General features: G+C 70.6%; 53 protein-coding genes and 2 tRNA genes (2 of these 55 cut by a window edge). 19 read left to right on the plus strand and 36 right to left on the minus strand.

The features are described 5' to 3' along the window. From rnhB to AC3ANN_RS09510, 4 genes are all read right to left on the minus strand, one after another. Positions 1 to 76: the 5' end (the start) of a ribonuclease HII gene (gene rnhB / locus AC3ANN_RS09495; protein WP_488340724.1), read on the minus strand. It extends 584 nt beyond the left edge of the window; the window shows 76 of its 660 coding nt (coding positions 1-76); it begins with the start codon at positions 74 to 76; its stop codon lies off the left edge, out of view. Next, complete coding sequence (lepB, locus tag AC3ANN_RS09500) at positions 73 to 855, minus strand: signal peptidase I (protein WP_488340725.1); 783 nt, start codon at positions 853 to 855, stop codon at positions 73 to 75. Before lepB ends, rnhB begins: the two co-directional genes overlap by 4 nt. A gap of 132 nt (positions 856 to 987) precedes the next feature. Beyond that, the gene (gene rplS, locus AC3ANN_RS09505; RefSeq protein WP_488340726.1) at positions 988 to 1,335 is read right to left on the minus strand and encodes a 50S ribosomal protein L19; all 348 of its coding nucleotides are present in this window, start codon (positions 1,333 to 1,335) and stop codon (positions 988 to 990) included. Between the two features lie 165 nt (positions 1,336 to 1,500). Continuing rightward, the gene (locus AC3ANN_RS09510; RefSeq protein ID WP_488340727.1) at positions 1,501 to 1,998 is read right to left on the minus strand and encodes an MFS transporter permease; all 498 of its coding nucleotides are present in this window, start codon (positions 1,996 to 1,998) and stop codon (positions 1,501 to 1,503) included. A 118-nt stretch (positions 1,999 to 2,116) separates the two neighbouring features. Between AC3ANN_RS09510 and map the strand changes: the two genes are divergently transcribed. Beyond that, positions 2,117 to 2,899: a type I methionyl aminopeptidase gene (map, locus tag AC3ANN_RS09515; protein WP_488340728.1), complete on the plus strand. Its 783-nt coding sequence runs from the start codon at positions 2,117 to 2,119 to the stop codon at positions 2,897 to 2,899. Positions 2,900 to 2,918: 19 nt separating this feature from the next. Here map and glgX read toward each other — a convergent pair whose 3' ends face one another. Continuing rightward, positions 2,919 to 5,117, minus strand: a complete 2,199-nt coding sequence (gene glgX, locus AC3ANN_RS09520) for a glycogen debranching protein GlgX (protein ID WP_488340729.1) — start codon at positions 5,115 to 5,117, stop codon at positions 2,919 to 2,921. A gap of 289 nt (positions 5,118 to 5,406) precedes the next feature. Here glgX and nirB point away from each other — a divergent pair, with 289 nt between their 5' ends. The 4 genes from nirB to AC3ANN_RS09540 are packed head-to-tail and all read left to right on the plus strand — an operon-like array spanning position 5,407 to position 10,305. Continuing rightward, positions 5,407 to 7,986 carry a nitrite reductase large subunit NirB gene (nirB, locus tag AC3ANN_RS09525; RefSeq protein WP_488340730.1) on the plus strand — a complete coding sequence of 860 codons (2,580 nt, stop codon included), beginning with the start codon at positions 5,407 to 5,409 and terminating at the stop codon, positions 7,984 to 7,986. Next, a complete protein-coding gene (gene nirD / locus AC3ANN_RS09530) occupies positions 7,983 to 8,366 on the plus strand; it encodes a nitrite reductase small subunit NirD (RefSeq protein WP_488340731.1) in 384 nt (127 codons plus the stop codon). Before nirB ends, nirD begins: the two co-directional genes overlap by 4 nt. Then, entirely contained in the window at positions 8,363 to 9,133 is a 771-nt protein-coding gene (cobA, locus tag AC3ANN_RS09535; RefSeq protein WP_488340732.1) for a uroporphyrinogen-III C-methyltransferase, read from the plus strand. Before nirD ends, cobA begins: the two co-directional genes overlap by 4 nt. After that, positions 9,130 to 10,305 carry a uroporphyrinogen-III synthase gene (locus AC3ANN_RS09540; protein ID WP_488340733.1) on the plus strand — a complete coding sequence of 392 codons (1,176 nt, stop codon included), beginning with the start codon at positions 9,130 to 9,132 and terminating at the stop codon, positions 10,303 to 10,305. Before cobA ends, AC3ANN_RS09540 begins: the two co-directional genes overlap by 4 nt. A gap of 18 nt (positions 10,306 to 10,323) precedes the next feature. Here AC3ANN_RS09540 and trmD read toward each other — a convergent pair whose 3' ends face one another. Next, complete coding sequence (gene trmD, locus AC3ANN_RS09545; RefSeq protein ID WP_488340734.1) at positions 10,324 to 11,013, minus strand: tRNA (guanosine(37)-N1)-methyltransferase TrmD; 690 nt, start codon at positions 11,011 to 11,013, stop codon at positions 10,324 to 10,326. A 180-nt stretch (positions 11,014 to 11,193) separates the two neighbouring features. Here trmD and AC3ANN_RS09550 point away from each other — a divergent pair, with 180 nt between their 5' ends. Continuing rightward, a complete protein-coding gene (locus AC3ANN_RS09550; RefSeq protein ID WP_488340735.1) occupies positions 11,194 to 12,621 on the plus strand; it encodes an MFS transporter in 1,428 nt (475 codons plus the stop codon). A gap of 186 nt (positions 12,622 to 12,807) precedes the next feature. Here the strand turns inward: AC3ANN_RS09550 and AC3ANN_RS09555 are convergent, their stop codons facing one another. From AC3ANN_RS09555 to rpsP, 4 genes are all read right to left on the minus strand, one after another. Continuing rightward, positions 12,808 to 16,893, minus strand: a complete 4,086-nt coding sequence (locus tag AC3ANN_RS09555; protein WP_488340736.1) for a bifunctional nitrate reductase/sulfite reductase flavoprotein subunit alpha — start codon at positions 16,891 to 16,893, stop codon at positions 12,808 to 12,810. Between the two features lie 104 nt (positions 16,894 to 16,997). Continuing rightward, complete coding sequence (gene rimM, locus AC3ANN_RS09560) at positions 16,998 to 17,666, minus strand: ribosome maturation factor RimM (protein WP_488340810.1); 669 nt, start codon at positions 17,664 to 17,666, stop codon at positions 16,998 to 17,000. Between the two features lies 1 nt (position 17,667). Beyond that, complete coding sequence (locus AC3ANN_RS09565; protein WP_127819708.1) at positions 17,668 to 17,898, minus strand: RNA-binding protein; 231 nt, start codon at positions 17,896 to 17,898, stop codon at positions 17,668 to 17,670. A 4-nt stretch (positions 17,899 to 17,902) separates the two neighbouring features. Continuing rightward, complete coding sequence (gene rpsP, locus AC3ANN_RS09570; RefSeq protein WP_488340737.1) at positions 17,903 to 18,331, minus strand: 30S ribosomal protein S16; 429 nt, start codon at positions 18,329 to 18,331, stop codon at positions 17,903 to 17,905. A gap of 192 nt (positions 18,332 to 18,523) precedes the next feature. Between rpsP and AC3ANN_RS09575 the strand changes: the two genes are divergently transcribed. Then, on the plus strand, positions 18,524 to 19,687 hold the full coding sequence (locus AC3ANN_RS09575; protein WP_488340738.1) for a glutamate--cysteine ligase: 1,164 nt from the start codon (positions 18,524 to 18,526) through the stop codon (positions 19,685 to 19,687). 84 nt (positions 19,688 to 19,771) lie between these two features. On the opposite strand, the gene AC3ANN_RS09580 is transcribed toward AC3ANN_RS09575, so the two are convergent. The 3 genes from AC3ANN_RS09580 to AC3ANN_RS09590 form a co-directional block, all read right to left on the minus strand. Next, positions 19,772 to 20,617 (minus strand): endonuclease domain-containing protein, encoded by an 846-nt coding sequence (locus AC3ANN_RS09580; protein ID WP_488340739.1) that lies wholly within the window; start codon positions 20,615 to 20,617, stop codon positions 19,772 to 19,774. Between the two features lie 240 nt (positions 20,618 to 20,857). Further along, entirely contained in the window at positions 20,858 to 22,423 is a 1,566-nt protein-coding gene (ffh, locus tag AC3ANN_RS09585) for a signal recognition particle protein (protein ID WP_488340740.1), read from the minus strand. A 74-nt stretch (positions 22,424 to 22,497) separates the two neighbouring features. Continuing rightward, complete coding sequence (locus tag AC3ANN_RS09590; RefSeq protein WP_488340741.1) at positions 22,498 to 23,481, minus strand: TetR family transcriptional regulator; 984 nt, start codon at positions 23,479 to 23,481, stop codon at positions 22,498 to 22,500. A 106-nt stretch (positions 23,482 to 23,587) separates the two neighbouring features. On the opposite strand from AC3ANN_RS09590, the gene lipB reads away from it, so the two are divergent. Further along, positions 23,588 to 24,226, plus strand: coding sequence for a lipoyl(octanoyl) transferase LipB (gene lipB / locus AC3ANN_RS09595; RefSeq protein ID WP_488340742.1), 639 nt, complete (start codon positions 23,588 to 23,590; stop codon positions 24,224 to 24,226). Continuing rightward, positions 24,223 to 25,251, plus strand: a complete 1,029-nt coding sequence (gene lipA, locus AC3ANN_RS09600) for a lipoyl synthase (protein ID WP_488340743.1) — start codon at positions 24,223 to 24,225, stop codon at positions 25,249 to 25,251. Before lipB ends, lipA begins: the two co-directional genes overlap by 4 nt. A gap of 21 nt (positions 25,252 to 25,272) precedes the next feature. Here the strand turns inward: lipA and AC3ANN_RS09605 are convergent, their stop codons facing one another. From AC3ANN_RS09605 to smc, 3 genes are all read right to left on the minus strand, one after another. After that, positions 25,273 to 25,773: a DUF2004 domain-containing protein gene (locus AC3ANN_RS09605; RefSeq protein ID WP_488340744.1), complete on the minus strand. Its 501-nt coding sequence runs from the start codon at positions 25,771 to 25,773 to the stop codon at positions 25,273 to 25,275. A 129-nt stretch (positions 25,774 to 25,902) separates the two neighbouring features. Then, positions 25,903 to 26,775, minus strand: a complete 873-nt coding sequence (gene ftsY, locus AC3ANN_RS09610) for a signal recognition particle-docking protein FtsY (protein WP_488340745.1) — start codon at positions 26,773 to 26,775, stop codon at positions 25,903 to 25,905. 21 nt (positions 26,776 to 26,796) lie between these two features. Then, on the minus strand, positions 26,797 to 30,345 hold the full coding sequence (smc, locus tag AC3ANN_RS09615; RefSeq protein ID WP_488340746.1) for a chromosome segregation protein SMC: 3,549 nt from the start codon (positions 30,343 to 30,345) through the stop codon (positions 26,797 to 26,799). A 518-nt stretch (positions 30,346 to 30,863) separates the two neighbouring features. Between smc and AC3ANN_RS09620 the strand changes: the two genes are divergently transcribed. The 3 genes from AC3ANN_RS09620 to AC3ANN_RS09630 all read left to right on the plus strand — a co-directional run bounded on the left by AC3ANN_RS09620 (position 30,864) and on the right by AC3ANN_RS09630 (position 33,401). Next, positions 30,864 to 31,142: a hypothetical protein gene (locus tag AC3ANN_RS09620; RefSeq protein WP_488340747.1), complete on the plus strand. Its 279-nt coding sequence runs from the start codon at positions 30,864 to 30,866 to the stop codon at positions 31,140 to 31,142. Between the two features lie 83 nt (positions 31,143 to 31,225). Continuing rightward, positions 31,226 to 32,308 (plus strand): GNAT family N-acetyltransferase, encoded by a 1,083-nt coding sequence (locus AC3ANN_RS09625; RefSeq protein ID WP_488340748.1) that lies wholly within the window; start codon positions 31,226 to 31,228, stop codon positions 32,306 to 32,308. Beyond that, a complete protein-coding gene (locus AC3ANN_RS09630; RefSeq protein WP_488340749.1) occupies positions 32,301 to 33,401 on the plus strand; it encodes a GNAT family N-acetyltransferase in 1,101 nt (366 codons plus the stop codon). The genes AC3ANN_RS09625 and AC3ANN_RS09630 overlap by 8 nt, the downstream gene beginning before the upstream one ends. Positions 33,402 to 33,420: 19 nt before the next feature. On the opposite strand, the gene mutM is transcribed toward AC3ANN_RS09630, so the two are convergent. From mutM to AC3ANN_RS09660, 6 genes are all read right to left on the minus strand, one after another. Beyond that, positions 33,421 to 34,329, minus strand: a complete 909-nt coding sequence (gene mutM, locus AC3ANN_RS09635) for a bifunctional DNA-formamidopyrimidine glycosylase/DNA-(apurinic or apyrimidinic site) lyase (RefSeq protein WP_488340750.1) — start codon at positions 34,327 to 34,329, stop codon at positions 33,421 to 33,423. Next, positions 34,322 to 35,023 (minus strand): ribonuclease III, encoded by a 702-nt coding sequence (gene rnc, locus AC3ANN_RS09640; RefSeq protein WP_488340751.1) that lies wholly within the window; start codon positions 35,021 to 35,023, stop codon positions 34,322 to 34,324. Before rnc ends, mutM begins: the two co-directional genes overlap by 8 nt. 16 nt (positions 35,024 to 35,039) lie before the next feature. Then, entirely contained in the window at positions 35,040 to 35,249 is a 210-nt protein-coding gene (rpmF, locus tag AC3ANN_RS09645) for a 50S ribosomal protein L32 (RefSeq protein ID WP_127818873.1), read from the minus strand. A gap of 32 nt (positions 35,250 to 35,281) precedes the next feature. Further along, on the minus strand, positions 35,282 to 35,764 hold the full coding sequence (locus AC3ANN_RS09650; RefSeq protein WP_488340752.1) for a YceD family protein: 483 nt from the start codon (positions 35,762 to 35,764) through the stop codon (positions 35,282 to 35,284). 129 nt (positions 35,765 to 35,893) lie between these two features. After that, on the minus strand, positions 35,894 to 36,391 hold the full coding sequence (coaD, locus tag AC3ANN_RS09655; protein WP_488340753.1) for a pantetheine-phosphate adenylyltransferase: 498 nt from the start codon (positions 36,389 to 36,391) through the stop codon (positions 35,894 to 35,896). Positions 36,392 to 36,433: 42 nt separating this feature from the next. Next, on the minus strand, positions 36,434 to 38,596 hold the full coding sequence (locus AC3ANN_RS09660) for an ATP-dependent DNA helicase RecG (protein ID WP_488340754.1): 2,163 nt from the start codon (positions 38,594 to 38,596) through the stop codon (positions 36,434 to 36,436). A gap of 44 nt (positions 38,597 to 38,640) precedes the next feature. Between AC3ANN_RS09660 and rsmD the strand changes: the two genes are divergently transcribed. Next, a complete protein-coding gene (rsmD, locus tag AC3ANN_RS09665; RefSeq protein WP_488340755.1) occupies positions 38,641 to 39,216 on the plus strand; it encodes a 16S rRNA (guanine(966)-N(2))-methyltransferase RsmD in 576 nt (191 codons plus the stop codon). A 1-nt stretch (position 39,217) separates the two neighbouring features. Here rsmD and thiL read toward each other — a convergent pair whose 3' ends face one another. Next, a complete protein-coding gene (thiL, locus tag AC3ANN_RS09670; RefSeq protein ID WP_488340756.1) occupies positions 39,218 to 40,213 on the minus strand; it encodes a thiamine-phosphate kinase in 996 nt (331 codons plus the stop codon). Positions 40,214 to 40,267: 54 nt separating this feature from the next. Here thiL and AC3ANN_RS09675 point away from each other — a divergent pair, with 54 nt between their 5' ends. Beyond that, positions 40,268 to 40,753, plus strand: coding sequence for a DUF3515 family protein (locus AC3ANN_RS09675; protein ID WP_488340757.1), 486 nt, complete (start codon positions 40,268 to 40,270; stop codon positions 40,751 to 40,753). 19 nt (positions 40,754 to 40,772) lie between these two features. On the opposite strand, the gene AC3ANN_RS09680 is transcribed toward AC3ANN_RS09675, so the two are convergent. From AC3ANN_RS09680 to AC3ANN_RS09710, 7 genes are all read right to left on the minus strand, one after another. Continuing rightward, entirely contained in the window at positions 40,773 to 41,867 is a 1,095-nt protein-coding gene (locus tag AC3ANN_RS09680; RefSeq protein WP_488340758.1) for a D-alanine--D-alanine ligase family protein, read from the minus strand. Beyond that, a complete protein-coding gene (locus AC3ANN_RS09685) occupies positions 41,767 to 42,903 on the minus strand; it encodes an NAD(P)H-dependent glycerol-3-phosphate dehydrogenase (protein ID WP_488340759.1) in 1,137 nt (378 codons plus the stop codon). The genes AC3ANN_RS09680 and AC3ANN_RS09685 overlap by 101 nt, the downstream gene beginning before the upstream one ends. Continuing rightward, complete coding sequence (locus tag AC3ANN_RS09690; protein ID WP_488340811.1) at positions 42,893 to 43,642, minus strand: lysophospholipid acyltransferase family protein; 750 nt, start codon at positions 43,640 to 43,642, stop codon at positions 42,893 to 42,895. Before AC3ANN_RS09690 ends, AC3ANN_RS09685 begins: the two co-directional genes overlap by 11 nt. 22 nt (positions 43,643 to 43,664) lie before the next feature. Next, positions 43,665 to 45,047: a UDP-N-acetylglucosamine 1-carboxyvinyltransferase gene (murA, locus tag AC3ANN_RS09695; RefSeq protein WP_488340760.1), complete on the minus strand. Its 1,383-nt coding sequence runs from the start codon at positions 45,045 to 45,047 to the stop codon at positions 43,665 to 43,667. Positions 45,048 to 45,119: 72 nt separating this feature from the next. Next, positions 45,120 to 45,716 carry a 3-isopropylmalate dehydratase small subunit gene (leuD, locus tag AC3ANN_RS09700; RefSeq protein WP_488340761.1) on the minus strand — a complete coding sequence of 199 codons (597 nt, stop codon included), beginning with the start codon at positions 45,714 to 45,716 and terminating at the stop codon, positions 45,120 to 45,122. Position 45,717: 1 nt separating this feature from the next. Next, entirely contained in the window at positions 45,718 to 47,184 is a 1,467-nt protein-coding gene (leuC, locus tag AC3ANN_RS09705) for a 3-isopropylmalate dehydratase large subunit (protein ID WP_488340762.1), read from the minus strand. Between the two features lie 243 nt (positions 47,185 to 47,427). Further along, a complete protein-coding gene (locus AC3ANN_RS09710; protein ID WP_488340763.1) occupies positions 47,428 to 48,459 on the minus strand; it encodes a TerC family protein in 1,032 nt (343 codons plus the stop codon). A gap of 259 nt (positions 48,460 to 48,718) precedes the next feature. On the opposite strand from AC3ANN_RS09710, the gene AC3ANN_RS09715 reads away from it, so the two are divergent. Genes AC3ANN_RS09715 through AC3ANN_RS09730 form a run of 4 tightly spaced genes read left to right on the plus strand, consistent with a single transcriptional unit; the run spans position 48,719 to position 51,282 of the window. Next, a complete protein-coding gene (locus tag AC3ANN_RS09715) occupies positions 48,719 to 49,288 on the plus strand; it encodes an RNA polymerase sigma factor (RefSeq protein WP_488340764.1) in 570 nt (189 codons plus the stop codon). After that, on the plus strand, positions 49,285 to 50,526 hold the full coding sequence (locus AC3ANN_RS09720) for a DUF4349 domain-containing protein (protein WP_488340765.1): 1,242 nt from the start codon (positions 49,285 to 49,287) through the stop codon (positions 50,524 to 50,526). Before AC3ANN_RS09715 ends, AC3ANN_RS09720 begins: the two co-directional genes overlap by 4 nt. Before the next feature lie 34 nt (positions 50,527 to 50,560). Further along, on the plus strand, positions 50,561 to 50,923 hold the full coding sequence (locus AC3ANN_RS09725; RefSeq protein WP_488340766.1) for a YidH family protein: 363 nt from the start codon (positions 50,561 to 50,563) through the stop codon (positions 50,921 to 50,923). Continuing rightward, a complete protein-coding gene (locus AC3ANN_RS09730) occupies positions 50,920 to 51,282 on the plus strand; it encodes a DUF202 domain-containing protein (RefSeq protein ID WP_488340767.1) in 363 nt (120 codons plus the stop codon). Before AC3ANN_RS09725 ends, AC3ANN_RS09730 begins: the two co-directional genes overlap by 4 nt. Before the next feature lie 49 nt (positions 51,283 to 51,331). On the opposite strand, the gene AC3ANN_RS09735 is transcribed toward AC3ANN_RS09730, so the two are convergent. Both AC3ANN_RS09735 and AC3ANN_RS09740 read right to left on the minus strand, forming a co-directional pair. Further along, a tRNA-Glu gene (locus AC3ANN_RS09735) sits at positions 51,332 to 51,404 on the minus strand. A 41-nt stretch (positions 51,405 to 51,445) separates the two neighbouring features. After that, positions 51,446 to 51,521, minus strand: a tRNA-Glu gene (locus AC3ANN_RS09740). Between the two features lie 106 nt (positions 51,522 to 51,627). On the opposite strand from AC3ANN_RS09740, the gene AC3ANN_RS09745 reads away from it, so the two are divergent. Next, positions 51,628 to 52,266, plus strand: a complete 639-nt coding sequence (locus AC3ANN_RS09745; RefSeq protein WP_488340768.1) for an MBL fold metallo-hydrolase — start codon at positions 51,628 to 51,630, stop codon at positions 52,264 to 52,266. Positions 52,267 to 52,335: 69 nt separating this feature from the next. Here AC3ANN_RS09745 and AC3ANN_RS09750 read toward each other — a convergent pair whose 3' ends face one another. The 4 genes in view from AC3ANN_RS09750 to AC3ANN_RS09765 are tightly spaced (at most 46 nt apart) and all read right to left on the minus strand, a layout consistent with a single transcriptional unit that may run on beyond the window. After that, a complete protein-coding gene (locus AC3ANN_RS09750; protein ID WP_488340769.1) occupies positions 52,336 to 52,605 on the minus strand; it encodes an HPr family phosphocarrier protein in 270 nt (89 codons plus the stop codon). 46 nt (positions 52,606 to 52,651) lie between these two features. Further along, a complete protein-coding gene (locus tag AC3ANN_RS09755) occupies positions 52,652 to 54,748 on the minus strand; it encodes a PTS fructose transporter subunit IIABC (protein ID WP_488340770.1) in 2,097 nt (698 codons plus the stop codon). Positions 54,749 to 54,780: 32 nt separating this feature from the next. Then, positions 54,781 to 55,722, minus strand: a complete 942-nt coding sequence (locus AC3ANN_RS09760; protein WP_488340771.1) for a 1-phosphofructokinase family hexose kinase — start codon at positions 55,720 to 55,722, stop codon at positions 54,781 to 54,783. Beyond that, positions 55,719 to 55,781: the final stretch of a DeoR/GlpR family DNA-binding transcription regulator gene (locus tag AC3ANN_RS09765; protein ID WP_488340772.1), read on the minus strand. The gene runs 717 nt beyond the window's last position; the window shows 63 of its 780 coding nt (coding positions 718-780); the start codon falls outside the window, past its right edge; the stop codon is at positions 55,719 to 55,721. Before AC3ANN_RS09765 ends, AC3ANN_RS09760 begins: the two co-directional genes overlap by 4 nt.

The following is a 55,781-nucleotide window of genomic DNA, read 5'->3' on the forward strand; positions in this document are numbered from 1 at the left end:
CGTCGAACGCGATGACGAGCGCGTGCTCACGCAGGAGTCGTCGCTCGAGCGTGAGCTTCGGCTCCGCGACGGTCACGGCGACGCGTCCTGCGGTTCGGGGACGGGGACGCTCCCGAAGACGTCGTGATGGAAGTCGAGCATGCCGAAGCGATCGAGCGGCCATGTCACGAGGAATGCGCGCCCCACGACGTTGTCGATGGGGACGAACCCCTTGCCCGGCTGGTCGGTGTTGTACCGCGAGTCCTTCGAGCGGTACCGGTTGTCGCCGAGCACCCACAGGCTGCCGTCGGGCACCACGACGTCGAAGGGATCACCGGATGCCGCGGCATCCGCGGATGGGACCTCGATGTATTCGCTCTCGTCGACGGGCACGCCGTTGACCGTGATCTGGCCGACCGCGTTGCAGCACACCACATTGTCGCCGGGCAGCCCGATGATGCGCTTGACGAGGTGGTCGTCGCTGTCGGGTGCGGCCAGGCCCACGAGCGAAAGCACCCATTCGCCTGCTTCCACGATCGGCGGACGCGCCGGCTCGGTGCTCGGCGGCAGCCATCCGCCCGGGTCCTGGAAGACGACGATGTCGCCACGCTCATAGCCGCCGAAACGGGGCGTGATCTCGTCCACGAGGATGCGGTCGTTGATGAGGAGGGTGTCCTCCATCGACCCCGAGGGGATGTAGAACGAGCGCACCAGGAACGTCTTGACGAGAAACGACACGACGACCGCGATGAGGATGATGACGACGACGTCGCGCAGGAACACGACCCACCCGCGCTTGCGAGGCTGGATGGTGGCCTCGTCCCCCGACCGGGGAGCGGGCGCCGACTCGGCGGGGGCCGACTTCTCGGTCGTCATGCGGATCCTTCACAGGCGGGCCGGCGGTCGGCGAGCCTGTCTTCAAGGGTCGCACATTCCGGACGGCCGCGAGAACGCCGAAGCCCCGGACCGTGGGGTCCGGGGCTTCGGGAAGAAGTGCTTCGCGAACGCTCAGCTGTCGCGCTTCTCCTTGATCTTGGCCTTCTTGCCGCGGAGGTTGCGCAGGTAGTAGAGCTTCGCGCGACGCACGTCACCGCGCGTGACGACCTCGATGTGGTCGATCACCGGGGAGTGCACCGGGAAGGTGCGCTCGACGCCCACCTGGAAGCTGATCTTGCGGACCGTGAAAGTCTCGCGCACACCGTCGCCCGAGCGGCCGAGGACGACGCCCTGGAAGACCTGGACACGGGAGCGGTTGCCCTCGGTGATGTTGACGTGCACCTTGACGGTGTCACCGGGGCCGAAGGCGGGGATGTCGGAGCGGAGCGAAGCCGCATCGACGGCGTCGAGGATCTGCATGATCGTCTCTCTCTGCGGCCGCCACAGGTCGACCGCGGGAATGGATGTTCAGGGATTCGTGCCGAAGGCCTCCGGCGTGACGCCGTACAGCTGGTTCCCCTGAGGCAGAACCGGTCAGGGCACAAACGCCCATTCTGCCATGGATGGCGCACCCCGCCAAAACGGTCAGCTCGCGGGCGGCTGCTGCCTCTCGGTGATGATGAAGACGTCCTGCTCGTTCGCGGCTCGGTCCTTCGCCGCCGGCGGCGGGATGTACGCGGCGCCGTCGCTGGAGTGCAGGAGGACGCGCGATGGCCGCGCCTCGCTCCACAGCTGCCACAGCTCGAGCCAGAAGAGGCCGACTCCCGCGAGGATGGCGAGCACCATGACGGGGGCCCACCAGGCCTCGGCGAAGAAGCCGAGAGAGATCACGAGCAGGTGCCACACCGTGAAGCCGAGCACGTCCCACCACGAGACCGCGCGGTGCGCCCGAACGGTGCCGCGCGCGCGGACCAGCAGGGTCAGCAGCAGCTGCCACAGGAACACGCCCGGGATGGCGAGGAACAGCACCCACAGGAACGCCCAGCCGCCGGCGTTGAAGACCGCCCAGCCGATGAGGAGCCACAGCGGCAGGACGAAGGCTGCCGGGATGAGCCAGCCGAAGAACGCACGACGCAGCCACATGCCTCGATGCTACGCCGTGACGGCCCCGCGCGGATGGGTTCTGCGTGCGGCGCGGGGCATCCTCACAGCCGCGCGCGGAATGGTCCGACAGAATGGACCGGGACGAGAGGACCTTTCGATGATCGAGTTGCGCACGCCTGCTGAGATCGAGGCGATGAAGCCCGCCGGGCGATTCGTCGCCGAGACCCTTGCCACGCTGCGCGCCGAGACGAAGGTCGGCACCAACCTGCTCGCGATCGATCGGCGAGCGCATGACCTCATCCGCCGGGCAGGCGCCGAGTCCTGCTACATCGACTATCACCCGTCGTTCGGCGCGCGCCCGTTCGGCAAGGTCCTGTGCACGTCGGTCAACGATGCCGTGCTCCACGGTCTGCCGTTCGACTACACCCTGCGCGACGGCGACCTGGTGTCGCTCGACTTCGCGGCCTCGATCGACGGCTGGGTCGCCGACTCCGCGGTGTCCTTCGTCGTGGGCACGGCCCGCGACGAGGACCTGGCCCTGATCGAGACGACCGAGCGCGCGCTCGCCGCCGCGATCGCGACGGCGACGGTCGGCAATCGCATCGGCGACGTCTCGGCGGCGATCGCCGGCGTCGCGCGCGGATCCGGCTACGCGATCAACACCGACTTCGGCGGGCACGGCGTGGGCCGCATCATGCACGGCGACCCGCACGTCCCCAACGACGGCAAGGCGGGGCGAGGCTATCCGCTCCGGGCCGGCCTGGTGGTCGCACTCGAGCCGTGGTTCCTGCAGACCACCGACGAGTTGGTCACCGATCCCGACGGCTGGACCCTCCGCTCGGCCGACGGTTCGCGCGGAGCGCACTCCGAGCACACCGTCGCGGTCACCGAGTCCGGACCCGTCGTGCTGACCGACCGCTCGTGGCTGGGAGTCGACTGACCCGGAGGCTCCGCCGCCGCTAGCTGCCCGCCTCGGCGCGAGGAGCGTGCGCGGGCTCCCCCGGCATCGCGGCCAGCGATGCCGCCACCGAGTGATCCCGCTCGCGCTCGACGCGCGGGTGCTCGCACAGGACGAGGAGCGATTTCGCGGCGAGCCGCACCACGTCCCCGGGCTTCACGAGTTCGGAGCCCGCGCGCTCCCCCGCGGTGTCGACCACGACCTCCCAGTCGGGGCTGGATTCGACCACCGGGATGTGGAAGTCGATGATGTCGTCGCCGGCGTTGAACAGCACGATGAAGTGACGGTCGTGGATCTCGTCGCCGCGCCGGTCCCGCTCACGGATCCCGGCGCCGTTGAGGAACACGCCGACCGCCCGACCGAACCCGGAGTCCCAGTCCTCCGGCTGCATCAGCGTGCCGTCGGGTCGGAGCCACGCGATGTCGGGCAGCGCCGCTCCGGTGTCGCGGCGCACGGGCCGCCCGTCGAAGAACCGACGGCGGCGGAAGGTGGGGTGCTCGCGGCGCAGTCGGGCCATGGCGGCCGTGAACTCGAGCAGCGGCAGGTCCGCGGCATCCCAGTCCATCCAAGTGGTCTCGTTGTCCTGCGCGTAGCCGTTGTTGTTGCCGTGCTGGGTGCGGCCGATCTCGTCTCCGTGCAGCAGCATCGGCACGCCCTGCGACAGCAGCAGGGTCGCGAGGAAGTTGCGCTGCTGGCGAGCGCGCAGCGTCAGCACCGCGGGGTCGTCCGTGGGCCCCTCGACGCCGAAGTTGTACGACCGGTTGTCGTCGGCGCCGTCGCGCCCTTCTTCGCCGTTCGCCTCGTTGTGCTTGTCGTTGTACGACACCAGATCACGCAGGGTGAACCCGTCGTGCGCGGTGACGAAGTTGACGGATGCCACAGGCCGGCGCCCGGAGTGCTCGTACAGGTCCGCCGACCCCGTGAGGCGTGACGCGAACTCGCCGAGCGCCTGCGGCTCGCCGCGCCAGAAGTCACGCACGGTGTCGCGGTACTGGCCGTTCCACTCTGTCCACTGCGGCGGGAAGTTGCCGACCTGGTAGCCGCCCGGACCGACATCCCACGGTTCGGCGATGAGCTTGACCTGCGAGACCACCGGGTCCTGCTGCACGAGCTCGAAGAACGCCGAGAGACGGTCGACGTCGTAGAACTCCCGAGCGAGCGCGGCGGCGAGGTCGAAGCGGAACCCGTCGACATGCATGTCGAGCACCCAGTACCGCAGCGAGTCCATGATCAGCTGCAGCGAGTGCGGGTTGCTGACGTTGAGACTGTTCCCGGTGCCGGTGTAGTCGGTGTAGAAGCGCTTGTCGTCGGCTTCTAGCTTGTAGTACGCGGAGTTGTCGATGCCCCGCATCGACAGCGTCGGCCCGAGGTGGTTCCCCTCCGCGGTGTGGTTGTAGACGACATCCAGGATGACCTCGATGCCCGCGGCGTGCAGAGCGCGGACCATGCCCTTGAACTCCTGCACCTGCTGGCCCCGGTCCCCCGTGGCGGAGTAGCGGTTGTGCGGGGCGAAGAAGGAGACGGTGTTGTAGCCCCAGTAGTTCGACAGACCCTTCTCCTGCAGGACGGCGTCGTCGACGAACTGATGCACCGGCATGAGCTCGATCGCTGTCACCCCGAGCTTGGTGAGGTGGTCGATGACCGCCGGGTGGGCGAGGGCGCTGTAGGTGCCGCGCATCTCCTCCGGGATGGCCGGATGCCGCGCCGTGAGCCCTCGCACGTGCGCCTCGTAGATGAGGGTCTCGGAGTACGGCGTCGCCGGGCGGCGATCGCCGGCCCAGTCGAAGTACGGGTTGACGACGACGCCCTTCATCATCGCGGCCGCCGAATCGTCGTCGTTGCGGGAGTCCGGGTCGCCGAAGTCGTACCCGTAGACGGACTGGCCCCACTGCACGTCGCCTTCGACCGCCTTGGCGTACGGGTCCAGCAGCAGCTTCGCGGGGTTGAACCGCCGCCCGCTCGCGGGGTCGTAGGGACCATGGACGCGATACCCGTAGCGCTGCCCTGGCTGCACGCCCGGCACGTACACGTGCCAGACGTAGGCGTCGACCTCGGCCACTTCGACGCGGGTCTCCGCCCCGCGCTCGCCGAACAGGCACAGCTCGACGCGCTCCGCGCCCTCGCTGAACAGCGCGAAGTTCGTCCCGCTCCCGTCGAACGTCGCCCCGAGCGGATACGCCGATCCCGGCCACGTGTGCATCGCCGTCCCCCTCCGTTCCCTGGCATCACCCTAACGGGACGGATGCCGCGACCTCCGGCATCCTCACTTCCCCTGGTCGGCCGGTGTGAGCGAAACGTTCGCTCGGGGTAACCGGACGCCATGCGGGGGCGAAACACCGCGCTCGTAGCGTCGCACGCACCGACAGACCTCTCGTCCCCCAGGAGGAGCCATGACGCACCGCGGCAGCGCCGAAAGCCGGCAGAGCAGTGTCAAGAGCCCGAAACATGGCGCTGACGCCCCCGCAACATCGCCCGCGTACGGTGACGGCATGAGCACCACCCCCGCCCTCGGCACGCACGTCGTGGTGGTGGGTGCGGGGATGGTGGCCCACCGCTTCGTCGAGAGCCTCCTCAGTCGCGCAGGCGATGGGTGGCGCGTCACGCTCATCGGAGAGGAAGGCCGGCATCCTTACGACCGCGTAGGCCTCACCGGGTTCTTCGGCGGCGCGACACCCGACGACCTCACGCTGGAGCGGACGGTTCTCGAGGACGACCGCGTGCGCTTCCTTCAGGGCGACCCGGTCGCGCGTATCGACCGCTCGGCGCGGCGCGTCACGACGAGGAGCGGGATCAGCGTGGCGTACGACCGCCTGGTGCTCGCGACGGGCTCGTATGCCGCGCGGCTCGCGGTCGACGGGTTCGGGCTGGAGGGCTGCTTCGTGTACCGCACGCTCGACGACGTCGAGCGGCTGAAGGACTTCGTGCGCCGTCGTTCGGCGGAGCTCGGCCGCCCCCTCACCGGCACGGTGATCGGTGGCGGGCTCCTGGGGCTTGAGGCCGCCGGCGCGCTGCAGGGCCTCGACGTCGCCTGCACCGTCGTGCAGTCGTCGGACCGGCTGATGTCGGCGCAGCTCGACCTCCCCGCCGGGAACGCGCTGCGCCGCCTCATCGAGTCGCGGGGCATCAGAGTCCTGACCGAGACCGTCACGACCCGTCTCGATCCGGACCGCAGCGGGCAGGTCATGGGGCTCGAGTTCCGCGACGGCAGCTACGAGCGCACCGACGTCGTGGTCTTCACGGTGGGCGTGCGTCCGCGCGACGAGCTCGCACGGGCGGCCGAGCTGGACGTGCACGAGCGCGGCGGCGTGCTCATCGACGCCGGCTGCCAGACGTCGGACCCGCGCATCCTGGCGATCGGCGAGGTCGCCAACTACGACGGGATGTGCGTGGGCCTGGTCGCCCCCGGCTACGCGATGGCCGAGGTCGCCGCCACGCGGCTGCTCGGGGGCGAGGCATCCTTCCCCGGCTATGACCTGTCCACCAAGCTCAAGCTCTCGGGGGTCGATGTGGCGAGCTTCGGCGACGCCTTCGCCGAGACGCCGGGGTCTTTGGATGTCACGTACGCCGATCCCGTCGCGGGCGTGTACAAGAAGCTCGTGCTCTCGGATGACGCCAAGACGCTGCTCGGCGGCATCCTCGTCGGCGACGCGTCGGCGTACGGATCGCTGCGCCCGCTCGTCGGCGGTGCGCTCGGCGGCGACCCAGCGGCGTACCTGATGCCGGAAGGCGGCGTCGCCGCACCGACAGGCGATCTGCCCGATGAGGCGCTGGTCTGCTCGTGCAACAGCGTCACGGCCGGCAGGATCCGCCATGCGGTGCATGAGGAGGGCTGCACCGACGTCGCCGGCATCAAGGCGTGCACCAAGGCCGGAGCGGCATGCGGCTCGTGCGTGATGATGGTCAAGAAGATCGTCGGCACCGAGCTCGCGAAGTCCGGCGCGGCCCTGAGCAACGCGCTGTGCGAGCACTTCGACATGTCGCGCCGGCAGCTGTTCGACGCCGTCCGGGTGTCGGGGCTGACCACCTTCAGCGCCGTGATCGAGCGGTTCGGCACCGGACGCGGCTGCGACATCTGCAAGCCCGCGCTCGCGAGCATCCTCTCGACCCTCGTGCGCCGTCACGTGCTCGACGGCGAGAACGCCACGCTGCAGGACACCAACGACCACGTGATGGCGAACCTCCAGAAGGACGGCAGCTACTCGGTGGTGCCGCGCATCCCCGGCGGCGAGATCACCCCCGAGGGTCTCCTCGTGATCGGCCAGGTCGCGCAGGACTTCGGCCTGTACACGAAGATCACCGGCGGTCAGCGCATCGACATGTTCGGCGCCCGTCTCGAGCAGCTCCCCGGCATCTGGAAGCGGCTGGTCGACGCGGGCTTCGAATCGGGGCACGCGTACGGCAAGTCGCTGCGCACGGTGAAGTCGTGCGTCGGCTCGACGTGGTGCCGCTACGGCGTGCAGGACTCGGTCGGCATGGCGGTGCGCCTCGAGCTGCGATATCGAGGACTGCGATCGCCGCACAAGCTGAAGCTCGGCGTCTCGGGCTGCGCGCGCGAATGCGCCGAAGCCCGCGGCAAGGACGTCGGCGTGATCGCGACCGAGGCCGGCTGGAACATGTATGTCGGCGGCAACGGCGGGTTCACGCCACGCCACGCCGTGCTGCTGGCCGAGGGCCTCAGCGACGACGAGCTGCTGACCGCCATCGACCGCTTCCTGATGTACTACATCTTCACGGCGGACCGGCTCCAGCGCACTGCGCCCTGGTTCGAGGACCTCGACGGCGGAATCGACGGGCTCCGCGCCGTCATCTTCGACGACAGCCTCGGCATCTGCGCCGACCTGGACGCGGCTATGGCGGCGCACCTGGACTCGTATGAGGACGAATGGAAGGCCACCCTCGAAGACCCCGAGAAGCTGCGCCGGTTCGCGTCGTTCGTGAACGCCCCCACGACCCCCGACCCGTCGCTCGCCTACACCGCCGAGCGCGGCCAGCCCCGACCCGCCACCGATGAGGAGCGCGCCACGTCGGGCGTGCTCATCGCCGGAACCACCCTGGAGGTGCGCCGATGACGATCGCCGACCCGCAGACGACCGAGTACGGCGCCCCCGACGGATGGGTGCGCGTGTGCGCGCTCGACGATCTCGAGGTCGAACGCGGCCGCGCCGCGCTCCTCGGCGGGACGCAGATCGCCCTCTTCCTCCTCGACACCGGTCGCGTGCACGCGGTGTCGAACTTCGACCCGTACAGCCGCGCGAACGTCATCTCGCGCGGGATCGTCGGGACGCGGCAGGATGCCCCGACCGTCGCATCTCCGATGTTCAAGCAGGTGTTCGACCTCCGCACCGGGGCGTGCCTCGACACCCAGGGCAAGGAGCCCGCATCGCTGCACGTGTGGCCGGTCACGGTCGACGACGGGCACGTGCTGGTCCGGTGGGAGGACGCATCTTGAGCGCGGTCGGCGGACGCGTCGACCTCGTGGGCGGAGGCCCCGGACCCGTCGACCTCATGACCCTCCGCGCATGGCGCCTCCTCATGCGCGCGGACGTGGTGGTGATGGACCGGCTCGGCCCCGACATCCGTCCGCACCTCGCGCCCGACGTCGAGGTGATCGACGTCGGGAAGCTGCCGGGCCATCACCCGGTGCCGCAGGAGGAGATCAACGCGCTGCTCGTGGATCGTGCGCGCCGCGGCAAGCGCGTCGTCCGCCTCAAGGGCGGAGACCCGTTCGTGTTCGGCCGTGGCGGTGAGGAGGTCGCGTCATGTGTCGCGGCCGGCATCCCGGTCGAGGTCGTGCCGGGCGTCACCAGCGCCGTCGCCGTGCCGGAGGCCGCCGGCATCCCGGTGACCCACCGCGGCGTCGCGTCGGCCGTGCACATCGTGAACGGCCAGTCCGAGCTGACAGCGGCGACGCTGGCGGCTCTCGGCGACCCCGACGTCACGACCGTCGTGCTGATGGGGGTGGGGGCGCTCCCGCGTCTCGTCTCGGACGCGCTCCACGCCGGCGTGCCGGCCGATCGTCCCGTCGCGATCGTCGAGCGCGGACACCACCCCGACCAGCGCACGACGCGCACCACCCTGGCCGCCGTCGTGCTCGAGGCCGGGCGCATCGGCGTGCGCAACCCCGCCGTGATCGTCGTGGGCGACGTCGCCCGCGCGGGCATGCTCGTTCCCGACCTCCTCGCGACCGACACCTCGATCGGCGGCTCGCTGCGGTGAACGATTCGGCTCCACCCCCGTCCTCCGGCGATCCGCCCCGCGCCCAGCTCTCGGCGGCGCTCGACGGCTGCACCATCGTCATCGCGGTGGACCGGCGTTCCCTCGAGCTCGCCGCCGCACTCGAGCGCCACGGCGCACAGGTACGCCACGCCCCGGCGCTCACGATCGTGCCCCACATCGACGACGACGCCCTCGTCGCCGCGACGCGCGAGCTCATCGCACGCCCGCCCGAGGTCGTCGTCGCCACGACCGGCGTCGGCTTCCGCGGGTGGATGGAGGCAGCCGACGAGGCCGGGCTCCTCGATGAGCTGCACGCGGCGCTGTCGCGAGCCCAGATCGTCGCCCGCGGCCCGAAGGCGCGCGGCGCGATCCAGCAGGCCGGTCTGACCGCCGACTGGGTGGCCGAGTCCGAGACCTCGGCGGAGCTGGGCGAATACCTGCTCGCGGAGGGCCTGGACGCACGCCGCGTCGCCGTCCAGCACCATGGTTCCGGCGCCGACGGGCTCGACGAGCTGTTCCAGGCGGCGGGAGCGGACGTCGTGAGCCTCACCGTCTATCGCTGGGGACCTCCGCCCGACCCGGCGGTCGTCTCGCGCTCGGTCGTCGCCACCGCGCAGGGCGAGGTCGACGCGGTGCTCTTCACGTCGGCCCCCGGCGCGGCCGAATGGGTCGCGGCCGCGGCACGCGAGGGGGTTCTCGAGGCCATCGTGGACCTGTCGGCACACGGGCGACTGCTGCTCGCGGCCGTCGGCCCGATCACCGCCGGCCCGCTGCGCGAGGTGGGCATCGCCCCGCTCGTCGCGGAGCGCGGCCGCCTCGGCTCGCTCGTGCGCGCGGTCGTGACGCACTTCGGCGGCGGGCACGCCGCCTCGCTCCCCACGATCGCCGGTCGTCTCGAGCTGCGCAGCAACGGGATCGTCCTCGACGGGCGCCACATCTCGCTGTCGCGCACCGGCGCCGACCTGCTCGCCGCGCTCTTCGCCGCGGGCGGCGGCGTCGTCTCGCGGCAGCGGCTGCAGAGCTCGCTCCCCCGGTCCGGCGAGAACACCCATGCCGTCGAGATGGCAGTCGCACGCCTGCGCGAGGCGATCGGTGTGCCGGACCTCATCAAGACGGTGGTCAAGCGCGGTTATCGGCTGAACGTGCTCGACCCGGCCGAAGCGTCGGCCTGACGTCGACGCCGACCGTGCTCAGGCGTCCGCGCCGTCGAGCAGATCCGGACGATGCGCGCGAGTGCGCTCGAGGCTCTGCTCGCGACGCCACGCCGCGATCGCGCCGTGGTTGCCGCTGAGCAGCACTGGCGGAACCTCCCGCCCGCGCCACACCGCGGGCTTCGTGTAGCTCGGATACTCCAGCAGGCCGAGCTCGTGCGACTCCTCCACGAGGCTCTCGGGATTGCCCACGACGCCGGGGATCAGGCGCGAGACCGCCTCGATGACCGCCATCGCCGCGACCTCGCCGCCGTTGAGAACGTAGTCGCCGAGACTGACGAGGCGCACGCGCCCCCGCTCGGCGTAGTGATCGACCACGCGCTGGTCGATCCCCTCGTACCGCCCGCACGCGAAGACGAGGTGTCGCTCTTGGGCGAGCTCTCGCGCCATGGGCTGCGAGAACAGCTCGCCGGCCGGCGAGGGCACCAGCAGCACGGCGTCGTCGGTGAGCACCTCGTCGAGCGCTTCGCCCCACGGCTCGGGCTTCATGACCATGCCGGCGCCGCCACCGTAGGGCGTGTCATCGACAGTGCGGTGGCGGTCGTGCGTCCAGTCGCGCAGATCGTGCACGTGCATGTCGAGGATGCCGCGATCGCGTGCCTTGCCGATCAGCGAGACGCCGAGCACATCGAAGAACGTCGGGAAGATCGTGACGATGTCGACGCGCATGCGTTCGAGTCTAGGCATCCGTCGTGTTTCGGTCGTGTGACGGGGCCCCAACGTCGCCCGCCCCGACACCGTGATCCAGAAGTGATCGAGAAGTAACAGCCCGGGTCGGCGGACGGAAACACCCGCTTCCTAGCGTGGGATCACACTCAACCGCAGTGCATGCCCATCCCTGGAGGCGCCATGACCACGACCGTCACTCCGTCGACGACGGATGCCGCAGCTCCACCCGTTCCGACCGCCACCGCGTCGGTCATCCTCACTCGCCGGCCCGGCCGCTGGATCGACGGCTGGAATCCCGAGGACGCCGTCTTCTGGGCAGCCGAGGGCCGCGCGATCGCGCGCCGCAATCTGGGCTGGTCGATCTTCGCCGAGTTCCTGGGCTTCATCATCTGGCAGCTGTGGAGCATCGTGGTCGTGATGCTGCCCGCGGCGGGCTTCGAGCTCACCAGCTCGGAGTCGTTCTGGCTCATCTCGCTGCCGAGCCTCGTCGGAGCGACACTGCGATTCCCGTACACGTTCATGGTCGCGATCTTCGGCGGCCGCAACTGGACCATCGTCTCGGCGGGGCTCCTGCTGATCCCCGCGGTGCTCCTCGGAATCGTCGTCGCGAACCCCGAGACGCCATTCGGCGTGCTGCTGCTGATCGCCGCTCTCGGCGGCGTCGGCGGCGGCAACTTCGCGAGCTCGATGGCGAACATCACCTACTTCTTCCCGCAGAAGGAGAAGGGCTGGGCGCTCGGCCTCAACGCGGCGGGCGGCAACCTCGGCACGTCGGTCGCGCAGTTCGCCGTGCCGATCGTGGTGACGATCGGCGCCGCGTCGACGACGAACATCTCGCTCGCCGGCTGGATGTGGATCCCCCTCATCCTGGCGGCGATGTGGGGCGCGTGGCGCTACATGGACAACCTGTCGTCGGCGAAGGCGGACTTCGCCGGCTCCGCCGCAGCGCTCCGCGAACCGCACCTGTGGCTCATGGCCCTGCTGTACATCGGCACGTTCGGCTCGTTCATCGGCTTCGCGAGCGTGTTCCCCAAGCTCATCGCCGACCAGTTCCCCGCCTTCTCGACCATCCAGGTCGGTCAGGCGGCGGTCTCGCTGGCCTTCCTCGGTGCGCTCATCGGGTCGCTCGCCCGCCCGTACGGCGGCAGGCTCGCCGACCGCTTCGGCGGCGCGCGTGTCACGGTCGGTGCGTTCACGGTGATGGCGCTCGGCGCCCTGGGGCTCATCTGGACTCTGCCGCTGCAGAGCTTCTGGGTGTTCCTGGGCTGCTTCCTCGTGCTCTTCGCCGCGACCGGCATGGGCAACGGCTCGACCTATCGCATGATCCCGAGCATCTTCGCGGCGCGCGCTCTCGCACAGGGCATCGAGCCGGGCAGCGCCGACGCCGTCAAGGTGCAGCGCAAGGCGGCCGCAGCCCTCGGCCTCATCTCGGCGATCGGCGCGTACGGCGGCTTCCTGATCCCGCAGGTGCTGAACGCCTCGCAGCTCGCGACGGGCGGGTACACCGCCGCGTTCTATGGCTTCGTCGCCGGCTACGTCGCCCTCCTCGTGGTGACGGTGCTCGTGTACGTCATCCCCCGCGCGTCGCTCGCGAAGCAGCGCATCTGATCTCAGAACGGAAGAGAAGCGGATGCCTCGATTCGAGGCATCCGCTTCTCTTCGTCTTCATTGCCCCCCCGGCATCCCGTCGTCAGCGTGTCCCGCTTTCGTTCGCAAGGAGCTCGTCATGCGACCGAAGTCGGGACATGAAGGCGAAAGAACGGGAACATGCAGGGCGGGGGCGGGAATCCGGGCTCAGTAGACGTCGCGGGCGTAGCGGCCATCGGCCGCAAGCCGCTGCTTGTACTCGATGGCGTCGTCCTCCGACAGCCCGCCGTGCTGCTGGGCGATCGTGACGAGCGTCGCGTCGACGTCCCGCGCCATGCGCGCCGCATCGCCGCACACGTACACGTGCGCACCCTCCTCGATCCAGCGCCACACCTGGGCGCCATGCTCGATCATGCGGTCCTGCACGTAGATCTTCTGGCGCTGGTCACGCGAGAAGGCGAGGTCGAGGCGCGTGAGGAAGCCGTCCTCGTGCATCTCGAGCAGCTCGTCGCGATAGTAGAAGTCGCTCGCCTCGTGCTGCTCGCCGAAGAAGAGCCAGTTGCGGCCGGTATGACCGTCGGCGCGGCGATCGTGCAGGAATCCGCGGAACGGCGCGACGCCGGTGCCGGGGCCGATCATGATCATCGGCGCGTCGGATGCCCTCGGAGGCCGGAATCCCGGAGTCCTCTGCAGGTACACGGGGGCCGACTCCCCCAGCCCGCCGGCGAGGAAGGTCGAGCACACCCCGCCGCGTGCGCGACCCGACTCGGTCTCGAAGCGCACCACCGACACGGTGAGCTCGACGGTGTCGGGATCGGTCTTGGGACTCGACGAGATCGAGTACTGCCGGGGCTGGAGCCGCTTGAGCACCTCGACCCATTCGGCCGCGGAGGCCTGCACGGGATGGTCGCGCACGAGGTCCACGGCCTGCTGGCTCCACAGGAACTGGTCCAGCCTGCCCTTGTTCTCGCGACGCAGCAACGCCGTGAGAGTCGTGTCGTCGCGGCGTTCTGCGATGAAGCGCACGAGGTCGGTGGGGGTCCTCGTGATGTCGAGCCGCGTGCGCAGGGCGTCGCCGAAGGTGCGCTCCTCACCGTCGATCTCGACGATCGTCGCGGCCGGGATGCCGGTGGCCTCGAGCCACTCCGCCACGACCCCGGGACTGTTGGCGCACACCACCCCGAGCGAGTCGCCGGCCTCGTACGCCGCGCCGGAGTCCGACAGGTCGAACGCGAAGCGTCGCACCTCCTTCTTCGAGCCCGCGCCGCTCAGCAGCTCGTCACGCACCAGCGTGGCGCGGACCGGGTTCGACCGCGTGAACAGGCGTCGCGTCGGCGCCACCGCGAGGGCCGCCGGCGCCGCGGCTGCGACATCCGTCCCCTCCGCCAGCAGTTCGACCACCTGCGCGAGCCATGCCGCCGCGGGCTGGTCGAAGTCGGGCTCGAGGTCGACGCGGTCCATGAGCGCCGTCGCGCCGAGCTCGCCGAGCCGGTCGTCGATCCGGCGGCCGTGGCCGCAGAAGTCGTCGTAGTTGGAGTCGCCCATCGCGAGCACGGCATACTGCAGGCCGGTCAGTGCAGGCGCGCCGTCGGCGCTCAGCTCGCGCCACAGATCGGCGCCGTTGTCGGGCGGGCCGCCGTCGCCGAACGTCGAGGTGATGACCAGAAGCCGCCGCACCGCGGCGAGCTCGGCGGCTCTCACCTCCGACATGCTGCGCGTGCGCGCCGGGATGCCGCGGGCCGCGAGCGCTCCCGCCGTGCTCGCGGCGAACTCCTCGGCGTTGCCCGTCTGCGAGCCCCACAGCACCACGACCTCGTCGGCCGGAGTCGCGGCTGCCGCACCGGACCCGATCGCCGTGCGCGAGTACGCGCCTGCCAGGACCCCGTCGAACCACGCCCTCGCGATCGCTCCGAGCGGGGATTCGACGGGCAGGACCGGCACCTCGCCTGGCGCGAGCGAGCGCGATCGCAGCGTCGAGAGGAAGCCCGCGATATACGCGCTCTCGCGGTCCGAGAGCGTCGGAACCATGCCGAGCCCCACCCCGGCGCGCGCCAGCGCCTCCTCCGCTGCCGTGACGTCGCCCGAGGACGCCTCGCCGTCGACCGGCGCGGCTGCGGGCCCGACGCGCCTCAGTGTCACCGCCGCGAACTTGAGCTCCGGCTGCGCCGAGTCCTCGTCGACCGCGTCGCTGGTGACCGCGTTGACCGTGACGTACTCACCGTGCTCGTCGTTCCAGTGGAAGGGCGCGAAGACGTTCCCCGGCCGGACCCGGTCGGTGACGACCGCGGGGGCGAGGAAGCGTCCGCGCCGCGACGAGACCTCGACCTGGTCACCCGGAGCGATGGCGTGCGTGTCGGCATCGATCGGATGCAGCTCGACGAACGGTCCGGGGTTGAGTCTGTTGAGCTTCGCGACCTTGCCGGTCTTCGTCATCGTGTGCCACTGGTGCTGCACGCGCCCGGTGTTGAGCACCCAGGGGTAGTCGTCGTCGGGGAGCTCCGCCGGGTCCATATGCGGTCGCGCCAGGAACTGCGCGCGACGCGACGGCGTCGCGAACGCCAGCCGCGGGGCCGTGCCGTCCGGTTCGACGTGCAGCCGCTGGCTGACCCCGTCGTTGAGGTACCGGATCGGATGCCGTGCCACGGCGTCGTCGGGAGGGGCGGGCCATTGCACCGGCGTCCGGCGGAGGCGCTCGTACGTGACCCCGCGCACGTCCCACCCGGTCTGCGGATTCCAGAAGCGCCGGATCTCGTCGAAGACCTCCTCACTCGACGAGAAGTCGAAGCCTTCGTCGTAGCCCATCGCCCGTGCGACCTGACAGATCGTGAGCCAGTCCGGCTGCGCATCGCCCGGCGCCTCGACGACCTGCTGCACGAGCGTCAGCGTGCGGTCGCTGTTCACGGTGACCCCGTCGGACTCGACCCACAGCGTCGCCGGCAGCAGGATGTCGGCGTACGCGTTCGTGGCTGTCTCGGTGTACACGTCCTGCGCGATCACCAGCTCGGCGGTCTCGAGCGCCTCGATGACCGTCCTGCGGTTCGCGACCGACGCGACCGGGTTCGAGCAGATGATCCAGGCCGCCTTGATCTCGCCCGCGGCAATCCGGCGGTACATGTCGATCGTGCCGGAGCCCGCCTCGGTTCGGAGGGCGCCGGCCTCGAGGCCCCACGCCTCCTCGACGAACGCGCGGTCGGCAGGGCTGAAGACGGCTCGCTGCCCGGGGAGGCCGGGGCCCATATAGCCCATCTCCCGGCCGCCCATCGCGTTCGGCTGGCCTGTGAGCGAGAACGGTCCGCTGCCCGGACGGCAGATCGCACCGGTGGCGAGGTGCAGATTGCAGATGGCGTTCGTGCTCCACGTGCCATGGGTCGACTGGTTGAGGCCCATCGTCCACAGCGTCATCCACTCGCCGGCCTCCCCGATCCACTGCGCTGCAGTGCGGATGTCGGCCTCGGCGAGCCCAGTGATCGCCGCCACGCGGTCGGGCGTGTAGTCCGCGAGGAACGCGGGCATGGCATCCCAGCCGTCGGTGTGCGCCGCGATGAACTCCTCGTCGATGTCACCCGACTCCATGAGCAGGTGCAGGAGGCCGTTCAGCAGGGCCAGGTCGGTGCCGGGCGCGATCTGCAGGAAGAGATCGGCGCGGTCGGCGGTGGCCGTGCGCCGGGGATCGACGACGATGAGCCGCGCGCCCTGCTTCAGCCGGTCCGCCATGCGCAGGAAGAGGATCGGATGGCAGTCCGCGGTGTTAGAGCCGATGACGAAGAAGAGGTCGGCCCGGTCGAAGTCCTCGTACGAACCGGGGGGACCGTCCGCGCCGAGCGACTGCTTGTAGCCGGTGCCGGCCGAGGCCATGCACAGGCGCGAGTTCGACTCGATGTGGATGCCCCGGATGTAGCCCTTCACGAGCTTGTTCGCGAGGTACTGGGCCTCGAGGCTCATCTGCCCCGACACATACACGGCGACGGCATCGGCTCCGTGCTCGTCGACGATCGCGCGAAGCCGGCGTCCGGCATCCGTCACCGCCTGGCCGAGGGGAACGGGCACAGGAGCCTCGCCGCGCGCCGGCCGCACGTGGGCCGAGGTCATGCGCCCGGGAGCCGCCATCAGCTCCGCGTGCGTGGCACCCTTCGTGCACAGTCGGCCGGCATTCGTCGGATGCGTCGCGTCTCCTGCGACTTTCGAGACGCGCAGCGGATGCCCCGGCTCAGGGCGCGACGTCGTGACGGCGATGCCGCAGCCCACGCCGCAGTACGAGCACACCGTGCGAACCACGGACCCGACGTCGGCCATGCCTCCGAGGATCCCCCACGGAGGTTCCGGTGGCTTTCCCGTCGTGTTTCCCGCAGATCACATCTGCTGCACGCCGTCGGCGCGGCGGAAGTGAGAGCCGAGGCTCAGTCGGCGTCTTCGCCCTCATCGGCCGCGGCCGGAGCGGCCTCTTCGTCGGCGGGAAGCTCTTCGAACAGTCCGGGCGGAGGGGTCACGACGACGCGACCGCCGGGGACGTCCACCTCGGGCACGATCGCCTTCACGAACGGCACGAGCACCTCGTCGGCGTCGCCGGTCGCGGGCTTCACGATCAGAAGATCCTGGGCCGGGAGATGATCGACGCGCACGACCCGGCCGACGACGACGCCGTCACGGATGACGTCGAGCCCGACCAGCTGGTGATCGAACCACGCATCGTCCTCGGTGGGAGCGGACTGCGGGTCCTCGTCGATCCAGAGGATCGCGCGGACCAGGCCCTCAGCCGCGGTCCGGTCCTCGACGCCCTCGAAGAACGCCACGGGATGACTGTTCATCCAACGGAACTCTCGCACCGTGAGGGGCTTCCCGTGCCACGGCGAGGATTCCGGCACCTGAAGCGTGAACGTCGCCCCCGGAACGAACCGACCCTCGGGATCGTCGGTGTACAGCTCGAGCTTGAGGGCGCCCTTGAGCCCGTGCGCCTTCACCAGGCGGCCGACGCGCAGCTGCGTCTTGCCAGCCTTGCCCGGGGGCACGGCAGGTGCACTGGGCCGATCCGAAGCCTGCGGCTCGTCGGCCCTGTCTTCGCCTGCCATCTCAGTCATCCGCGACGTCGACGCGCACGCGGCGGCCGTCGGCGAGGGCGCTGATGAGAGTGCGCAGGGCTTTGGCCGTGCGGCCGCCGCGCCCGATCACGCGACCCCGGTCATCGGGGTGGACGTGCACCTCGAGCACGTCGCCGCGAGACGACGTGGACGAGTCGATGCGGACGTCATCGGGGTGATCGACGATCCCCTTGACGACGTGCTCGAGCGCGGCGGCGAGCAACGGATTACTCTGCGGACTCGGCGGCCTCAGCCGCGTCGGTCGCCTCGTCGGCGGGAGCCTCTGCGGGCTCCTCGGCCTTCTTCTCGGCCTTGGGCTTGACGACGGACTTCTTGGCGGAGTCGACCTCGAACGCGGCCTTCTCCTCCTTGACCTGGACGGTCGAGACGGCGTTCGCGTCGCCCTTGAACTTGCCCCAGTCGCCGGTCAGCTTGAGAAGAGCGAGCACCTGCTCGGTCGGCTGCGCGCCGACACCCAGCCAGTACTGTGCACGCTCCGAGTCGACCTCGATCAACGAGGGCTGCTCGGTGGGGTGGTACTTGCCGATCTCCTCGATGACACGACCATCGCGCTTGGTGCGCGAGTCGGCCACGACGATGCGGTAGTAGGGCGCACGGATCTTGCCGAGGCGCTTGAGACGGATCTTGACAGCCACGATTCTCCTGAATGTGTGGGAAGTGAACGAACCTGTCGCCTGGAGAGTGGGGTGCACACCCGGCGGGAGCTCAGAGGAGGACCGAAGCGCTGGATAGAGGGTCGAGCGGTCGGTCCGACCCTTTATTCTGCCAGATGACGAGGGATGCCGCGAACCGCGTCGATGGCGGCATCCGCGTGTCAGACTGTGCGAATGACGGTGCCCTTCGCGACATCAGCCCGTTCGTCGGTCGGTCTGGAGTGGGAGATCATGCTCGCGGATGGCGAGACCGGCGACCTGCTCCCCCGTGCCCCCGACGTGCTGGCGGCGATCGAGGAGGACTCGTCGCTCGAGCGGTACACCGTGACCGGCGAGCTGCTGACGAACACCGTCGAGGTGACCAGCGGCGTGGGCGACACCGTCGCGGCCGCCGTCGACGACATCGCCGATGCGATCGCCGCGGTGCGGACCTTCACCGACCGCGAAGGCATCGATCTGCTGTGCGCGGGCAGCCACCCGTTCGCGCAGTGGTACCAGCAGAGCGTCACCGACAAGACCCGCTACCACAAGCTCATCGAGCGCACGCAGTGGTGGGGGCGGAACATGATGATCTGGGGCATCCATGTGCACGTGGGCGTCGAGGACGTCAACAAGGTGTTCCCCATCATGAACGCGCTCTCGGTGTACCTGCCGCACCTGCAGGCACTGTCGGCCTCGAGCCCCTTCTGGGCCGGCGAGCGCACCGGATACGCCTCGAACCGCGCGCTGGTGTTCCAGCAGCTGCCGACGGCCGGCCTGCCGTGGCCGCTCGACGACTGGGCGCAGTTCGAGGGCTATCTCGACGACATGGTGCGGACCGGAGTCATGGAGGACGCCACCGAGGTGCGGTGGGACATCCGTCCGGCGCCCCGCTGGGGCACGATCGAGGTCCGCGCGTGCGACGGAATGTCGACCCTCCCCGAGCTCGCCGCGATCGGAGCACTCGTGCAGGTGCTCGTCGAGCACTTCTCGCGTCGCCTCGACGAGGGCCTGCCGCTCGAGACGATCCAGCCATGGTTCACCCGAGAGAACAAGTGGCGCGCGGCCCGCTATGGTCTCGACGCGCGCATCATCGTCGACCATCTGGGCACGCAGCGCCCCGTCGCCGAGCACCTGCGCGACACGCTCGAGCAGGTCGCCGACATCGCGGTCGAGCTGAAGTGCGCGCGCGAGCTCGCCGGCATCGAGACGATCCTCACGCAGGGCGCGAGCTACGCGCGCCAGCTCGCGGTCGCGGATTCCGCCGAGGGAGACCTGCGCGAGGTCGTGCGGCACCTCGTCGGCGAGTTCCGCTCCGGCCCGACGCTGCGTGAGCACCTGGCTTCGACGACCCCCTGACCCGGCGTCCAGCCGAGGAGGAGTCTCGAAACGAGGATGCCTCGCGCTGAAGCATCCTCGATTCGTGATGCGTCCTGGCCTCGATCATCGAGCGACGTGACGGCCCTGCGCCACCGCCGTGAGTATCGTGGACTCGACCTGAGGCCAGCCGAAAAGGATCTGGGCGTAGTCGAACCGCAGCACGGTGTAGCCGCGAAGAGCGAGCCGCGCGTCGTGCGAGATGTCGCGGCGACGGTCCTTCGCATCGCGATGGAACTCGAACCCGTCGACCTGCACGACGAGCCGGCGCCCGATGAGGATGTCGACGCGGTGGCCCTCGAGAAGCACCTGCTGCCGCAGGGATAGTCCGAACGGGCGCAGGCGTTCGACGACGTACGTCTCCAGTCCGGAGTCCGACAGCAGTGAGGCGAGCTCGGCGAGCTCCCGTGCCCTCGGGCCCTTCCATGCCACCTGCGTCAGTTCGTCGCGGGTCACGAGGCGTTTGCGCAGCGCGGACTCCCAGACCGCGAGAGCATGCTCACGTGCGACGCACGTGGCGACATGCGCGAGCACATTGATCAGCGGCTCCCGCCACGCGTGTCGCGCCACCGGCATGGGACCGGGCGACCAGTGGAACGTCGTCGCCGAGGGCTTGCGAGCCGATGACGTCGGACGCACGCTCACATGGAGGTCGGTGTGGTCGGGGGTCCACAAGTCGGCTCGCGACGCCTCGGATAGGCACGTCAGCCTCCCGCCCGCATCCACCGCCTTCACGGCGGCCGGGTCGGCGCGCGGGGTTACGAGCCACGTGCGCCGTATGCGACGGACGTGTCCTCGGCCGATCGCTGACCGCACGTCGTTGATCGTGTACCCCGCCGCACGGATGTCGAAGCCGTGCGCAAGCCCCCCACGTCGGTGCAGCCACTCCGTGAACAGGACTCCGCTCGCCATGCATGGCAGTCTGCGCGTGCCGGAGGCTCATCTCGCCGCCGTCACCCAGAACCCGTGGAGAACTCGTCCGCTCGCTTGCCTGTGGAGGGACGGACTCAGCATCAGGCATCGAGAAACGAGGAAGGATCGCGAAACGAGGGCGAATCCCGTCCACGCGTCCTCGTCTCGCGATTCAGCCTGCACCGGCGATTGGGCGGTGCCGACGGATGCCGGGGGCCGGAGCCCGACCGATGCGCAGGGTCAGCCGCGCCCCAGGAGCTTCTGCAGTTCGGCGAGGTCCGCCTCGCTCGGCTGCCCCTTCGCGCCGCCGCCGCCCAGGCCGAAGCCGGAGCCGGTGGGCGCGGGCGCGGCCTGCGCCGCGATGCCGGCGTTCTCGGCGGCGCGCTTGGCGGGGTTGCCCGAACGGGAGCCCTTCGCCTTCTGCTGCTTGCCGCGCTTGGACGACGCGCCCGGGCGCCCGGCGCCGGGGATCGGTCCCATGCCGGGGATGTTCGGCACACCGCCGCGGGCCACGGTCTTCATCATCTTCGCGGCCTGCTCGAAGCGCTGCACGAGCTGGTTGACGTCGGTCACCGTCATGCCCGAGCCGCGCGCGATGCGCAGGCGCCGAGAGCCGTTGAGCACCTTCGGGTTGCGACGCTCCCCCGGGGTCATCGAGCGGATGATCGCCTCAGTGCGGTCGATCTCGCGTTCGTCGAAGTTCTCGAGCTGCTCCTTCATGGACCCCATGCCCGGGAGCATCCCGAGCATCTTCTTCATGGAGCCCATCTTCTTCATCTGCTGCATCTGCTCGAGGAAGTCCTCGAGCGTGAAGGTCTCGCTCGCGAGCTTCTCGGCGACCTTCATCGCCTCCTGCTCGTCGAACGCCTGCTGCGCCTGCTCGATGAGCGTGAGGATGTCGCCGAGGTCGAGGATGCGCGACGCCATGCGGTCGGGATGGAACGCCTCGAGGTCGTCGAGACCCTCGCCGGTCGACGCGAAGATGATCGGGCGCCCGGTGACCGAGGCGACCGAGAGCGCCGCTCCACCGCGCGCGTCGCCGTCGAGCTTGGAGAGCACGACGCCGGTGAAATCGACGCCGTCCTGGAACGCCTTCGCGGTGTTGACGGCGTCCTGTCCGATCATCGCGTCGATGACGAACAGGACCTCGTCCGGATCGGTGGCCTTGCGGATGTCCGCCGCCTGCTTCATGAGTTCGGCGTCGACGCCGAGGCGGCCGGCGGTGTCGATGATGACCACGTCGTGCTGCTGCCGGCGCGCGACCTCGACGCCGTCGCGAGCGACCTTGACCGGGTCGCCGACGCCGTTGCCCGGCTCGGGCGCGTAGATCGCGGCGCCCGCGCGCTCGGCCACGACCTGGAGCTGGTTCACCGCGTTGGGCCGCTGCAGGTCGGCGGCGATCAGGAGCGGCGTGTGCCCGTCCTTCTCGAGCTGGCGGGCGAGCTTGCCCGCGAACGTCGTCTTTCCCGAGCCCTGGAGTCCGGCGAGCATGATGACGGTCGGCGGGTTCTTGGCGAACTGCAGCCGCCGCTGCTCGCCGCCGAGAATCGCGATGAGCTCCTCGTTGACGATCTGCACGACCTGCTGCGCGGGGTTCAGCGCGCGGTTCACCTCGTCGCCGAGGGCGCGCTCGCGCACCTTCGCCGTGAAGTCCTTGACGACCGGCAGCGCGACGTCCGCGTCGAGCAGGGCACGACGGATCTCGCGGACGGTGCCGTCGACGTCGGCAGGTGTGAGCTGCCCCTTCTTGCGGAGATTGCGGAAGGTCTCGGTGAGCCGGTCGGAGAGGGTGCCGAAAGTCGCCATGATCCCCTGATTCTACGTGGCGAACCCGAGCCGCCGGTGCGTGCGTGCGGTCGTCGGCGTGAGCGGCGACCGTGTCACTCGGGGTCGAGCTCCTGGAAGAGCGTCACCTGCAGATCCGCCGGGCCGCGCAGGCGGGCGTTCAGCGAGCGCCATGGAGTCTGTCGAGCGGATGCCTCGACCGCGGCGCCCGCCGCTGCCAGCCGCGGCACCGCCACGGCGGTCTCATCCACTTCGAGAGCGACGCGGATCCGATCGCTCGGCGCGTCGCCGTCGGTCTCTACGCGGTCGATGTAGGCCACCTGCGCGGGGTTGGAGAGCTCGAGGGTCGCGCGGCCCGCGTCGAGGATCGCGACGCGCGCGCCTCCTTCGGCCTCGTACGCCTCGGACTGCGGCATCCCGACGACGTCGCGATAGAACGTCAGGGCCTCATCGAAGTCGGGTGCCGTCACGACGACCCGCAGCTGCCGGACCTCGCCCTGCGCGGCGGGCACCCGCGCCGCGGCATCCGCCGCTCGTGCGAGGAACCGGGCGAGCGAGGTGCGTCCGGCGCCGTCATGGGCCCACGCCTCGATCGCCGCGAGCACCGCCCCGCCCCACGCCGAGCCGGCCACCTCGGCCCGCAGGCGGTCCGCTCCGCCACGCACCAGCCGTGCGGCGACGGCGCGCGCGATGCGCGACCGGCGCAGCGCGGCCTCGCGCTCCAGCTCGTCCTCGAGGCCCATCGCCGCCGCGTTCACGATCCCGAGCGCGAGGCTGTCGGGTGTGAAGCCTGCCGCGATCGCGAGCGCCGCCGCACGCACCACCGCCACGGCGTCCGCCTCGTCGCTCTCGAGACGCCCCTCGAAGGCGGTGATGCGCGCGTCCAGACCCGACCAGAGGATGTCGGACTTCGACGAGAAGTAGTTGAAGAAGCTCGACCGGCTCACGCCGGCGCGCGATGTGATGTCGGCGATCGATGTCGCCTCGAAGCCCTTCTCGAGGAAGAGCTCGCACGCCGCCTCGGCGAGAGTCTCGCGCGAGGATGCCTTCGGTCTGCCCACCCGGCCGCTGCTGTTCACGACGACACGCTATCGGGCGAGCGCAGCGCACAGCATCCGTCGACGACTCCAGGGCGTATTGTTGGACGCGATCCAGTAATTGCTCACAAGGCGAGAAGGAGCCGCAATGCTCGAGATCCAGACCGTCGGCCTCTCCCCCGACGTCGTGCCGTACCTCGACGGATGGGACCTGCAGCGTCGCATCCATGCGGAGGTGGTCGCCGGCGACCGGCCCGACACGCTCCTCCTGCTCGAGCACGAGGCGGTCTACACGGCCGGCAAGCGGACGGAGCCGCACGAGCGACCCACCGACGGCACACCGGTGATCGACGTCGACCGCGGCGGCAAGATCACGTGGCATGGGCCAGGACAGCTCGTCGGATACCCGATCGTGCGCCTCCCCGAACCCGTGGACGTCGTCGCGCACGTGCGCCGGATCGAGCGTCTGCTCATCGCGGCCCTGCGCGAGCACGGCGTCGACGGGTATCAGGTCGAGGGTCGCAGCGGCGTGTGGGTGCGTCGGCCGCTCTCCGCGGACAAGGTCGCGGCCATCGGCGTCCGCGTCGAGAAGGGCGTGACGATGCACGGCTTCGCCGTCAACTGCGACAACACGCTCGCGGGCTTCCGCGGCATCATCCCGTGCGGGATCACGGATGCCGGGGTCACCACCGTCAGCGAGATCGCCGGAGCGCACATCGCCCCACGCGACATCCTCGACTCGGTCTCGCGCGTGTTCGCCGACGAGTACGCGGGGGTCGCGGCGTGAGCGCGTGCGGCACCGGCCCGGCCGCGTCGCCGGCATCCGGACCCGGCGGACGCAAGCTGCTGCGCCTCGAGGTGCGCAACGCCCAGACGCCCATCGAGCGCAAGCCGGAGTGGATCAAGACCAAGGCGAAGATGGGCCCGGAGTACCAGGCTCTGCACTCGCTCGTGAAGACAGAGGAGCTGCACACGGTCTGCCAGGAGGCCGGCTGCCCCAACATCTACGAGTGCTGGGAGGACCGCGAGGCCACGTTCCTGATCGGCGGATCGCAGTGCACGCGCAGGTGCGACTTCTGCCAGATCGACACCGGCAAGCCCGCCGACTACGACGTCGACGAGCCGCGACGCGTCGCCGAGAGCGTGACGCGCATGCGGCTGCGCTACGCCACCGTGACCGGCGTCGCCCGTGACGACCTCCCCGACGGCGGCGCGTGGCTGCACGCCGAGACGGTGCGGCAGATCCACGCGCAGAACCCGAGCACGGGCGTCGAGATCCTCGCGACCGATTTCAACGGCGACCCGACGCTGCTCGGCGAGGTCTTCGACAGCCGTCCCGAGGTCTTCGCGCACAACGTCGAGACGGTTCCGCGCATCTTCAAGCGCATCCGCCCGGCATTCCGCTACGAGCGCTCCCTCGGCGTGCTCACGCAGGCCCGCGCGGCCGGCCTCATCACCAAGTCCAATCTGATCCTCGGGATGGGCGAGGAGCCCGAGGAGGTCGTCCAGGCCCTGCGCGACCTGCACGAGGCGGGCACCGACATCATCACGATCACGCAGTATCTGCGGCCGTCGCCTCGCCATCTTCCCGTCGCCCGCTGGGTGAAGCCACAGGAATTCGTCGAGTTCAAGGACGAGGCCGAGCGCATCGGCTTCCTCGGCGTGCTCGCCGGGCCGCTCGTGCGCTCGTCGTATCGCGCGGGTCGCCTGTGGGCGCAGTCGATGGTGTCGAAGGGACGCGAGATCCCATCGCACCTCGCGCACATCGCCGAAGACGTGCACGTCGAGCGCGGGTTCGCGCAAGCCGTGTAGTCGTCCGGCGCGCGACTCAGGTCAGTCGGCGCTCGTCACCGAGAGCACGGCGCCGTCCGAGTCGAGGTTGACCAGCAGCACGTCGTCGGTCGCGTCCGGATCGAGCGCGTACTCGAGGACGGCGAACGGGTCCGCGCCGCCGTGCTCGTCGGCGAGGATCGTCATGCTCATCAGCTGCAGCGAGCGGATGACGTCGATGTGCACGTCGCCCGAGATGTCGACGAGCACCTGCTCGAGCGCGTGCCCGAGGATCTCCTGCTGCTGCAGGATGTACTCGGTGACCTCGCTGGTGCGATCGCTGAGTTCGTCCACCATGGCGTTGCGGGCGCTGCGGTCGATGGCCTCGATCGACGAGATCAGTGCGGCCGCGACGTCGAGCGCGGCTTCCGACACGTCGTCCTGATCGGGCGCGGTGAGATCCACCGTGACCGACTGGTCGCCCAGTTCGACGTTCTCCGACCAGAAGATCGATCCGTCAGGACCCGATTCCAGGAGTCCGAAATAGTCGTGCTCGATCGCCATGTCCCCATGAAACCGCAACCGGCGCGTCCGCGATAGCCCGAACCTGGCGTGGCGCGGATCCCGCCCTCGCAGGCACGCGATGAGGCTCGCCGCCGCCGCCGCGCGGGCGCCGGACATCCCCCGTCGACGTCACTCCACGAGGGATGCCGCGAAGACGTGCGGCGTGAATCCGGTGAGATCGCCGATGCCCTCGCCCTGGCCGAGTAGCTTCACCGGGATGCCGGTGCGCTCCTGCACGGCGAGCACGAATCCACCCTTCGCCGAGCCGTCCAGCTTGGTGAGCACGAGGCCCGTGACGCCCGCGTGCTCCAGGAAGGCCTGCGCCTGCATCACGCCGTTCTGACCCGTGGTGGCATCGAGCACGAGGAGCACCTCGCTGATCGGCGCCTGCTTCTCGATCACGCGGCGGATCTTGCTGAGCTCGTCCATGAGCCCGCCCTTGGTGTGAAGGCGGCCGGCGGTGTCGACGAGCACGATCTCGGTGCCGGTGCGCTTGGCGTACTCGATGGTCTGGAAGGCGACGGATGCCGGATCCTGACCCTCCTGCTGAGGCCGCACGATCGTCGCTCCGCCCCGCTCGGCCCACGTCGCGAGCTGGTCGACGGCGGCGGCGCGGAAGGTGTCGGCCGCGCCGACGACGACTGAACGGCCGTAGCGCTGCAGGAACTTCGCGAACTTGCCGATCGTCGTGGTCTTGCCCACGCCGTTGACGCCGACCACGAGCACGACCGCGGGGCGCTCGGTGAGCCGCAGCGTCGTGTCGAACTTCGCGAAGTGCTCTTCGAGCGTCTCCTTCAGCATGCGCTGCAGGTCACGCGGGTCGGTGGTGCGGAACCGCTCGACCTTCTCGCGCAGCTCGTCGACGATGCGCTCGGTGATGTCGGGTCCGAAGTCGGCCGTCAGCAGCGCGCTCTCGAGGTCGTCCCACGTGTTCTCGTCGATCGTGGGCTTGACGAACATGCCGCGCAGCGCGCGACCGAGCGACCAGGAGCTGTCTGCCATGGGATCCAGCCTACGGTTCGGTCAGCTTGCCGCACGCTCGACGATCCGCTGGCCGACGACAGCCGACACGCCGTCCTGTCGCATCGAGACGCCGTAGAGGGCATCGGCGATCTCCATGGTGCGCTTCTGGTGCGTGATGACGATCAGCTGGCTCGACTCGCGGAGCTGCTCGAACACGCCGAGCAGCCGGCCGAGGTTCGCGTCGTCGAGCGCGGCCTCGACCTCGTCGAGGATGTAGAACGGGCTCGGCCGTGCCTTGAAGATCGCGGTGAGGAGCGCCACTGCGGCGAGCGATCGCTCCCCACCGGACAGCAGTGACAGCCGCTCGATCTTCTTGCCGACCGGACGCACGCTGACCTCGATGCCCGTGGTGAGCGGGGAGTCCGGGTCGGTCAGCGCGATCGATCCGGTGCCGCCGGGGAAGAGGATCGGGAACACCTCGCCGAACGCCGTCTTCGTGTCTTCGAACGCGGCCAGGAAGATCTCCTGCATGCGCTCGTCGAGCTCCTCGATGATCGTGAGGAGGTCCTTGCGCGTCTGCGTGAGATCGGCGAGCTGCTCGGTCATGAACTTGTGCCGCTGCTCGAGCGCCTCGAACTCCTCGAGCGCGAGCGGATTCACGCGGCCGAGCTGACCGAGCTTGCGCTCGGCCTCCTGCAGTCGTCGCCGTTGCTGCGCACGGTCGTAGGGAACGGATGCCGGCTCCGCGGCCTCGTCCGGATCGTCCGCGCCATCGGCGGCCGTCTCGACGGGAACAGGCTGATCGGGACCATATTCCGATACAAGAATGTTCTCGTCCAGGCCCAGCTCCGACTGCACGCGCTCCAGCAGACCGGTGGCGTGGAGCCGCTTTTCGTGGATCTGGAGCTCGAGCGTGTGCACACTCTCCGTCAGGCCCGCGAGCCGCTCGCGCACCGCCGCTTCCTGCACGCGCAGCTCGGAGAGCTCGGTCGTGAGGGCGGCGCGCTCCGACTCGGCGGCCGACAGCTCGGCGCGGGCCTGTGCCAGCGAGCGGTCGACGGAGTCGATGACCGCCGGGAGATGTCCAGCCACCCCGGCCGCGATCTCGCGCTGCGCCCGACGAACGACGGCGCGGCGCGCAGCCTCGGCCGCAGCTTCCCGCTCACGCTCCCGCTGTCGCTCCAGCGCGACGACGCGAGCCTCTCCCGCGCGAATCCTCTCACGCAGGGTCTCGACGTCCAGGCGCGACCGCATCTCGGCGTCGCGCGCCTGGTCGAGTGCGGCCAGCATGCCCTCGCGGGCCGAGGCGTCGAGGATGGGTCTCGGCGCCTCGAGTGCCGCGGTGAGCTGCTCCTCGGCAACGCGGGCGGATGCCTCCGCGTCCGCCACCGCCGTCTCGGCCTGCGCGAGCCCCGCGGCCAGGCGATCGCACTCGGCGACCGCGGCCTCATGACGAACGGTGGCCCGGTTGACCTGCTCCGCGTGTGCGGCCAGCGCCGCATCGTGCTCGCGGAGAGTCGCGAGGGCGGCCTTGGTGCGCTGGCGCGCCGACTCGAGATCGCGCGCCGCATCCGAGAGCGCGTCACGCAGCGAGTCCACGACGACGGCGATCTCGTCGCGGCGATCCGCCGCGGCATCCCGTTCAGCGGCGAGTTCGAGACGTGAGCGGGAGGCGCCCGCGCCCGCGCGCAAGGAGTGCCCGGTGTAGACCTCGCCCGCACGCGTGACGATCGTGAGGGGCCCGCCGCCCCCCGCGTCCGCGAGGGCGGGACCGGCGCCGCGGACGGCGTCCAGGTCGTCGGCGACGACGACGTACGACAGCAGCCCGAGCACTCCCTCGGGCGCGGTGACGACGTCGCGTGCCGGCACGATACCGGGCACTCGCGCGAACCGAGTCCGCGTCGCCTCGGATGCCGCGATGACGATGTCGACGACGCCGGCATCGCCGCCCCGGAGATCGTCGGCCAGCGCGAAGGCGGCTGCGGGGTCGTCGACCAGCACACCTTCGGCGACGGGACCGAGCACGGCCGCGATCGCCGCCTCGTACCCGCTCTTCACCTGCACCGCATCGCCGACGAGCCCGCGTACGCCGGCGCGGCCCTCGGAGATCAGCGCCGAGGCGCCGTTCTTCACGTCCAGCGCGCGGCTCAGTGCCGCCGTCTGCGCGATCAGCGCCTCGCGCTCGCGCTCCGCGGCGTGGAGTCGTTCACGGAGCGAGGCGACGTTCGACTCCGCCTCCGTCGCCTCGCGCTGGGCGCGCTCGTACGCGGCGGCGTGATCCGCCGACGATGCCTCGGGCACGAGGTCCGGGTCGACGCCGGCGAGGATCTCCTCGGCTTCGGCGCGGCGCGCGACGGCCGCGTCCAGCGCCTTCTGCTGCCGCTCGACGGCGGTGCGCACGGCGGCGAGCGCCGAAGCGGCGGCCTCGGCGGTGCCGCGGAGCGCCGTGATGCGCATGTCGTGCTCCGACACGAGGGCGCTCTGAGCGGCGATGTCGGCGTCGAGCGCGTCGAGTTCGGCCCGCGCACGGATCACGTCGCGCGCTGCCTCGGCCGCGGCATCCTGCGCCTCACCCAAGCCGTCGCCGATCGTGCCGATCTCGGCACGCGCCTCGTCGATCATCGCCTGCGACACCGTGGTGAGCTCGATACGCTCCTCGTCCTCGGCCTCGCCGAGGAGCGCGAGGCGCTGGCCTGCGAGTGCGTACAGGCTTCGCAGCCGCTCCTGCACGCGCTCGAGTGAATGGGTGACACGGCGCGCACGGTCCACGGACTCGGAGCGCTGGTCGTTCTCGAGCTGCTCGATGCGGACGCGCGCGTTGTCGAGCCGCTCCTGCAGCACCATCCGCTCCGCGTGGCGCTCGTGCTCGCTCTGCGCGTACGAGGCGAGCTCGGCACGCAGAGCGACGATCTCGTCCGCGAACAGCCGGGCCTTGGCATCGCGGACCACCGCCGCGATGGTCGCGGCCTCGCGCGCGATCTCAGCCTGTCGGCCGAGGGGCTTGAGCTGCCGGCGGAGTTCGCCCGCGAGATCGCTCAGTCGGGTCAGATTCGCCTCCATCGCCTCGAGCTTGCGGAGGGTCTTCTCCTTGCGCCGCCGGTGCTTGAGGATCCCCGCCGCCTCCTCGATGAAGCCACGGCGGTCCTCGGGCGTCGCCTGCAGGACGCTGTCGAGGCGTCCTTGACCGACGATGACGTGCATCTCGCGGCCGAGACCCGAATCGCTCAGGAGCTCCTGCACGTCGAGCAGTCGGCACGTCTCGCCGTTGATCGCGTACTCGCTGGTGCCGTTGCGGAACAGCGTCCGGCTGATCGTGACCTCGGAGTACTCGATGGGCAGCGCGCCGTCGCTGTTGTCGATGGTCAGCTGCACCTCGGCGCGACCGAGCGGCCCGCGGGTCGCGGTGCCGGCGAAGATGACGTCCTCCATCTTGCCGCCGCGAAGCGTCTTGGCCCCCTGCTCGCCCATCACCCAGGCCAGCGCGTCGACGACATTCGACTTGCCGGACCCGTTGGGACCGACGATGCAGGTCACTCCGGGTTCGAGCGCGAACGTCGTCGGCTGGGCGAACGACTTGAACCCTTTGAGCGTCACGCTCTTCAGGTGCATTTATGCGCCCTCCACCCGGTCGATTACCCGCCTACGCTACCCGAGGTCGCGCCCGCTCCTGGGAAGGCGAGCCGGAGCGCGACCGGATGCCGCGACACGCCCGTCGTCACCCGAATCTGCGAAAACGCTTGACGCCGGTCTCAGGATCGCGCTACTGTCACTCTTCGCGTCTGAAGTCGAGAAAGGAGGTCCCCGATGATGCACATGAACACCACTGGAATCGCCGCCGCAGGCGGAGCGATTCGTCCGTGCGCGCTGGGGACCCTCTCCTTCGGCGCCACGCTGAGCGGCCGTTTCCCCGCCGCCATCTGACCCGCGCAGGGGAGGACTCTGCCCGTCTTCGGGCAGCCTCGCTTCGCGCCGCTCCGGTTCCCGGACGCCGTCCCTTCTGAGGACGCCGCCCTCGAGCGACCGGCCAGCCGCGCCTCCCTGCCTCCGACCCGTCGTGCTGCGGCACGACATCTCCGCCCCGGGTGCCCGCCCGCGGCATCCCTCACCCATCCGGAAAGAGAACAACCATGAACACCCTTCTCGCGCCGCAGCGCCGCGACGAGCCGTATCAACGTGACGACCTCGTGTCGGACACGCTGCGACTCTCGAGCCGCGACACGCGCACTACGCTCCTCGACCGCGTCGCACTCCACGTGGGCCTCCGCCTGCTGCTGTGGAGCACGCGAAACCCGCGGCTCGCGGACGACCGCCACCGGCACGCGCACGCGCGCCGGCACCACGAGGCGAATGCGCAGAGCGCACGAGCCCACCTGCGCGAGGCACTCCTGCTCGCGCCCCGCCAGTGATCGCCGACGGGTCCGTCACCCGGCCTCCGGGTGACGGGCCCGCCCGATCCGCCGCTCACTCCGACTCTGAAGGACGCACCGACATGAAGACGCTCACCGGTATCGAGATCCGCCCTCTCGTGATCCCGGACTCCATCGACTCGCCCGACGCCGCGGACTTCGCCGAGATGACGCGCGTGCGCAACGCCATCTACCGCGAGATCTCGGGTCACGACGACCACCGCATCGAAGCCGACGAGCTTCTCCCCCACTATCGTCCGACCGCATACGAGCAACGCCTGGCGTGGGTGATCCTCGACAATGGAGCGATCGTCGGCCGCGTCGGACTCGACCTGCCGAAGGAGAAGGGCTCGAAGGTCGCATTCTGGCTCATCGAGCTGCTCCGCGACACGTGGGGACGCGGCATCGGCACCGCCGCATACGAGCTGGTCGAGCGCACCGCGCGCGAGAACGGCCGTTCCGTGCTGCAGGCGTGGGCGGAGCATCCCGCCGCGCCCGGGCCGCGGCTCGCCCCGCCGACCGGATTCGGCGAGATCCCGCGGGATCACGTCGCGCGATTCTTCCTGCGCCACGGCTACGCGCTCGAGCAGGTCGAGCGCAACAGCGCCTTCGACCTCACCGGATCGTTCGACGGCGTCGAGCGACTGCTCGTGGAGGCCCGCGCGGCGTCCGCCGACTACCGGATCGTGCAATGGTCCGCGCCGACGCCACCCGAGTTCGTCGACGGCTACGCCTGGATGAAGTCGCGCATGTCGACGGACGCCCCGTCCGCCGCCCTCGAGTTCGACGAGGAGACCTGGGACGCCGGCCGCATCGCCGAGCACGACGCGCGGTACACCGACAGCGGGCGCACGCTGCAGGTCACGGCCGCGCAGCACATCGCCACCGGCACGCTGTGCGCCTTCAACGAGCTCGTCATCGGCAAGGACCGCACCGGGGCGACGCATCAGGAGGACACGCTGGTGCTCAAGGAGCACAGGGGCCACAAGCTCGGGACCCTCGTCAAATGCGCCGCGCTGCTGTCGTGGCGCGAGGTCGCCCCGCAGTCCCCGCGTGTGATCACGTACAACGCGGAGGAGAATCGCCCGATGCTCGACATCAACGAGGCGATCGGATTCGCGCCCATCGCATACGAGGGCGCATGGAAGAAGGTGCTCGATGACTGATCTCGCACACGCCGGAGTGCTCACCGTCCAGCGCGTCGCCGTGCCGGAGTCGCTCGCGTCGCCTGACGCGCGCGTCTTCCTGGAGCTGGTCCGCATCGCCAACGCGGTGTGCCGCCACGACGCCGGTCACGACTACCTGGACCAGGAGCCGGAGGAGGTGCTCGGCTTCTGGCAGGACCAGTCCGACTGGAGCCACGTCGGCTTCGCGGTGCTCCGCGACGCCGAGGTCCTGGGCGTCGTGCAGCTCACGATCTCGAACGAGCCCAGCGCCACCGCGGTGGAGTTCGACCTCATGGTCGATCCGCCGCACTGGGGCATCGGCGTCGAGCAGCTGCTGCTCGCCGAGGTCGAGCGGGAGGCCCGCGAGCGCGGACTGTCGACGATCCAGACGTGGACGCTCCATCGCCCCGGCACGCCGGGCGACCGGCTGAGCCCGTCCACCGGCTGGGGCGCGATCCCGGCGGACGACCGGCAGACGGTGTTCCAGGTGACGAATGGATTCACGCTCGAGCAGGTCGAGCGCAACAGCGTGTTCGACCTCACCGGTGACTTGCAGGTCGTCGAGCGCATGCTCGCCGACGCGGTCGCAGCCGCCGGTCCCGACTACCGGCAGATCGCCTGGACCGCACCGACGCCGCCCGAGTACGTGGACGGCTTCGCGTACGCGCTGTCCCGCATGTCGACCGACGCGCCGCAGGGCGGACTCGTCGTCGACGAGCAGCACTGGGACGCGGCCCGCGTGCAGCGGCGCGACGCCCGCCAGCGGGCGCAGGGGCTCACGGTCTCTGTCGCGGCGGTGCTCCACGAGCCCACCGGCACGATCGCCGCCTACAACGAGCTCGTTATCGCAGAGGACCACGGGGGCGCCACGCAGCAGTTCGGCACCCTCGTGCTGAAGGAGCATCGCGGGCACCGCCTCGGCACGATCGTCAAGTGCGCGAACCTGCTTCGATGGCGGCGGCTCGTGCCCGAGTCGCCACGCGTGTCCACGTTCAACGCCGAGGAGAACCGACACATGCTCGACATCAACGAGGCGATCGGGTTCGTCCCCGCCTCGTACGCGGGCGCCTGGAAGAAGACCCTCGATGCGTGAGCCGGCGGATGCCGTGGACTCAGGTCCGGGGCGATCGCTGGCAGCGCGGGCAGAAGTGGCTCGAGCGGTTCGTGAACGACACGCGCACGATCGGACGGCCGCATCGGGGGCAGGGCTCTCCGGTGCGGCCGTACGCGTTGAGCGAGTGGGCGAAGTAGCCCGCCTGGCCGTTCACGTTGACGTATTGCGCGTCGAAGCTGGTGCCGCCCTCGGCCAGCGCCTTCTCGAGCACGTGGCGCACCTCCCCGAGCAGTCGTCCGACGGCACGGGTCGACAGCAGTCGCGCCGGGGTCTCGGGGTGGATGCGCGCGGCCCACAGCGACTCGTCGGCGTAGATGTTGCCGATCCCGCTCGCGACGGTCTGGTCGAGCAGCACGCGCTTGATCGCGGAGTCCTTGCGCGCGAGCGCTCTGCGGAATCCGGCATCGGAGAAGGCGGGATCGAGCGGGTCGCGGGCGATGTGCGCGACCTGTGAGGGAACGGATGCCTCGGCGATGCCGAAGCCGCCGGGTGCGCCGTCGGATGTCGGCACGAGGCGGTCGAGTGCCAGGGATCCGAAGGTGCGCTGGTCCGCGAAGACGATCGTCAGCTCGCCGTGGTGCGGATGCGCGATGTCGAACCGCACGCGCTCGTGGCGTTCGGGCGCGGCGCCAGGAGCGCGCAGCAGCAGCTGGCCGCTCATGCCGAGGTGCCCCACGACCGCCTCGGACGGGTCGCCGCCCGACTCGATCGGCAGCCACAGGAACTTGCCGCGGCGACCCGCGCCCCGGATGATCCGCCCGGTGAGGGCAGCCTCGAAATGAGCGCCGTCGCCGGAATGCCGCGTCAGCGCACGCTCGTCGAGGACGGCGACCCCTGTCACTGTCGCGCCCGTGACGGCCGGGGCGAGGCCGGCGCGGACGACCTCGACTTCGGGGAGCTCAGGCACGCCCGCTGAGCTCGCGCCAGGCGGTGAGGGCGGCCGCCATCTCGGCGTGCTTCTTGCTGGTGCCCGTGCCGTCCGCCGAGAGGTCGCCGATCAGGACGGTCGCCGTGAACCTCCGGTCGTGATCCGGACCGGTCGAGGTCACCGAGTACACCGGCGGCTCGAGGCCACCGCGTGCGGCGATCTCCTGCAGCGCCGTCTTCGGGTCCATCGCGGCGCCGTAGCGCTCGGGATCCGCGAGGAGCGGCTCGACGAGCCGCAGCACGAGGCCGGTCGCGGCATCCGGCCCCACCGAGAGGTAGGCGGCGCCGATGATGGCCTCCATCGTGTCGGCGAGGATCGAATCCTTGTCGCGGCCGCCGGTGAGGTCTTCGCCTCGACCGAGCAGGAGGTGCTCGCCGAGGCCGATGCCGCGGGCGATCTCGGCCAGGGCCACCGTCGACACGACACTCGCGCGACGCTTAGCGAGGGCGCCTTCGTCGAGGTCGGGATGCCCCGTGAACAGGCGCACGGTCACGGCGAGTCCGAGCACCGAGTCGCCGAGGAACTCGAGGCGCTCGTTGTGCGGGCCCTGCCCGTTCTCGTACGCCCATGAGCGATGCGTGAGTGCGAGCGACAGAAGCTCGGGGTCGATCTCGACCCCGAGCTTCTGCGTGAGCTCTGCGAGCGCGGTGCGCTCGGCAGCGACGTCGGTCACGTCAGGTGCGCGACGATCAGACGTCGGCGACCTTGCGGCCCTTGTACTCGAGGAACAGCTCGGTGCCCTGCGAGTCGGTGACGACCTTCGCCTGGTGCGGGCGGCTGTAGACGACCTTGCCGTTCTCGACGGTCTTGACGAGCGTGGGGGCCTCGGCCTTCCACTGCGCGCGACGCGAGCGCGTGTTGGAACGGGAGACCTTCCGCTTCGGGGGGTTGCCTGCCATAGCTTGCTCTCTTCTGTGTTCTCGACGCCGGTTCAGCCGCGGGAGCGCGGTGTTTCGTCGTCGTGGCTCGTGGTGAAGTCCTGGAGCGCAGCCCATCGTGGATCGAGGGGCTCTCGCTGCTCTGACCCGGCGCTCTCGGTCAGCCGCTCGCCCGTGGCCGGATCGAGGCCGGGGCAATCCGGCTGACACACCGGCTGAAACGGAAGCGCCAGGACGACAGCTTCCCTGACCAGAGTTTCAAGATCCACGTGGTCGTCTTGAACCTCGAAGTCAGTTTCTTCGTCCCCAGGATACGCGAAAAGCTCCTGAAACTCGACTTGGAGCCCCTGGGCGATGTCGGTGAGGCACCGGCTGCAGACGCCGGTGTACTCGGTGTCGACCTCGCCGGACACCAGGATGCCCTCGTGGACCGACTCCAGTCGGACGTCGACGGCGAGCTCCTCCCCCTCGTCGACGGCGACCAGTCCCTCGCCCCACTTCGCGGGGGCCGGGATCTCGAGCGAGTGCTCGCGCATCTCGCCGGGGCGATGCACGAGGTCCCGGACGGGAAGGACGAACGGACCCGTCACATGCTTTCTCACCACGAGAACCCATCGTAGCCGCGCTGGGTGATCCGGGCGCCGGCCGTGACGCCGGGAAGCGCGTCAGATGCCGCGCGCGCCGGTGTCGAGGAACCGCGCGACCGCGGGCGGAACGAACGGCGAGACGTCGCCGCCGAGGGAGGCGACCTGCCGCACCAGCGAGCTGGACACGAGAGCGTGCGCCGGGTCGGGAAGCAGGAACACGGTCTCGATGTGCGCGAGGTGGCGGTTGACAATCGCCATCGGCGTCTCGTACGCGACGTCGATCTGCGAACGGATCCCCTTCACGAGCACGCTCGCACCGACGTCGGTCGCGTAGTCCACGAGGAGTCCCATGCTCCACGAGGCCACGACGACCTCGCCGTCGATGTCGCTCTCGGCGATCGACTGCTCGAGGAGCGACTGGCGCTGCGCGATAGGCAGCATCGCCTCCTTGCCCGGGTTGTGGACCACGAGCACGTGGAGCTGGTCGTACAGCGCCGCCGCTCGACGAATGACATCGAGATGACCGAGGGTCGGCGGATCGAACGATCCCGGGACGACGGCGATCCGGCTGCTCATGCGACCAGCCTACTGGGCGTGCCCAGGGTGCCCTGGCGCACGTCAGTTCTTGGCGAGGGCGGCGCGCTCGGCCATGCCCACGCTGCGTTCGAGGGCGGCAGCCAGGCCGGGATGCCGATCGAGCGCCGGGTCGTCGGCGAGCACGTGCTCTGCGGCCATGCGCGCCTCGGCGATGATGTCGGCGTCCTTCACGACGCGCAGCAGCCGCAGCGACGACCGCGCCCCGGACTGCGCGTCGCCGAGCACGTCTCCCTCACCGCGCAGCTCGAGATCGACCTCGGCCAGCGCGAACCCGTCGAGCGTCGCAGCCACCGCGTCCACCCGCGCTCGGGCCGGGCTTCCGGGCGGCGCCTCGGTGACGAGGAGACAGAGCCCGGGGACTCCCCCGCGCCCGACCCGGCCGCGCAGCTGATGCAGCTGTGACACTCCGAAGCGGTCCGCCTCGAGGATGGCAATGGTCGATGCGTTCGGCACGTCGACGCCCACCTCGACGACCGTCGTGGCGACGAGCACGTCGACCTCGCCCCGCGCGAACGCCTGCATGACGGCATCCTTCTCATCCGAGGGCATCTTGCCGTGCAGGATCTGCACCCGGATGCTCTCGAACGACGGATGCCGCGACAGCAGGTCCGCGACCTGGACGACGCCCCACCGGGTGCGAGGCGCCTCGCCGCCGGTGTCGCCCGCCGGCTCGTCGGCGGTGTCGTCCTTCGAGAGAGCCTCCGCGTCGATCGCCGCGCACACGACGAACGCCTGCCGCCCCTTGCCGATCTCCTCGGCGATCCGCTCCCACACGCGTCCGAACCAGCCGGGGCGTTCCGCCAGCGGCGCGACGAACGTCTCGATCCCGGCCCGCCCGGCCGGCATCGTGCGGATCGTCGACACGTCGAGGTCGCCGAACACCGTCATCGCGACGGTGCGCGGGATCGGCGTCGCGGTGAGGACGAGGGCGTGGGGCGACGAGCCCTTCGCGCGGAGCGACTCGCGCTGGTCGACGCCGAAGCGATGCTGCTCGTCGACGACGACGAGTCCGAGGTCCGCGAACGTCGTGCTCTCGCTCAGCAGCGCGTGCGTGCCCACCACGATGCGCGCCTGTCCGGAGGCCGCGCGCAGCGCGGCCTTGCGGCGCTCGGCGGCGGGGAGCTGCCCGGTGAGGAGCGTCGGCATGAGCTCCGGCGCGAGCTGCGGCCCCAGCATCCGTGCGATCGAGCGCAGATGCTGAGCAGCGAGCACCTCGGTGGGGGCGATGAGCGCGGATTGGCCGCCGTCCTGCGCGACCTGCAGCATCGCCCGCAGCGCGACGAGCGTCTTGCCCGAGCCCACCTCGCCCTGCACGAGGCGGTTCATCGGCCAGTCGCCCTGCAGATCGCGCTCGATCTCTTCCCCGACGCTCAGCTGGTCGGGCGTGCGCGGGAACGGCAGCGCCGCGTCGAAGCGCTCGAGAAGCGAACCCGGGATGCGCTTGGTGGCCGACAGGGCGCGCACGAACGCCCTCTGCTGCAGGAGCGCCGCCTGGAGGACGAACGCCTCCTGCATGCGCAGCGTCGCGCGCGCGGGCTCGATCTCTTCGAAGAACGCCGGCCGGTGGATGCGCTCGACGGCATCGCGCGCCGGGAGGAGCGCGTGCCGCGCGCGGAGGTCGTCGGGCAGGGGCTCGGGCACGTCGCCGAGTCCGTCCAGCACCAACTCCACGATCTTCTGAAGCTGCCAGCTCGCCACGGTGCTGGTCGCCGGATAGATCGGGATGGGGAGGTTCGCGTTCGCCTCCGCCGTCATGCGGGCCGTCTCCTCGTCGGCGAACAGCTCGTAGTCGGGATGCGCCAGCTGCTTGGTGCCGCGGTACTCCCCCACCTTGCCGGCGAAGATGCCGCGGCGCCCGGGGTTGAGGTCCTTCACGCGCCACGTCTGGTTGAAGAACGTCAGCGACAGGTCGCCATGGCCGTCGCTGATGACGACCTCGAGGATCGCGCCGTTGCGGTTCTTCATGCGCCGCTCGTTCACGCGCCGGACCTCGGCGACGATCGTGACCGCCTCGCCGACGGGCAGCGACGAGATCGGCGTGAGCTCGCCGCGCCGGGCGTACCGGCGCGGGTAGTGCGCCAGCAGATCGCCGACGGTCGTCATGCCGAACGCCCGCTCGAGAGCCGCCGCCGTCTTGCCGCCGATCGCGCCGCCCAGCCGCGAGTCGAGGGTGAAGGACGCCATGGCTTCGAGGTTAGCGCGGACGGCCGACGGACTATCGTGAGGGGGTGACGCGCATCATCGCGGGCCGCGCCGGCTCCCTCGTGATCGACGTGCCGGACGCCGGCACCCGGCCCACGAGCGACCGCGTGCGGGAGTCACTGTTCGGTGCGCTCGAGGCCGCCGACGCGCTGCGCGGCGCCGCGGTGCTCGACCTGTACGCCGGCTCCGGCGCGCTCGCCCTGGAGGCCGTGAGCCGCGGTGCGGCGTCCGCCGACCTCGTCGAGAAGTCCCCGCGCGCGGCATCCGTCGCCCAGCGCAACGCCGGACGGGTCGCCAAGGCCCTCGCAGCGGACGCCGTGATCAGGGTCCACCGCAGCTCGGCAGACGCGTTCCTGCGCGCGAGCGGTGCGACATTCGATCTCGTCTTCCTCGATCCGCCCTACGACGTCGGCGAGGCGGAGCTCTCGTCGACGCTCGCCCTGCTCGTCCCCCGACTCGCGGAGGGCGCGGATGTCGTCATCGAGCGTGCGTCGCGCTCCCCCGAGCCGGCGCTGCCGGCCGGGCTCACGCCCACGAGGTCGAAGCGCTACGGCGACACCGCGCTGTGGTGGGCGATCGCCGACGGCACCGCCGCGCGCTGATTCAGCCGGTGTGCTCGTCCCAGTCGCGGTACGGGTCCCAGCCGGGGCGTCCGGAATGCGGAAGGCCGTCGACGAGCACTCCGTGCTCACCGCGCTCCTGGACCGTTCCGATCCGGTGGAAGCCGTGCGGAAGAGCCCGCGCCGGCGGGAAGGTCGCCAGCAGCGCATGATCCTCGCCCCCGGTGAGGGCCGACGCCGGGTCGTCTCCGAGCAGTGCGGACTCGATCGACAGCGTGACGCCGGATGCCTCGGCGAGGCGCGTCGCGTCCAGCACGAGCCCGTCCGACACATCCATCATCGCGGTGGCGCCGGAGTCCGCCGCCACCGGGCCCAGGGCGACCGGCGGCGACGGCCGCAGCTGCGCGGCGAGGTCGTCGCGCTCGCCGGGAGTGAGCCGGCGCTCGTCCAGCGGCACAGGCCGGCCCTCGGCATCCGTGAACCGCTCGAAGAGCACCCGCAGGCCGCGGCCGGCGCGTCCGAGCGGACCCGCGACGGCGACGGCGTCGCCCACGCGCGCCCCGGAGCGCAGCACAGGCACGCGGCCCGCGAGGGCGCCCAGAGCCGTCACGGCGAGGGTGAGCGTGTCCGACACGGTGAGATCGCCGCCCTCGACGGCGCATCCCGGCGCGAGGTCCTCGCACGCGGTCCGGAGGCCGTCGGCGATCGCGGCCACGAACGACATCCGGGTGCTGTCGGGCATCGCCAATGCGACGAGGAGCGAGGTGGGCGTCGCGCCCATCGCAGCGATATCGGCGAGGTTGACTGCGGCGGCCTTGTAGCCGAGGTCGAACCCCGTCGACCAGGCCAGGCGGAAGTCCGGGCCGTGCACGAGCGTGTCGACGGTCGCGACGACTCGCCCGTCCGCTGCCGCGAGCACGGCGGCGTCGTCGCCCGGCCCGACCGGTGCCTGGGAGTCCCCGAGCCGATCGAGGATGCGCCGGAGGATCTCGCCTTCGCTCAGCTCTCCCACGGTCCGGTCGGCATGCTCGTCCACCACGCGTCCACGCTACCGTCGCGCAGGCCGCGGGCCGCGCCGGGTTAGCCTGGAGCCGTGCGCCTTCTCCCCTCCGCAGCCGTCGCCGCCCTCGTGCTCGTCGCGTCGGCAGGGCTCGCCGGGTGCACCGCCACGATCGACGTCGAGCCTGCCGAGGGAGCGAACGACCCCGCATGCGCCGAGGTCACTGTCCGGCTCCCGGACTACATCGCCGACCAGCCGCGGCGCTGGACCGACGCGCAGGCGTCCGGAGCGTGGGGCGACCCCTCCGCGGTGCTGCTGCGGTGCGGCGTCACCCCGCCCGGGCCCACCGAGGCGCGCTGCATCACCCTCGGCGGCGTCGACTGGATCGTCGACGAGAGCCGCGCGCCCAACTACCTCGTCACGACCTACGGCCGCGTCCCCGCCGTCGAGGTCTTCATCGACAACGAGCTCGTCTCGCCCAACGACGTGCTGACCGAACTCGGCGAACGGGTCGTCGGCGTCGCCACGACGGCCGAGGGCGCGTGCACGCTGACCGAGACGCTCCTGCCCGAGGGCTGACCTCCCCGCTCGCGGCTGGCTAGGCCTTCGCGCGATCGAGCGCCGTGTCGACGAGCTCCGTGATGAGCTCCGGGTAGGTCATCCCGGAGGCGATCCAGCACTTCGGGAACATCGAGATCGGCGTGAATCCGGGCATCGTGTTGAGCTCGTTGACGTACAGCCCGTCGTCGGTGAAGAAGAAGTCCACCCGCGCGAGACCGCGTCCGTCGACCGCTTCGAATGCACGGATGCCGAGCTCCTGGATCGCCGCGATGTCGGTGTCGGCGAGATCCGCCGGGCACACCACCTCGGCGCCGTCGCCGCCGAGGTACTTGCCCTCGAAATCGTAGAACTCGCGCGTCGTCAGCACGATCTCGCCCGGGAGCGATGCCCGGGCCCGCGCGCCGTCGCGTCCCTCGAGGATGGCGATCTCGACCTCGCGGCCCACGATCGCGGACTCGATCAGCACCTTGTCGTCCTCGGCGAACGCGACCGCGAGCGCCGCGTCGAGCTCCGACGCGTCATGGACCTTCGACACCCCCACGCTCGACCCCGCGCGTGCAGGCTTGACGAATGCGGGTTCACCGAGGGTCGCGGCATCCGCTCGCACGCCCTCCGGGTCGCGCTCCCACCGCGCGCGCGTCACGGTGACCCACGGCGCGACCGGCACGCCGGCGGCCTCGAGCACGATCTTCATGAAGTGCTTGTCCATGCACAGCGCCGAGTCGAGCACGCCGCCACCCGCGTACGGGATGCCGAGCATGTCGAAGAACCCCTGGACGGTGCCGTCCTCGCCGTGCACGCCGTGCAGGATGGGCAGCACGACGTCGAGCTCGCCGAGGTCGTCGACCGTCCCGTCCGCGCGGCGTGCGCGCAGAGTGCGGTCGGAGCCGCCCTCGGGCCACAGCACCCGCGTGCCGTTGTCGACCACCTCGGGGAGGCGCTCGGCGTCCAGCGCGAACTTGTCGGGGTCGTCGTCCTCCAGGACGAACACGCCGTCGCGCGTGATCCCCACGGGGATCACGCGATAGCGGTCACGATCGATCGCCCGCAGCACCCCGCCCGCCGTTGCGGAACTGATCGAGTGCTCGCTGGATCGACCGCCAAAGAGCACCGCCACCGCCGGCTTGTCCATTCTGCGTCCTCTCGCCCTTCGGGGTGTCATCGTCTGTCGTCAGGTGCGGGGCGATGTCCTTCGGATCCATCGTCCCGTCCAGGACCATCTTCACCTGCTCGACGATCGGCATCTCGACGCCGACCTCGCGCGCGAGCTGCAGGATCGGCGCGACCGATGCCAGGCCCTCGGCGGTCTGGTTCATCTGCTTGACGACGTCGTCGAAGCGATATCCCTGACCGAGCAGTCGCCCGGCGGTGTTGTTGCGGCTCAGCGGCGACTGGCACGTCGCGATGAGGTCGCCGAGCCCGGCGAGGCCTTGAAGCGTCTCGGGGTGAGCGCCGAACGCGACCGCGAAGTCCGTCATCTCGACGAGCCCGCGCGTGATGATCGAGGCCTTGGTGTTCTCGCCGTAGCCGACGCCGTCGACGATGCCGATCGCGACGGCGATCAGGTTCTTGAGCACGCCGCCGAACTCGGTGCCGATGACGTCGGTGTTCACGAACGTGCGGAAGTACTGGTTGCGCGCCCGGCGCGCCACGGCGTCGGCGGTCTCCTGGCTGGTCGACGAGATCACCGCGGCGGTCGGCTGCTCGCGGGCGATCTCGAGGGCGAGGTTCGGCCCCGAGGCGACGGCGATGCGCGCGGGGTCGCAGTGCAGCTCCTGCTCGATCACCTGGCTCATGCGCAGTCCGGTTCGCCGCTCGACGCCCTTCATGAGCGACACGATCGGCGCCTCCGTGCGCGCGACCAGCGGGCGGATCGCCTTGAGGTTCTGACGCACCGCCTGACTCGGGATCGACAGGTAGATCTGCTCTGCGCCCTCGAGGGCATCGGAGAGGTGGTGCGTCGCGTGCATGCCACGGGGCAGGTTGATGCCAGGGAGGTACTCACTGTTGCGCTTGGCCTCCTGGATCTCGCTCGCGAGCTCCGGGCGGCGCGCCCACATCGTCACGTGGGCTCCGCCGTCGGCGAGGATCTTGCCGAACGTCGTCCCCCAGCTACCCGCTCCGATCACCGCAACGCGCGGGCGGCCGGCATCCTGTCTACGACTCAAGGCGCCCCGTCTCCTTCTGGCCGTGGTCGGCGGGATTCCAGCGCTCGGCCGGAGCCGGCTCGCCGCGCACCTGCGACAGCAGCCCCGCGATGTCGGCCATGACCTTGTCGGTGGCCGCGGCGAGGTTGCCCGCCTGACCCTCCTTCTGGAATGCCGACAGGTCGACCGGGTCGCCGAAGAGCACCGTCACGCGCCGGCGCAGCGGCCACAGACGCAGCTTGCCGTAGCGGGGCATCACCTGCTGGACGCCCCATTGCGCCATCGGGATGACCGGGATGCCGGCGGCCAGCGCCAGGCGGACGGCACCGGTCTTGCCGCGCATCGGCCACAGTTCGGGCTCTCGCGTGAGCGACCCCTCGGGGTACACGATCACGCCCCGCCCGAGTCGCACGAGCGTCTCGGAGGTGTCGAGCGTCTGCCGCGCGGACGAGGCCGACGACGACCGCGCCACCGGGACCATGCCGGTGCTGCGGAGGATCCATCCGAGCACGGGGACGCGGAACAGGCTCTCCTTCGCCATGAACCGCGGTGCGCGGCCGGCCCGCCACACGGCGAGGGCGACCGCGAGCGGGTCGGCCTCGGAGTAGTGGTTCGGCGCCAGCACGTACGCGCCTTCGCGCGGCAGCTTCTCAGCGCCCCGGATCTCGAGCTTGAACAGCAGCGCGATGAGCGGAACGGCGACGGCCGCGAGCGGCCAGAACACACTCGGCCTGGTCTTCTCCCGGGAAGCCCGCGGCATCGGCGACGAGGGACTCACCGGGTCATCCGATGACGTCGAAATCGGCGCCGAGCGTCTCGAGCTTGGTGAGGAACTTCTCGTACCCGCGACGGATGATCCCGATGTTGCGGACGACGGACTCGCCCTCGGCCGCGAGAGCGGCGATCACGTAGCTGTAGCCGCCGCGGAGGTCCGGCACGACGACGTCGGCTCCGTGCAGCGGCGTGGGCCCGTTGATGACCGCTGCCTGCTCGAGCGCGCGACGGGCGACGCGGCGATTCGGCGCGTCGATGCCGTGCGGGTGCACGACGATGTCCGCCCCCATCTGGTTCAGCGCGTGCGTGAACCCGAGGCGGTTCTCGTAGACCGTCTCGTGGACCACGGACTGCCCCTCCGCCTGGGTCAGCGCGACGATGAGCGGCTGCTGCCAGTCCGTCATGAAGCCCGGGTGCACGTCGGTCTCGACGCTCACGGGCTTGAGCGCCTCGCCGCGTCGGAACTGGATGCCGTCCTCGCGGACGTCGAACCACCCGCCCGCCTTGCGGAAGACGTTGAGGAACGTCAGCATCTCCTGCTGACGAGCGCCGCCGACGAAGATGTCGCCGTCGGTCGCGAGTGCAGCGCATGCCCACGACGCCGCCTCGTTGCGGTCGAAGATCGCGCGGTGGTCGTAGCCGCGCAGGGTCTCGACGCCCTCGATGAGGATGACGCGGTTGGGCTCGTACGAGATGATCGCGCCCATCTTCTGCAGCACCGCGATGAGATCCATGATCTCGGGCTCGATGGCGGCGCCGCGGAGCTCGGTGGTGCCCTTCGCGCGCACGGCGGTGAGCAGCACCTGCTCGGTCGCGCCGACGCTCGGGTACGGCAGCTCGATGTTGGCGCCATGCAGGCCGTTGGGCGCGGTGATGCGGATGCCCTCGTAGCTCTTGTCGACCACAGCGCCGAACGCGCGCAGCGCGTCCATGTGGAAGTTGATCGGGCGGTCGCCGATGCGGCATCCGCCGAGGTCGGGGATCAGGGCCTCGCCGAGAAGGTGCAGGAGCGGTCCGCAGAACAGGATCGGGATGCGGGATGCCCCGGCATGGGCGTCGATCTCTTCGAAGTGCGCGGCGACCGCACCGCTCGGGTCGAGGTGGAGCGTGCCCTCCTCCTCGCCGTCCTCGACGCGCACGCCGTGGACCTCGAGGAGCGATCGGACGACCTGGACGTCGCTGATGTCGGGGACGTCGCGCAGCGTACTCGACGTCTCGCCGAGAAGGGCGGCCACCATGGCCTTCGTGACCAGGTTCTTCGCGCCCTTGACCTCGACACGGCCGGTCAGGGGGCGTCCGCCCCGGATCGCGAGGATCTCTCCAGCCACTTCCTTCTCTCCCGGTTTCGGGGTCGCGGTCTCACCCGCGGCGACGTTCAGAAGCGACTTCATCCGGTTGTCCTCACTTGGTTCATCGAGGGGCTTGCGGGGGGACGGGCGCCAGGATGCGGCGCCCGGCCCGACTCACGGAACAGGAAGCGTCCGCGGCCGCCACGCCTCTCGGCGCGCCTCGAACTGCGCGATCTTGTCTGCCTCGCGCAGCGTCAGCCCGATGTCGTCGAGCCCTTCGAGAAGCCGCCACCTAGTGTAATCGTCGATCTCGAAAGGGACCTGGAGCGCGCCGACGGTCGCCGTGCGGGCCTCGAGGTCGACGGTCATCGAGACGCCGGGGTCGGCCTCGAGAGCCGCCCAGATCGCTTCGACGTCGGACTCCGAGACGACCCCGGTGAGCAGGCCCTGCTTGCCCGCGTTGCCGCGGAAGATGTCGGCGAACTTGGCGCTCAGCACGACGGTGAAGCCGAAGTCGCGCAGCGCCCACACGGCGTGCTCACGGCTCGAGCCGGTGCCGAAATCGGGACCGGCGACCAGGATGCTGGCGCCGGCGTACGCGGGCTGGTTCAGGACGAAGTCCGGGTCCTGGCGCCAGTTGGCGAACAGGGCGTCCTCGAAGCCGGTCTTGGTGACGCGCTTGAGGTAGACGGCCGGGATGATCTGGTCGGTGTCGACGGCCGAGCGCTTGAGCGGCGCGGCGATGCCGGTGTGGGTCGTGAACTTCTCCATGTCAGGCCTCCGTCCCGATCAGAGCGGGCAGATCGCTGGGGCTCGCGAGGCGTCCGAGCACGGCCGTCGCGGCCGCCACGAGGGGCGACACCAGGTGCGTGCGTCCGCCCTTGCCCTGGCGTCCCTCGAAGTTGCGGTTGCTGGTCGAAGCGCAGCGCTCCCCCGGCGCGAGCTGATCCGGGTTCATGCCCAGGCACATCGAGCAGCCCGCGAAGCGCCACTCCGCTCCGAACTCCTGGAAAACCTTGTCGAGGCCCTCGGCCTCGGCCTCCAAACGCACTCGCGCAGACCCCGGCACCACCATGACCCGGACGCCGTCGGCCTTCCTGCGTCCGGCGATCACCGACGCGAACGCCCGCAGGTCCTCGATGCGGCTGTTGGTGCACGATCCCATGAAGACGGCATCCACCGCGACGTCCTTGAGCGGCGTGCCCGGTGCGAGGTCCATGTACTCGAGCGCACGCTCGGCCGCGGCTCGCTCGTTCGGGTCGGCGAAGTCCTCGGGCGACGGCACGACGTCGTTCAGCGACACGCCCTGACCGGGATTGGTCCCCCATGTCACGAACGGCTCCAGCTCGTTCGCGTCGAGGAACACCTCCGCGTCGTACACCGCGCCCTCGTCGCTGGGCAGCGTGCGCCAGTACGCGACCGCATCGTCCCAGTCCTGGCCCTTCGGAGCGTGCGGGCGTCCCTCGAGGTAGGCGAACGTCGTCTCGTCGGGCGCGACCATGCCGGCGCGGGCGCCCGCCTCGATCGACATGTTGCACATCGTCATGCGGCCCTCCATCGAGAGCGCGCGGATCGCGCTGCCCCGGAACTCCAGGACGTAGCCCTGGCCGCCGTTGGTGCCGATCTTCGCGATGACAGCGAGGATGATGTCCTTCGCGGTGACGCCGGCCTTGAGCTCGCCCTCGACGGTGATCGCCATCGTCTTGAACGGCTTCAGCGGCAGCGTCTGGGTCGCCAGGACGTGCTCGACCTCGCTCGTGCCGATGCCGAACGCCATGGCGCCGAACGCGCCGTGCGTCGAGGTGTGGGAGTCGCCGCAGACCACCGTGATGCCCGGCATGGTCAGCCCGAGCTGCGGACCCACGACGTGGACGATCCCCTGCTCCTTGTCGCCGAGCGAGTGCAGGCGGACGCCGAACTCCTCGGCGTTGCGCCGCAGCGTCTCAATCTGCGTGCGGCTGGTGAGGTCGGCGATCGGCTTGTCGATGTCGAGCGTCGGGGTGTTGTGGTCCTCGGTGGCGATCGTGAGGTCGAGGCGCCGCACCGGGCGACCTTCCGCGCGCAGGCCGTCGAAGGCCTGCGGGCTCGTCACCTCGTGCACGAGGTGGAGGTCGATGTAGATCAGGTCGGGCTGGCCGTTCTCGCCCTTGACGACCACGTGGTCGTCCCACACCTTCTCGGCGAGCGTCCGCGGACGGTCGGGGATGCCGGCGATCGGGGATGCGTCGGTCGTGCTCATGTGCTCTGTCGTTCTCCTCGGAATGGGGGCTTCGCCCGCCGTTGATCGGGCCCGCGACGAAACTCCGCGACGAGGGAGGCCTGGAACTAGGACTCGTCGCGGCCGCTAAGGAGGAGGCGAGCGATCCGCACGAGGTTAGGTTACCACCGGCCCGCCGGGCACCGGCTCGGAGCCGTCACCTGCGGACACGACCGCGGAGCGGGCTCGCGCCCGCCCCGCGGTGGTCCCAGCACTGCGGGCCGGTCAGTCCTGACGCTCGATCGCAGCCGCGGCCGCGGCATCCGTCGCCTCCCGGCGCTTGTCGCGCGCGGACGCGATGAGGCTCGCGACCGTCGCCACCGTCATCGCGACGATGATCACGCCCAGCGACATCCACGTCGAGATCTCGGGAGCCCACTCGATGTGCTCGCCCCCGTTGATGAACGGCAGCTCGTTGACGTGCATCGCGTGGAAGACGAGCTTCACGCCGATGAAGGCGAGGATGAACGCGATGCCGTAGTGGAGGTAGCGCAGCCGGTCGAGCAGGTCGCCCAGCAGGAAGTACAGCTGGCGCAGGCCCATGAGGGCGAAGAGGTTCGCGGTGAAGACGATGAACGGGCTCTGGGTGATGCCGAAGATCGCCGGGATCGAGTCGATCGCGAACAGCAGGTCCGTCACGCCGATCGCGGCGAAGACGATGATCATCGGCGTCCACATCTTCTTGCCGTCGACGACGGTGCGGAGCTTGGCGCCGTCGTAGCCGTCGCTGATGTCGATCGTGCGGCGCAGCACCCGCACGATGAAGGCCTCCTGCTTGACCTCGTCGTCGTGCTCACCGCCGGGGAACGCCTGGCGGATCGCCGTCCAGACCAGGAACGCGCCGAAGATGTAGAAGACCCAGCTCCACTGCTCGATGATGGCGGCGCCGAGCAGGATGAAGATGCCGCGCAGCACGAGCGCGATGATGATGCCCACCATCAGCACCTCCTGCTGGTACCGGCGCGGCACCGCGAACTGCGTCATGATCAGCACGAACACGAAGAGGTTGTCGATCGACAGGCTGTACTCGGTCAGCCAGCCCGCGACGAACTGCCCCGCGTACTCGCCTCCGGCGATGACCCACATGAGCCCGGCGAAGAGGAGCGCGAGCGTCACGTAGAACACGACCCACAGGGTCGACTCCCTGGTCGACGGGATGTGGGGGCGCTTGAGGATGAGAAGCAGATCGCCCACGAGGATGAGCGAGAGGATCACGAGGGATCCGATTTCGAACCACAGGGGAAGCGTGAGGTCCATTCAGGGCCTTTCGGGAGGAACGAGGGGTCGGTCGATGCCGAAAGTCTCTCCCCGCGGCCGGACCGGTCCGGTCGTTCCGCGTCGCACACCCGGGGTCGCTCTGTCGGGACCCGTGATGACGGATGCGCGCAGTCGGGATACTCCCTCTCGCTCGTTCAGGATACAGGCTGCCGATACCGTGACCGCGCGTGTCGAGACGATCGGGGCGCTGCGGACACCATCAGTGTGAGAGACAATTCGAAGCGAGCGGAGGATGGGCATGGCACAAGACCACCCGCGCGGCGAGTCATCGGGCGACGCCGCGCTCGTGGCCCTCGCGGCCGGCGGGAGCGAGCACGCGTTCCGCACGCTGTACCGCGCCTACGTCCGTCCCGTCTACTGGCTCGCGCACGGCCTCGTCGGCAATCCGGCCGACGCCGAGGAGGTGACGCAGGAGACCTTCCTGGTCGCCTGGCGGAAGCTCCCGGGCCTCGACCTGGCGGGCGACTCGCTGCTCCCATGGCTCGCGACGGTGTGCCGCTTCCAGTCGGCCAATCGCATCCGCAGGCAGAAGCGCGACCGCGAGCACACCGCGGGCACGGCGGACGAGAACCTCGTCGCGACCGTGGACGTCGAGCAGCAGGTGATCGACGGCGCCCTCGCCGAGGCGATCCTGCGCGAGGTCGAGGGTCTCGGCGAGCTCGACCGCGCGATCTTCCGGCTGTGCGCGACCGAGGGCTATGCCTACCAGGCCGCCGCCGACGAGCTCGGCGTCGCCCACGGCGTCGTCCGCAATCGTCTCTCCCGCATCCGCACGCGACTGCGGACCGTCGTGAAGGAGAGCACATGAGCACGCAGCACCCGGAGCCGGCGACGCCGGTGACCCTTCCCGAACTCTCGCGCGAACGCATCGACGAGATCGAGCAGACCCTGTTCTCCGAGATCGCCCGTGACCGCTCACGGCAGACGGCGCGGCGCGCGCGGCGCGGCCGCCTCTGGATCGCGGGCGGCGCCGCCGCCGCGGTCGTGGCCGTCGCCGCCGTCATCGCGCCCAGCGTCGGCTCGCTCGTGTCGGGGACGGGCGGCTCGAGCGACAGCTCGGCCGTCGCACCCGCGGCCCCCGCCGAGGAGGCCGGGGGCGGCATGGACTCCGGCGTGACGCTGGACTCGCGCGAGGCGGGCCCGGGGGTGGCCGAGCAGGAGGCCGCCGACCAGAGCGCGCCGGGAGAGGTCGCGGCCGACCGCGACATCATCACGACCGCGTCGGCGACCGTGTCGGTCGACGACGTCGAATCCGCCGCGCGTGCGATCGGCGACTCGGCGGTCGCCCACGGCGGCTACGTGGAGTCGATGAGCGTCGGCACCGACGGTGACGTGTACCCGGTCGATCCCATGACCGGCGGCGTCGTGGACTCCACCATGCCCTCCCCCTCCTCGCCGGACGGCGCGTGGGTCACCGTGCGGGTCCCCGCCGACCAGCTGCCGGCCGTCGTCGACGAGCTGGCGGACACGGGCGAGGTCACCGCGACCTCGATCAACCGGCAGGACGTCACGGAGCAGACGGTGGACCTCGAGGCGCGCATCGAGGCCGCGCAGGCGTCGGTCGATCGCCTCACCGCGCTGATGGCTCAGGCGGAGAGCGTCGCGGACCTCATCGCAGCGGAGTCCGCCCTGTCCGAGCGGCAGGCGATGCTCGAGTCGTACCAGCAGCAGCTCGAGATGCTCGAGAGCCAGGTCGCGATGTCGACGCTGACGGTCACGATCGTCCCCGAGGTCGAGACGGTCGAGGCGGACCCGGCCGGTTTCGCCGACGGGCTCGTCGCCGGATGGAACGCCCTCGTGGCGACCCTCAACGGGATCGTCGTGGCACTCGGGTTCCTGCTGCCGTGGCTCGTCGTCGCCGCCGTCGCGGCGCTCATCGTGTGGGGCATCGTGCGGCTCGTCCGCGCACGCCGCGCACGTCGAGCGGATGCCGAGGAGCGGGCCGAGGAGCGGGTCGAGGCTGCGCGCAGGCCGGCCGAGGCTCAGGGCGAGGCGCCGGCGGCGCCGGGGGCGGGCGCGGGGACCGTCGACGACGAGCGGAGATGAGAGCGGCTCCACACGGCGCCGATACTGTGGACCGGTGACGCGCACGAGATTCCCCCGGTCGGTCTACCGGACCGGAGCTGAGCCCGACGCGCGGTTCAGCCTCGCCAACGAACGCACGTTCCTCGCGTGGAACCGCACCGCACTGGCGCTGATCGCCGGTGGCGTCGCCCTCGAGGCGCTGGGCCTCGACCTGCAGCCGGGACTGCGCCTCACGGCATCCCTCATCCTCATCGCCGCGGGCGTCGTCGTGCCGGTCCTGGCGTGGTACGAGTGGGGCCGCACCGAGCGCGCGCTGCGCTCGGCGTCACCGCTCCCGGGTTCCACCACGAGCATCGCCCTGGCCGCGACGATCGTGCTGGTCGGAGCCCTCGTGCTGCTGGGCGTCGTGCTGCGATGAGCGAGCGCGGCGTGTTCGACCCCGGCCTCCAACCGGAGCGCACCGAGCTCGCGTGGCGCCGCACGGCGCTCGCGATCGGTGTCGGGTCGCTCATCGCGCTGCGGGTGCTCCCCGCCATCGCTCCCTCCCCCGAGCTGCAGCAGGCGTGGCTCGTGCCCGGCATCGTCGGGGTCGCCTTCGCGGTGCTGCTGTGGGTGCAAGCCAGAGCGCGTCACCTGCGGGTGAATCGCGCCCTCCTCGAGGACCGTGCGGATCGTCTCCCCGGCGCCGGGCTGCTCCTGGTGCTCACGGGTTTCGTGATCGGTTGCGGACTCCTCTCGGTCGTCGTGGTGCTGCTGCCGCTCTCGCTGCAGCCTTGACCGGACGACGAAGCCCCCGGTCCGAGGAGGACCGGGGGCTTGTTCCGTGTGACCCCAGCGGGATTCGAACCCGCGTTACCGCCGTGAGAGGGCGGCGTACTAGGCCGCTATACGATGGGGCCGTACAGCGATCACAGTGTGATGCTGCGCCTTGTTGCCTGACTGGTGACCCCAGCGGGATTCGAACCCGCGTTACCGCCGTGAGAGGGCGGCGTACTAGGCCGCTATACGATGGGGCCGTTCAGGCAACCGTTCGATTATGCCATGTCGCAGGGGGTCGCTCCAAATCGGCGACGCTCCGCCGGCGACCTTGCCGCCGTGCCCGGTGGGCGCTTGACTCGAGGCATGCGAGTCACCAAGTTCGAGCACGCCACCCTGACGCTCGTCGACTCCGGGAAGACGCTCGTGATCGATCCCGGATCGTTCACCGCGCCGCTCGGCGACCTCGACGACGTGGTCGCGATCGTGCTCACCCACCAGCATCCCGACCACTGGACTGCGGACCACCTGGACCGCCTGCTCGGCACCTTCCCCGGCACGCCGATCTTCGGCCCCGACGGCGTGGCGCAGGCCGCGGCCGGATACGACGTCACGGTCGTCCGTCCCGGCGACACGGTCGACGTCGACCCCTTCCACCTGGAGTTCTTCGGCGGACGGCACGCTGTGATCCACGAGTCCATCCCCGTCGTCGACAACGTCGGGGTGTTCGTCAACGACGAGTTCTACTACCCCGGCGACTCGTACGCGGTCCCCTCGGATCGCACCGTCTCGCTGCTGGCGGCGCCAGTGGGTGCCCCCTGGCTCAAGATCGGCGAGGCGATGGACTTCGTCCTCGCCGTCGCTCCGCGACGGGCGTTCGGCACGCACGACATGACGCTCTCGGTCGTCGGCCGCGACATGGGCCGCGCGCGCCTGCGATGGGCGACGGAGCAGGGCGGCGGCGAGTTCCTCGCGCTCGATCCGGGCGACGCGACCGACATGTGACGCCGGCGCGATGAGAGAAAGACGACGGATGCCGCGGCGGCTTCGACCCGCGGCATCCGTCGTCTCGTCTTACTCGGCGTCGAGATCCGTCTCGAGCAGGGCGACGAGCTCGTCGAGCGCCTGCTCGGCGCCGTCCCCCTCGGCCTTGAGAGTCACGACCGTGCCCTGCGACGCTCCCAGCCCCATGAGCGACAGGATGCTGCCGGCGTTGAGGTCGGGGCCGCCCTCCACGGCGATCGTGACCGGCACGGGCTGGGACTGCACCGCCTGCACGAACAGTTTCGCGGGGCGGGCGTGCAGCCCCGAGCTGCTCGCGATGGTCGCCTGACGTTGTGCCATCTTCTTCTCTCTCCTTCTCGGATCGCAGACGCTGTGCGGGCCGTTCTCACGCCGCCACGGGGACGGCGGCCTCTGCCTGCTCGAGCTCTTTGCGGCCGACCCACTTCTTCAGGGCCACGACGGCGAGCGCCGACACGACGGTACCGGCCGCGAGCGCCACGAGGAAGCCCCAGATCGGATCGATCGCGAAAAGGACGAAGATGCCGCCGTGCGGGGCGAGCGATTCCACGCCGAACGCCATGATGAGCGCACCGGTGAGCGCACCGCCGACCATCGAAGCGGGGATGACGCGCAGCGGGTCTGCGGCCGCGAACGGGATCGCGCCTTCGCTGATGAACGAGGCGCCCAGCAGCCACGCCGCCTTGCCGTTCTCGCGCTCCACGGGCGGGAAGAAGTCGCGCGCGAGCACCGTCGACGCGAGCGCCATGGCCAGCGGCGGCACCATTCCCGCGGCCATCACGGCCGCCATGATCAGGTAAGGCGTGGGATTCTCGGCAGAGCCGGCGGCCAGCCCGGCGACGGCGAATGCGTACGCGACCTTGTTGACGGGCCCGCCCAGGTCGAAGCACATCATGAGGCCGAGGATGACGCCGACCACGACGATCGCACCGGTGGCCGCGAGATCGGTGAGCCACACGTTCAGGCCCTCCATCAGCGACGCGATGGGCCGACCGAGGAACAGGATCATCAGACCCGACGCCACGATCGACGCCAGCAGCGGGATGATCGCGACCGGCATGAGACCTCGCAGCCATCGCGGTGCCTGGAAGCGCCCGATCCACCACGCCACCGCTCCGGCCAGAAGACCGCCGATGATGCCTCCGATGAATCCCGCGTTCATGAGCACGGCGACCGCGCCCGCGACGAACCCGGGCGCGATGCCCGGCCGGTCGGCGATCGCGAACGCGATGTAGCCGGCGAGCGCCGAGACGAGGAACCCCATCGAGGTCGCGCCGATCACGAACGCGACCGATCCGAGGTACTGCGCGAGACCGCCTGCGGGCAGATCCCACAGCGCGTTGTCGATGATGACGCCGAACGCCTGGTCGTCCGCGTTCACGTCGACGCCGCCGATGAGGAACCCGAGAGCGATCAACAGCCCGCCGCCCGCCACGAACGGGATCATGTAGCTGACGCCGGTGAGGAGGATCCGCTGGATCCGAGCGCCCCACGAGAGCTTCTCGCCCGCGGTCGCGGCGACGACCGCGGCATCGCCGCCCACGCGCGTCGCCGACGGGTCGTTCGCGGCGGCGACGGCCTCGGCGACGAGCTGGTCGGGCTGCTCGATGCCGCGCTTCACGCCGGAGCGCACGACCGGCTTGCCCGCGAACCGCTGCGGCTCGCGGACGTCGACGTCGGTGGCGAAGATCACCGCGTCGGCGCCCTGGATGACGTCGCTCGGGAGCGCCTGGTAGCCGCTCGAGCCCTGCGGCTCGACGACGACGTCGACCCCCGCCTTCTTGCCGGCCGCCGCCAGCGCGTCGGCCGCCATGAACGTGTGTGCGATCCCGGTCGCGCATGCCGTGACCGCCACGATGCGCGCGGGGCGCCCCTCGACGGTGAGGGCGGTGTCGGCCGCCGCCGGCGTGGCGACGGTCCCCTCACCCCCTCCGACCGCCGCCGGCGCGTCGCCCGCAGCCTCCGGGAGCATGGGCCCGTCCGCGGCGGGCGTGGGCGCGGGCGCGGCGGGCGCCTCACCGATCGCGGCGCGCACGATGGCGACGACGTCCTCCTCGGTGACCGCGGCGCGCAGGCTCGCCGTGAAGTCTTCCCGCATAAGGCTGCGGGCGAGCTTCGACAGGACGGCCAGGTGCGCCTCGGCCGCGTCGGCGGGGGCCGCGATCAGGAACACGAGATCGGCGGGGCCGTCCGGAGCGCCGAAATCGACGCCCGGAGCGAGCCGCGCGAACGCGAGGGACGGAGTCGTGACGGCGGCGCTCTTGGCATGCGGGATCGCGATACCGCCGGGGAGGCCCGTCTCGTCCTTCTCTTCGCGGGCCCACGCGTCGGCGTGGAGCGCCTCGGCGTCGGTCGCTCGCCCCTGAGCGACGACGCGTTCGGCGAGTGCGCGGATGACGTCGGACTTGTCGTCGCCCAGCCGGGCGTCGAGGCTCACCAGGCCGGGTGTGATGGTGTCGGACACGATGACCTCCTGCGGTCGATGGGAATGCGGGATCAGGCGAGACGGGCGACGGGCACGTCGCCCGCGGGTAGGTCGGCGGGAGCCGGGGGCTGCGTGCCCGGAAGGGAGGCAGCCGCGGCGCCGTACCGGACGGCGTGGCGCAGTCGCTCCTCGGGGCGTGCGCCTCTCGTGTGAGCGATGAGGTAGCCCGCGAGCGAGCTGTCGCCGGCGCCGACGGTGCTCACGGCGCGGATGCGCGGCGGCGTGGCCGCCCAGGCGGCGCCGTCCTCGACGAGCACGGCGCCGTCCGCCCCGAGCGTGACCAGCGCGGCGCCGATGTTGGCCGGTACGAGCGACCTGGCGACCTCGAGCACGGCGGCCACCGCGTCGGCGCCGTCGATCACCGTGCCGGCGAGCTCGGCGAGCTCGTCGTCGTTGGGCTTGATGAGGTCCGGTCGGCCGTGGGCCACGGCAGCCGCGAGCGCGGGTCCCGAGGCGTCGACCGCGATCCTCGGCGGCGCCGCGTGCGCGGCGCGCACCGCGTGGATCACGCGCACGTAGAACTCGTCGTCCGCGCCGGGCGGCAGCGAGCCGGCGAGCACCAGCCATCGTGCGCCGGCGGATGCCGCGACCACGGCGTCGATGATCGCGGACGCCTCACCGGGCGACAGTGCCGCGCCCGGCAGGTTGAGCTTCGTGGTGACACCCGCCGGGTCGGTGATCGCCAGATTCGTGCGCACGAGGCCGCTCACCGGGACCCGCTGGGCACGAACGCCCGCAGCGCGCAGGACCGACTCGAACGGGTCACCCGGCGCGAGCGGGAGCACCGCCGCGCAGTCCTCGCCCGCCGCCGCGATGACGCGCGCGACGTTGATGCCCTTGCCTCCCGCGTCCTCTCGGGCGGAAGTCGCCGCCTGCACCTCTCCGGGAAGCAGCGGCGCGGACACCGTCATCGTGCGGTCCAGCGACGGATTGGCGGTGAGCGTCACGATCATGCGAGCCACACCTCCACGCCGGCGTCGTCGAGCGCGACGGCCAGCTCGGCGCCGGGTGC

Source organism: Microbacterium sp. STRO-2N (genome assembly GCF_057747775.1).

Excerpts from the sequence above, each read along its gene's own strand:
- AC3ANN_RS09715 (WP_488340764.1), top strand. The coding sequence starts at position 48,719 with ATGGCACAAGACCACCCGCGCGGCGAGTCATCGGGCGACGCCGCGCTC.
- AC3ANN_RS09580 (WP_488340739.1), bottom strand. The coding sequence starts at position 20,617 with ATGGCGAGCGGAGTCCTGTTCACGGAGTGGCTGCACCGACGTGGGGGG.
- ftsY (WP_488340745.1), bottom strand. The coding sequence starts at position 26,775 with ATGGCAGACAGCTCCTGGTCGCTCGGTCGCGCGCTGCGCGGCATGTTC.
- lipB (WP_488340742.1), top strand. The coding sequence starts at position 23,588 with ATGCTCGAGATCCAGACCGTCGGCCTCTCCCCCGACGTCGTGCCGTAC.
- nirD (WP_488340731.1), top strand. The coding sequence starts at position 7,983 with ATGACGATCGCCGACCCGCAGACGACCGAGTACGGCGCCCCCGACGGA.
- AC3ANN_RS09745 (WP_488340768.1), top strand. The coding sequence starts at position 51,628 with ATGCGAGTCACCAAGTTCGAGCACGCCACCCTGACGCTCGTCGACTCC.
- AC3ANN_RS09690 (WP_488340811.1), bottom strand. The coding sequence starts at position 43,642 with ATGCCGCGGGCTTCCCGGGAGAAGACCAGGCCGAGTGTGTTCTGGCCG.
- glgX (WP_488340729.1), bottom strand. The coding sequence starts at position 5,117 with ATGCACACGTGGCCGGGATCGGCGTATCCGCTCGGGGCGACGTTCGAC.
- trmD (WP_488340734.1), bottom strand. The coding sequence starts at position 11,013 with ATGCGCGTCGACATCGTCACGATCTTCCCGACGTTCTTCGATGTGCTC.
- AC3ANN_RS09680 (WP_488340758.1), bottom strand. The coding sequence starts at position 41,867 with ATGGACAAGCCGGCGGTGGCGGTGCTCTTTGGCGGTCGATCCAGCGAG.
- AC3ANN_RS09555 (WP_488340736.1), bottom strand. The coding sequence starts at position 16,893 with ATGGCCGACGTCGGGTCCGTGGTTCGCACGGTGTGCTCGTACTGCGGC.
- AC3ANN_RS09730 (WP_488340767.1), top strand. The coding sequence starts at position 50,920 with ATGAGCGAGCGCGGCGTGTTCGACCCCGGCCTCCAACCGGAGCGCACC.
- nirB (WP_488340730.1), top strand. The coding sequence starts at position 5,407 with ATGAGCACCACCCCCGCCCTCGGCACGCACGTCGTGGTGGTGGGTGCG.
- rplS (WP_488340726.1), bottom strand. The coding sequence starts at position 1,335 with ATGCAGATCCTCGACGCCGTCGATGCGGCTTCGCTCCGCTCCGACATC.
- AC3ANN_RS09620 (WP_488340747.1), top strand. The coding sequence starts at position 30,864 with ATGAACACCCTTCTCGCGCCGCAGCGCCGCGACGAGCCGTATCAACGT.
- AC3ANN_RS09550 (WP_488340735.1), top strand. The coding sequence starts at position 11,194 with ATGACCACGACCGTCACTCCGTCGACGACGGATGCCGCAGCTCCACCC.
- AC3ANN_RS09720 (WP_488340765.1), top strand. The coding sequence starts at position 49,285 with ATGAGCACGCAGCACCCGGAGCCGGCGACGCCGGTGACCCTTCCCGAA.
- rpmF (WP_127818873.1), bottom strand. The coding sequence starts at position 35,249 with ATGGCAGGCAACCCCCCGAAGCGGAAGGTCTCCCGTTCCAACACGCGC.
- rimM (WP_488340810.1), bottom strand. The coding sequence starts at position 17,666 with ATGGCAGGCGAAGACAGGGCCGACGAGCCGCAGGCTTCGGATCGGCCC.
- AC3ANN_RS09510 (WP_488340727.1), bottom strand. The coding sequence starts at position 1,998 with ATGTGGCTGCGTCGTGCGTTCTTCGGCTGGCTCATCCCGGCAGCCTTC.
- leuC (WP_488340762.1), bottom strand. The coding sequence starts at position 47,184 with ATGAGCACGACCGACGCATCCCCGATCGCCGGCATCCCCGACCGTCCG.
- map (WP_488340728.1), top strand. The coding sequence starts at position 2,117 with ATGATCGAGTTGCGCACGCCTGCTGAGATCGAGGCGATGAAGCCCGCC.
- AC3ANN_RS09710 (WP_488340763.1), bottom strand. The coding sequence starts at position 48,459 with ATGGACCTCACGCTTCCCCTGTGGTTCGAAATCGGATCCCTCGTGATC.
- AC3ANN_RS09660 (WP_488340754.1), bottom strand. The coding sequence starts at position 38,596 with ATGGCGTCCTTCACCCTCGACTCGCGGCTGGGCGGCGCGATCGGCGGC.
- AC3ANN_RS09630 (WP_488340749.1), top strand. The coding sequence starts at position 32,301 with ATGACTGATCTCGCACACGCCGGAGTGCTCACCGTCCAGCGCGTCGCC.
- ffh (WP_488340740.1), bottom strand. The coding sequence starts at position 22,423 with ATGGCGACTTTCGGCACCCTCTCCGACCGGCTCACCGAGACCTTCCGC.
- AC3ANN_RS09605 (WP_488340744.1), bottom strand. The coding sequence starts at position 25,773 with ATGGCGATCGAGCACGACTATTTCGGACTCCTGGAATCGGGTCCTGAC.
- leuD (WP_488340761.1), bottom strand. The coding sequence starts at position 45,716 with ATGGAGAAGTTCACGACCCACACCGGCATCGCCGCGCCGCTCAAGCGC.
- AC3ANN_RS09750 (WP_488340769.1), bottom strand. The coding sequence starts at position 52,605 with ATGGCACAACGTCAGGCGACCATCGCGAGCAGCTCGGGGCTGCACGCC.
- lepB (WP_488340725.1), bottom strand. The coding sequence starts at position 855 with ATGACGACCGAGAAGTCGGCCCCCGCCGAGTCGGCGCCCGCTCCCCGG.
- AC3ANN_RS09625 (WP_488340748.1), top strand. The coding sequence starts at position 31,226 with ATGAAGACGCTCACCGGTATCGAGATCCGCCCTCTCGTGATCCCGGAC.
- murA (WP_488340760.1), bottom strand. The coding sequence starts at position 45,047 with ATGAAGTCGCTTCTGAACGTCGCCGCGGGTGAGACCGCGACCCCGAAA.
- smc (WP_488340746.1), bottom strand. The coding sequence starts at position 30,345 with ATGCACCTGAAGAGCGTGACGCTCAAAGGGTTCAAGTCGTTCGCCCAG.
- AC3ANN_RS09760 (WP_488340771.1), bottom strand. The coding sequence starts at position 55,722 with ATGATCGTGACGCTCACCGCCAATCCGTCGCTGGACCGCACGATGACG.
- AC3ANN_RS09575 (WP_488340738.1), top strand. The coding sequence starts at position 18,524 with ATGACGGTGCCCTTCGCGACATCAGCCCGTTCGTCGGTCGGTCTGGAG.
- AC3ANN_RS09650 (WP_488340752.1), bottom strand. The coding sequence starts at position 35,764 with ATGCGCGAGCACTCGCTCGAGATCCCGGCCCCCGCGAAGTGGGGCGAG.
- coaD (WP_488340753.1), bottom strand. The coding sequence starts at position 36,391 with ATGAGCAGCCGGATCGCCGTCGTCCCGGGATCGTTCGATCCGCCGACC.